The 57149-nt window shown below is 72.0% G+C and carries 48 protein-coding genes and 1 riboswitch (1 of these 49 running past the window's edge); of the genes, 22 read left to right on the top strand and 26 right to left on the bottom strand.

The features are described 5' to 3' along the window. The 3 genes from ACTWQI_RS21345 to ACTWQI_RS21335 all read left to right on the top strand — a co-directional run. Window positions 1-91, top strand: the end of a protein-coding gene (locus tag ACTWQI_RS21345; protein WP_443272724.1) for a DUF6234 family protein. The gene continues 359 nt to the left of window position 1, outside the view; the window shows 91 of its 450 coding nt (coding positions 360-450); the start codon falls outside the window, past its left edge; it ends in the stop codon at window positions 89-91. A gap of 212 nt (window positions 92-303) precedes the next feature. Beyond that, window positions 304-1272 (top strand): hypothetical protein, encoded by a 969-nt coding sequence (locus tag ACTWQI_RS21340; RefSeq protein ID WP_443272722.1) that lies wholly within the window; start codon window positions 304-306, stop codon window positions 1270-1272. Window positions 1273-1393: 121 nt separating this feature from the next. After that, window positions 1394-2725, top strand: a complete 1332-nt coding sequence (locus tag ACTWQI_RS21335; RefSeq protein WP_443272720.1) for a hypothetical protein — start codon at window positions 1394-1396, stop codon at window positions 2723-2725. A gap of 138 nt (window positions 2726-2863) precedes the next feature. Here ACTWQI_RS21335 and ACTWQI_RS21330 read toward each other — a convergent pair whose 3' ends face one another. Together ACTWQI_RS21330 and ACTWQI_RS21325 are read right to left on the bottom strand one after the other, a co-directional pair. Further along, window positions 2864-3769: a S1 family peptidase gene (locus ACTWQI_RS21330; RefSeq protein ID WP_443272718.1), complete on the bottom strand. Its 906-nt coding sequence runs from the start codon at window positions 3767-3769 to the stop codon at window positions 2864-2866. Window positions 3770-3996: 227 nt separating this feature from the next. Beyond that, the gene (locus ACTWQI_RS21325) at window positions 3997-7116 is read right to left on the bottom strand and encodes an FAD-binding and (Fe-S)-binding domain-containing protein (protein WP_443272716.1); all 3120 of its coding nucleotides are present in this window, start codon (window positions 7114-7116) and stop codon (window positions 3997-3999) included. A 111-nt stretch (window positions 7117-7227) separates the two neighbouring features. Between ACTWQI_RS21325 and serC the strand changes: the two genes are divergently transcribed. Beyond that, window positions 7228-8346 (top strand): phosphoserine transaminase, encoded by a 1119-nt coding sequence (serC, locus tag ACTWQI_RS21320; RefSeq protein ID WP_443272714.1) that lies wholly within the window; start codon window positions 7228-7230, stop codon window positions 8344-8346. Window positions 8347-8420: 74 nt separating this feature from the next. On the opposite strand, the gene ACTWQI_RS21315 is transcribed toward serC, so the two are convergent. The 5 genes from ACTWQI_RS21315 to ACTWQI_RS21295 form a co-directional block, all read right to left on the bottom strand. Continuing rightward, the gene (locus ACTWQI_RS21315) at window positions 8421-9482 is read right to left on the bottom strand and encodes a hypothetical protein (RefSeq protein WP_443272712.1); all 1062 of its coding nucleotides are present in this window, start codon (window positions 9480-9482) and stop codon (window positions 8421-8423) included. A gap of 85 nt (window positions 9483-9567) precedes the next feature. Then, complete coding sequence (locus ACTWQI_RS21310; protein ID WP_443272711.1) at window positions 9568-10557, bottom strand: aldo/keto reductase; 990 nt, start codon at window positions 10555-10557, stop codon at window positions 9568-9570. A 274-nt stretch (window positions 10558-10831) separates the two neighbouring features. Continuing rightward, entirely contained in the window at window positions 10832-11395 is a 564-nt protein-coding gene (gene thpR / locus ACTWQI_RS21305) for an RNA 2',3'-cyclic phosphodiesterase (protein WP_443272709.1), read from the bottom strand. A gap of 103 nt (window positions 11396-11498) precedes the next feature. Then, window positions 11499-12875, bottom strand: a complete 1377-nt coding sequence (locus ACTWQI_RS21300; protein WP_443272707.1) for an MFS transporter — start codon at window positions 12873-12875, stop codon at window positions 11499-11501. Window positions 12876-12948: 73 nt separating this feature from the next. After that, on the bottom strand, window positions 12949-13326 hold the full coding sequence (locus ACTWQI_RS21295; RefSeq protein ID WP_443272770.1) for a MarR family winged helix-turn-helix transcriptional regulator: 378 nt from the start codon (window positions 13324-13326) through the stop codon (window positions 12949-12951). 256 nt (window positions 13327-13582) lie between these two features. On the opposite strand from ACTWQI_RS21295, the gene ACTWQI_RS21290 reads away from it, so the two are divergent. Further along, on the top strand, window positions 13583-13798 hold the full coding sequence (locus tag ACTWQI_RS21290) for a ribbon-helix-helix protein, CopG family (protein WP_443272705.1): 216 nt from the start codon (window positions 13583-13585) through the stop codon (window positions 13796-13798). Here ACTWQI_RS21290 and ACTWQI_RS21285 read toward each other — a convergent pair. After that, complete coding sequence (locus ACTWQI_RS21285; RefSeq protein WP_443272703.1) at window positions 13791-15260, bottom strand: NCS2 family permease; 1470 nt, start codon at window positions 15258-15260, stop codon at window positions 13791-13793. The two genes, ACTWQI_RS21290 and ACTWQI_RS21285, sit on opposite strands and share 8 nt — an antisense overlap. A gap of 400 nt (window positions 15261-15660) precedes the next feature. On the opposite strand from ACTWQI_RS21285, the gene ACTWQI_RS21280 reads away from it, so the two are divergent. Then, a complete protein-coding gene (locus tag ACTWQI_RS21280; protein ID WP_443272701.1) occupies window positions 15661-15954 on the top strand; it encodes a DUF2530 domain-containing protein in 294 nt (97 codons plus the stop codon). A gap of 88 nt (window positions 15955-16042) precedes the next feature. Here ACTWQI_RS21280 and ACTWQI_RS21275 read toward each other — a convergent pair whose 3' ends face one another. Both ACTWQI_RS21275 and ACTWQI_RS21270 read right to left on the bottom strand, forming a co-directional pair. Continuing rightward, window positions 16043-19591, bottom strand: a complete 3549-nt coding sequence (locus tag ACTWQI_RS21275; RefSeq protein WP_443272768.1) for a sacsin N-terminal ATP-binding-like domain-containing protein — start codon at window positions 19589-19591, stop codon at window positions 16043-16045. A gap of 213 nt (window positions 19592-19804) precedes the next feature. Continuing rightward, window positions 19805-20728 (bottom strand): DUF3027 domain-containing protein, encoded by a 924-nt coding sequence (locus ACTWQI_RS21270; RefSeq protein WP_443272766.1) that lies wholly within the window; start codon window positions 20726-20728, stop codon window positions 19805-19807. A gap of 338 nt (window positions 20729-21066) precedes the next feature. On the opposite strand from ACTWQI_RS21270, the gene ACTWQI_RS21265 reads away from it, so the two are divergent. From ACTWQI_RS21265 to ACTWQI_RS21250, 4 genes are read left to right on the top strand one after another with little or no spacing between them, the layout of a single operon-like run. Continuing rightward, a complete protein-coding gene (locus ACTWQI_RS21265) occupies window positions 21067-22551 on the top strand; it encodes an MFS transporter (protein ID WP_443272699.1) in 1485 nt (494 codons plus the stop codon). A 26-nt stretch (window positions 22552-22577) separates the two neighbouring features. Then, window positions 22578-23078 carry a hypothetical protein gene (locus ACTWQI_RS21260; RefSeq protein WP_443272697.1) on the top strand — a complete coding sequence of 167 codons (501 nt, stop codon included), beginning with the start codon at window positions 22578-22580 and terminating at the stop codon, window positions 23076-23078. Window positions 23079-23109: 31 nt separating this feature from the next. Beyond that, window positions 23110-23877, top strand: coding sequence for a futalosine hydrolase (locus ACTWQI_RS21255; RefSeq protein WP_443272764.1), 768 nt, complete (start codon window positions 23110-23112; stop codon window positions 23875-23877). Further along, entirely contained in the window at window positions 23874-24809 is a 936-nt protein-coding gene (locus tag ACTWQI_RS21250; protein WP_443272695.1) for a 1,4-dihydroxy-6-naphthoate synthase, read from the top strand. The genes ACTWQI_RS21255 and ACTWQI_RS21250 overlap by 4 nt, the downstream gene beginning before the upstream one ends. Before the next feature lie 47 nt (window positions 24810-24856). On the opposite strand, the gene ACTWQI_RS21245 is transcribed toward ACTWQI_RS21250, so the two are convergent. Then, the gene (locus ACTWQI_RS21245; RefSeq protein ID WP_443272693.1) at window positions 24857-25240 is read right to left on the bottom strand and encodes a cold-shock protein; all 384 of its coding nucleotides are present in this window, start codon (window positions 25238-25240) and stop codon (window positions 24857-24859) included. A 169-nt stretch (window positions 25241-25409) separates the two neighbouring features. On the opposite strand from ACTWQI_RS21245, the gene ACTWQI_RS21240 reads away from it, so the two are divergent. Further along, entirely contained in the window at window positions 25410-25658 is a 249-nt protein-coding gene (locus ACTWQI_RS21240) for a hypothetical protein (protein ID WP_443272691.1), read from the top strand. Here ACTWQI_RS21240 and ACTWQI_RS21235 read toward each other — a convergent pair. Together ACTWQI_RS21235 and ACTWQI_RS21230 are read right to left on the bottom strand one after the other, a co-directional pair. Beyond that, on the bottom strand, window positions 25625-26269 hold the full coding sequence (locus tag ACTWQI_RS21235) for an HAD family hydrolase (RefSeq protein WP_443272689.1): 645 nt from the start codon (window positions 26267-26269) through the stop codon (window positions 25625-25627). The genes ACTWQI_RS21240 and ACTWQI_RS21235 overlap by 34 nt on opposite strands. Before the next feature lie 80 nt (window positions 26270-26349). After that, on the bottom strand, window positions 26350-27363 hold the full coding sequence (locus tag ACTWQI_RS21230; protein ID WP_443272687.1) for a hypothetical protein: 1014 nt from the start codon (window positions 27361-27363) through the stop codon (window positions 26350-26352). Window positions 27364-27603: 240 nt separating this feature from the next. Here ACTWQI_RS21230 and ACTWQI_RS21225 point away from each other — a divergent pair, with 240 nt between their 5' ends. Together ACTWQI_RS21225 and ACTWQI_RS21220 are read left to right on the top strand one after the other, a co-directional pair. Next, complete coding sequence (locus tag ACTWQI_RS21225; protein ID WP_443272685.1) at window positions 27604-30447, top strand: helicase-associated domain-containing protein; 2844 nt, start codon at window positions 27604-27606, stop codon at window positions 30445-30447. A 399-nt stretch (window positions 30448-30846) separates the two neighbouring features. Further along, complete coding sequence (locus tag ACTWQI_RS21220; RefSeq protein ID WP_443272684.1) at window positions 30847-31023, top strand: hypothetical protein; 177 nt, start codon at window positions 30847-30849, stop codon at window positions 31021-31023. 113 nt (window positions 31024-31136) lie between these two features. Here the strand turns inward: ACTWQI_RS21220 and ACTWQI_RS21215 are convergent, their stop codons facing one another. Further along, complete coding sequence (locus ACTWQI_RS21215) at window positions 31137-32015, bottom strand: M23 family metallopeptidase (RefSeq protein WP_443272682.1); 879 nt, start codon at window positions 32013-32015, stop codon at window positions 31137-31139. Window positions 32016-32365: 350 nt separating this feature from the next. Between ACTWQI_RS21215 and ACTWQI_RS21210 the strand changes: the two genes are divergently transcribed. Together ACTWQI_RS21210 and ACTWQI_RS21205 are read left to right on the top strand one after the other, a co-directional pair. Further along, the gene (locus ACTWQI_RS21210) at window positions 32366-35503 is read left to right on the top strand and encodes an AfsR/SARP family transcriptional regulator (protein ID WP_443272680.1); all 3138 of its coding nucleotides are present in this window, start codon (window positions 32366-32368) and stop codon (window positions 35501-35503) included. A 260-nt stretch (window positions 35504-35763) separates the two neighbouring features. Then, complete coding sequence (locus ACTWQI_RS21205) at window positions 35764-37410, top strand: DNA repair helicase XPB (protein WP_443272678.1); 1647 nt, start codon at window positions 35764-35766, stop codon at window positions 37408-37410. Between the two features lie 30 nt (window positions 37411-37440). On the opposite strand, the gene ACTWQI_RS21200 is transcribed toward ACTWQI_RS21205, so the two are convergent. Then, window positions 37441-37632 (bottom strand): hypothetical protein, encoded by a 192-nt coding sequence (locus ACTWQI_RS21200; protein WP_443272676.1) that lies wholly within the window; start codon window positions 37630-37632, stop codon window positions 37441-37443. Between the two features lie 336 nt (window positions 37633-37968). Between ACTWQI_RS21200 and ACTWQI_RS21195 the strand changes: the two genes are divergently transcribed. Continuing rightward, window positions 37969-40080: a HelD family protein gene (locus ACTWQI_RS21195; protein ID WP_443272674.1), complete on the top strand. Its 2112-nt coding sequence runs from the start codon at window positions 37969-37971 to the stop codon at window positions 40078-40080. Between the two features lie 24 nt (window positions 40081-40104). Here the strand turns inward: ACTWQI_RS21195 and ACTWQI_RS21190 are convergent, their stop codons facing one another. Continuing rightward, window positions 40105-40800, bottom strand: a complete 696-nt coding sequence (locus ACTWQI_RS21190; protein WP_443272672.1) for a copper homeostasis protein CutC — start codon at window positions 40798-40800, stop codon at window positions 40105-40107. Window positions 40801-40857: 57 nt separating this feature from the next. On the opposite strand from ACTWQI_RS21190, the gene ACTWQI_RS21185 reads away from it, so the two are divergent. Further along, on the top strand, window positions 40858-41508 hold the full coding sequence (locus tag ACTWQI_RS21185) for an HD domain-containing protein (protein WP_443272670.1): 651 nt from the start codon (window positions 40858-40860) through the stop codon (window positions 41506-41508). A gap of 46 nt (window positions 41509-41554) precedes the next feature. Here ACTWQI_RS21185 and ACTWQI_RS21180 read toward each other — a convergent pair whose 3' ends face one another. The 3 genes from ACTWQI_RS21180 to ACTWQI_RS21170 all read right to left on the bottom strand — a co-directional run bounded on the left by ACTWQI_RS21180 (window position 41555) and on the right by ACTWQI_RS21170 (window position 43364). Further along, the gene (locus tag ACTWQI_RS21180) at window positions 41555-42646 is read right to left on the bottom strand and encodes a methyltransferase domain-containing protein (protein WP_443272668.1); all 1092 of its coding nucleotides are present in this window, start codon (window positions 42644-42646) and stop codon (window positions 41555-41557) included. 68 nt (window positions 42647-42714) lie between these two features. Further along, a complete protein-coding gene (locus tag ACTWQI_RS21175; RefSeq protein WP_443272666.1) occupies window positions 42715-42999 on the bottom strand; it encodes a DUF4031 domain-containing protein in 285 nt (94 codons plus the stop codon). Window positions 43000-43001: 2 nt separating this feature from the next. After that, window positions 43002-43364 (bottom strand): hypothetical protein, encoded by a 363-nt coding sequence (locus ACTWQI_RS21170; protein WP_443272664.1) that lies wholly within the window; start codon window positions 43362-43364, stop codon window positions 43002-43004. 66 nt (window positions 43365-43430) lie between these two features. Between ACTWQI_RS21170 and ACTWQI_RS21165 the strand changes: the two genes are divergently transcribed. From ACTWQI_RS21165 to ACTWQI_RS21155, 3 genes are read left to right on the top strand one after another with little or no spacing between them, the layout of a single operon-like run. Then, window positions 43431-44363, top strand: a complete 933-nt coding sequence (locus tag ACTWQI_RS21165) for a MurR/RpiR family transcriptional regulator (RefSeq protein ID WP_443272662.1) — start codon at window positions 43431-43433, stop codon at window positions 44361-44363. A 35-nt stretch (window positions 44364-44398) separates the two neighbouring features. Further along, window positions 44399-45340 (top strand): N-acetylmuramic acid 6-phosphate etherase, encoded by a 942-nt coding sequence (gene murQ / locus ACTWQI_RS21160; protein WP_443272660.1) that lies wholly within the window; start codon window positions 44399-44401, stop codon window positions 45338-45340. Window positions 45341-45376: 36 nt separating this feature from the next. Next, window positions 45377-46930, top strand: a complete 1554-nt coding sequence (locus tag ACTWQI_RS21155; protein WP_443272658.1) for a PTS transporter subunit EIIC — start codon at window positions 45377-45379, stop codon at window positions 46928-46930. Between the two features lie 110 nt (window positions 46931-47040). Here ACTWQI_RS21155 and groL read toward each other — a convergent pair whose 3' ends face one another. The 4 genes from groL to thrC all read right to left on the bottom strand — a co-directional run bounded on the left by groL (window position 47041) and on the right by thrC (window position 51430). Next, window positions 47041-48663 carry a chaperonin GroEL gene (groL, locus tag ACTWQI_RS21150; RefSeq protein ID WP_443272656.1) on the bottom strand — a complete coding sequence of 541 codons (1623 nt, stop codon included), beginning with the start codon at window positions 48661-48663 and terminating at the stop codon, window positions 47041-47043. 489 nt (window positions 48664-49152) lie between these two features. After that, window positions 49153-49356, bottom strand: coding sequence for a cold-shock protein (locus ACTWQI_RS21145; RefSeq protein WP_003986833.1), 204 nt, complete (start codon window positions 49354-49356; stop codon window positions 49153-49155). 444 nt (window positions 49357-49800) lie between these two features. Next, window positions 49801-50076, bottom strand: coding sequence for a ubiquitin-like small modifier protein 1 (locus tag ACTWQI_RS21140; RefSeq protein ID WP_443272653.1), 276 nt, complete (start codon window positions 50074-50076; stop codon window positions 49801-49803). A 67-nt stretch (window positions 50077-50143) separates the two neighbouring features. Next, a complete protein-coding gene (thrC, locus tag ACTWQI_RS21135) occupies window positions 50144-51430 on the bottom strand; it encodes a threonine synthase (protein WP_443272651.1) in 1287 nt (428 codons plus the stop codon). A gap of 17 nt (window positions 51431-51447) precedes the next feature. Further along, window positions 51448-51588, bottom strand: a riboswitch (SAM riboswitch). A gap of 197 nt (window positions 51589-51785) precedes the next feature. Between thrC and ACTWQI_RS21130 the strand changes: the two genes are divergently transcribed. After that, on the top strand, window positions 51786-52775 hold the full coding sequence (locus ACTWQI_RS21130) for a glucosyl-3-phosphoglycerate synthase (RefSeq protein ID WP_443272649.1): 990 nt from the start codon (window positions 51786-51788) through the stop codon (window positions 52773-52775). Between the two features lie 93 nt (window positions 52776-52868). Continuing rightward, complete coding sequence (locus ACTWQI_RS21125; protein ID WP_443272647.1) at window positions 52869-54425, top strand: alpha,alpha-trehalose-phosphate synthase (UDP-forming); 1557 nt, start codon at window positions 52869-52871, stop codon at window positions 54423-54425. Window positions 54426-54440: 15 nt separating this feature from the next. On the opposite strand, the gene otsB is transcribed toward ACTWQI_RS21125, so the two are convergent. The 3 genes from otsB to ACTWQI_RS21110 form a co-directional block, all read right to left on the bottom strand. Next, a complete protein-coding gene (otsB, locus tag ACTWQI_RS21120; protein ID WP_443272646.1) occupies window positions 54441-55298 on the bottom strand; it encodes a trehalose-phosphatase in 858 nt (285 codons plus the stop codon). 27 nt (window positions 55299-55325) lie between these two features. Further along, window positions 55326-55568 carry a DUF3263 domain-containing protein gene (locus tag ACTWQI_RS21115; protein WP_443272644.1) on the bottom strand — a complete coding sequence of 81 codons (243 nt, stop codon included), beginning with the start codon at window positions 55566-55568 and terminating at the stop codon, window positions 55326-55328. Between the two features lie 101 nt (window positions 55569-55669). After that, a complete protein-coding gene (locus ACTWQI_RS21110) occupies window positions 55670-56926 on the bottom strand; it encodes an extracellular solute-binding protein (protein WP_443272642.1) in 1257 nt (418 codons plus the stop codon). Between the last annotated feature and the right edge of the window lie 223 nt (window positions 56927-57149).

The raw sequence follows: 57149 nt of genomic DNA, 5'->3' as shown, positions 1-57149 counted from the left end.
CAACAACCCCGCTCCCACCCCCGCGTTCACCGGCGAAGCAGGGTGTCGCAGTGGCGGTGACAACAGCGAATGCGCGGACACCGGAGGCTGAACCCGGCCCGTGCGCAGGCCAGTGCGGGGTCGGCTCGGGATGTCTTCCCCGGGGTGCCGGGGGTCGCGGTGGAACAACGCCCCACTAGCCATTCCGCGGTTGGCAACCCATCAGTAACATGGAGGCTTGCCTGAGGTCGGAGGTCGCATGCGAGTATTCGACCCACGCTCCCCGGAGCGCCGTGTTCCGCTTGATGGAGGGCTCCCCCGATCTTGACTCCCGCAACCGCGCTGCCAAGCGCTGCCCTCTGCGCGCTGCGCACGGCGGCGCGGTGGCGTGCGCTGCGGGTCGCCGTGTTCCTCGGAGCCCTGCTGACGCTCGGCTTCGTGTACGCAGAGCAGGCGGAAGCGGTCGAGATGCCGACGCCGCCGACGGCGAGCCAGTTGCAGGACGGCCAACCCTCGCCGGTCGCCGGCCTCCGGCAGCCGCGCCCGAACGAGTCTGGAAGCAGGTCCGAAGGCGGGTCCGTTGATTCCGTGCTCCGGTCGGCCATGTCGACGAGTGAGACGGAGGGCCGGTCCGCGGAGGCGGCTGAGTCGGGCACCGATGCCTCGGCGACCGCCGCCCACAGGGTCCAGCAGGCCACAAGCGCGATGAAACGACCGACCGTTGCACGGCAGGCCGGCTCCGATGCGGCGCCGCCCGCGGCTGAGGGGGCGAAAGTCGTGGCGGGTACCGGGCAGTCCGTCGTCGGCGTGACCTGGCGTGCGGGACAGCCGTGGTTCGCGTTCGTCGAGGAAACCGTCGGCGCCCTTCCGGTTGCGGTGCCGGACCTGATGCCGCCGGGCGTCACGAGCGACGGCTCCCTGCCGGACGCCGCCGACTGCCGTACAAAGAGCCGGGCTTCGCTGCAGCGCGCGGCTCTCCGCCTGAACTCCCAGCCACGACTCGGGACGGAAGTCCGGCCGGCGTTCCGGCCGGTGAGCCTCCCGGGCCCGCCCGGCGAGCACGGTCAAGGGCGCTCCCCCGGTGCTCCTGCCGATGACTGCCCCCTCCGGTCGCCCACGGATACCCGTGGCACGCCCCGTGCGAAGACGAAGACCGAGGGCATCGACGATCCGCACGCCCACGCGATCCTGTACGGCGCTTCGTTCGGATCCCTGCTGAGTGGTTCCGGCCTCGCGGCCACTACCGCACCACTCCTCCACGGTTACCGGGAAATCGACGAATTCCCCGGCTAGGGCAGCCAGTTCCCCGCTCTGTGACCTGCCGCGCGGGGGCGGAACAGGTCTGCCCAACAGCCGGAGATCGTCAATCGATTGATCTCCGATCCTCGTCGAATTCGAAGGATCTGACACCAGCATGAATCAGGCGATTCGCCGTTCCATATATGTGGCCGCCACGGCCACCGGTATGTGGGCACTCGGCACTGCCGCAGCCAGCGCCGCCGAACTGCCCTCACCCACCCTGACGACCCCGGACCAGGCCACCGATGCCGCCGACGTCGTGAAGGACAAGGCGTCCGACACGACCGACCCGGTGCAGGACAAGACTGCCACCGCAACCCGCACTGCCAAGGCCAAGGCCGCCACCGCAACCCGCACTGCGAACGGCAAGGCATCCACCGCCACCCGCACTGCCACCGGTGAGGCGAAGGAAGCCAAGAGCGCCGCGATCCGCAAGGCCGGCACCGCGCAGCGCACCGATGCCGCCCGTACGGTCACGAGTTCCGCGGCCCGCGGCCAGGCCGAGGCTGCCCGGAAGGCCGGCACCGTCCAGGGTGCTCCTGAGACCGCCCAGGACGCCCGCCGCGACGCTCAGCGCGACATGTCGAGCGACCTGTCGACGCCTGAGGTACGCCCGCAGGATGAGATCGACTACCTCTTCGGTCCCCTCGCCGCCTTCGCGCCACACCTCGAGCGCGCCCAGGCCCAGGCAAGGGCTTACCCGGGCCAGGCCCAGGACTCCGCAACCCAGGCCCAGGGCTCAGCAGGCCAGGCCGCCGGCAATGTCCAGGCCCAGGTGGGGCAGCTGCCCGGCACGGCCCAGCTCGCCGCGGCCGCGGTCGGCCCCATCGTCGACGAAACGGCCAAGGAGGTGCTGCCGCCCATCGCCGCCAGGGCCGTGAGCGCGGTGCTTCCGGTCGCCGGGCAGGCGGTCGGCGATGCCGGGGTCCTCGCCCAGGGCGTGGTCGGGGACGTGCAGCCGTTCGCCACTGGTGTGGTGGGCGACGTGCAGCCGTTCGCCACCGGCGTGGCCGGCGAGGTCCAGCCGTTCGCCACCGGCGTGGTGGGCGACGTTCAGCCCTTCGCCACCGGCGTGGCCGGCGAGGTCCAGCCCCTCGCCGGCGGTGTCGTCGGTACGGTCGCGCCGTTCGCCCAGGCAGTGGTGGCGGAGGTGCAGCCGGTCGCCGAGGGTGTCGTCGCGGACGTGCAGCCGGTCGCTCAGGGCGTGGCTGCGGATGCCCAGCCGCTCGCTCAGGGCGTCGGCGGCAGCGGCACGTACCTCGCCCACGGTGTCGTCGGGTACACGCAGCCGTTCGCCGGTGCGGTGGCGAGCGACGTGCAGCCGTTCGCGCAGGACTTGGCGGGCACCGCCACGGATACCGGCGTCCCGCTCGCGTCGAACGTCGCCTCCGGCGCCCAGGGTGCGGCCTGGGCGGTCACCCCGGAATATCTGCACCAGGTCATCTGACCGGGGCAGTTTGGCTCCCAGCGGGCGGTCCTCACGTTGGTGCGTGGGGACCGCCCGCACTCGTGGCGCGTCCACCACGTAGCGGGGTGTGCTGCCGTGGGGGAAACAGCACACCCCGCAGGGCCGGGGGGCAGCCGGTCAGCGGCGGAGGGCCTTCTTCACGCGCTTGCCCTCGGGGGACTCGGCCAGCGTGTCCCACAGCTTGGCCGAGCTGACGGAGGTGTAGACGCCGGGAGCGCCCTGGGCCGCGCAGCCGTCGCCGTACGAGACGATGCCGATCTGGATCGGAGCCTGGCGCCCGGGGACGTTGCGGAACATCGGGCCGCCGCTGTCGCCCTGGCAGGAGTCCTTGCCCTCGACGCCGGCGCAGACGTTGACCTTGGCGTCGTAGCTGTCGTAGCTCACCTTGCACTCGTCGTGCGAGATCAGCGGCACCTTCACCTCGCGCAGCCGGTCCGGGAAGTGCGGCATGTCGGTGTCGGTGTTGCCCCAGCCGGTGACGATCGCCTTCGCGCCAGGGCGGATCAGGGCATCGGTGCCCGGGGTGGGCATCTTGATGGGAGCGATACCGGTGACGGGCTTGGCCAGGAAGACGAATGCCATGTCGTAGGCGCCATTCCCCTTGAGGTAACGGGGGTGCACGACAATGCCGTCCTCCGCGGCGTTACGTATCTGCCCCTGCTGGGAGTTGGAGAGTACGGTCCGGCCGACCGCGACCTGCAGATCCTTCGCCTCCATGCCCTCAACGCAATGGGCGGCGGTCATGATGACGGACTGGTTGACCAGACTGCCACCGCAGAACTGCCGCTTGAGCGCGCTGCCCTTGCCCTTGGTGAGCAGAGCCGTCATGAAGGGGTACTTGTCGTTGGGCGTCTCAGTGCCCCCGATGATGCGCGTGCTCGGGCGGGAGCGCTGGTCGGACGGGGTCGGCTGGTCGGCCTGAGCCGCCGGGGCGGCCGCCGCGACCATGGCCAGCGCGGCGGTGGTCGCCAGAGACGCGGCGGCAATGCGCGTGCTGCGGCGCCGGGAGGAAAGAAGTCTCATGGGGGGTGTCTCCACTTCTGCGGGAATGAGACTCCGACCGGCAGAAAGGTCGATCGATGAAATGCGAAATACCCAACTGCCCTACGGAGAGGTCACGTTGGGTCACACTAGGAGCCGGGTCACGCTCTCGTCAAAGAATTCTCGAAGAAATTCAAGAAAGCAGCGCTCGGCAATTGACGAGGTATTACTCCCGCCAAGATGTAAGACGCGAAAGGTGAGTGTGAGGTTCAGTCGCTTGCGGAGTTTTTTGTGCCGCGGCCGTCGGCTGCACCCGTACCGCCGTCGGCCGGATCGACACCGTCGGCCGAATCGCCGTCCTTGGTCCGCACGGCGGGGTCACCGGAGGGCAGCCCGGCGGCGAGCACCTCGGCGAGGTGGCGGCCGCGGCAGCCGGCCAGTTGAGCGAGTTGCGTACGGCAGGAGAAGCCGTCCGCCAGGACCTCCGCGTCGTACGAAGCAGTGCGCACGGACGGCAGCAACTGCTCCTCCGCGCAGGCAGCCGACACCTCGTGATGCCCGCGCTCGAAGCCGAAGTTCCCGGCCAGGCCGCAACATCCGCCGCTCAGCTCACCGGTCAGACCAGCGCGTTCGCGGAGTCTCCGGTCCGCCGCATCGCCGAGAACAGCGTGCTGGTGGCAGTGCGTCTGGCCGACCACGGGTCGGTTGATCTGCGGTGGCTCCCAGTTCGCCGCGTACTGGTCGAGCGCCTGCGCGAACGTGACGACAGACGCGGCCAGCCGGGCCGCCCTCGGGTCGTCGTCTCCCACCAGCTCCGGCAGATCGCTGCGCAGCGCGGCCGTACAGCTGGGCTCCAGGCCGACGATGGGAAGGCCCGCGTCCAGCGCGGGGGCCAGCACATCGAGGGTGCGCCGCATGACCTTGCGGGCGCGGTCGAGCTGACCGGTCGAGACCCAGGTCAGCCCGCAGCACACCGGCTGCGGAGGCACGACCACCCGCAGCCCTGCAGCTTCCAGCACGGCCACGGCGGACCGGCCGACCGACGGCGAGAGGTAGTTGGTGAAGGTGTCGGGCAACAGCAGGACGGTCCGCCGCGCGGAGCCCCGGCGGGCGTCGGCGTCGCCGACGGCGTCCTCCGGGTCCCCTGCCGACGGCCCAGGCGTCTGATCCTGTGCCGGCGGGTCGCCCTCCGGAGGGGTCGCGGCGCGGGGGGTCTGTTCGGCGACTGTCGCGGCGGCCCGGCCCCGCCACCACCGCGTGAACGGCTCCGGAGCCAGCGCCGGAATAATCCGTTCCGGGGCGATGCCCGCAAGGTGCTTGCCCGCCGCCGCGAGCGGCCGAGCGCGCGCGGCCGCGTTCAGCAGCGGGGCCGCGCGCAGGGCGGCCGCCGCGCGGAGCCACACCGGCAGCCACCCCATCGCGTAGTGCGCGGCGGGCCGCACCCGCCCCGCGTAGTGGTGGTGCAGGAACTCCGCCTTGTACGTCGCCATGTCCACCCCGACCGGGCAGTCGCTGCGGCAGCCCTTGCACGACAGGCACAGGTCGAGCGCCTCCCACACCTCCTCGGAGCGCCAGCCGTCCCGTACGACCTCCCCGGCGAGCATCTCGTGCAGCAGCCGCGCCCGCCCGCGCGTCGAGTGCTGCTCCTCGCCCGTCACCCGGAACGACGGGCACATCACCTCCGGCCCGGCGAGCCCGGCGACGGACGCCGTACGGCACTTGGCGACGCCGACACACCTGCGCACCGCCGCCGCGAAGTCCCCGCCGTCGGCCGGATAACCGAACTCCACGTCCACCGGACGCTTCGGCAGCACCGCGAAGCGGAGGTTCTCGTCGAGCCGGTGCGGACGGACGAGCATGCCGGGGTTCATACCGCCGTCCGGATCCCACAGGTCCTTGAACTCCTCGAAGGCCCGCACCAGCTCCACCCCGTACATCCGCGGCAGCAGCTCGGCCCGCGCCTGACCGTCGCCGTGCTCGCCCGACAGTGAGCCGCCGTGCGCGACGACCAGGTCGGCCAGCTCGGCCGAGAAATCCCGGAAGCGGCGGATGCCCGCCGGGCCGAGCAGGTCGAAGTCGATGCGGACGTGGATGCAGCCGTCGCCGAAGTGCCCGTACGGCGTCCCGCGCAGCCCGTGCTGCGCCAACAGTGCGCGGAAGTCGCGCAGATACGCCCCGAGCCGGGCCGGCGGCACCGCGCAGTCCTCCCATCCGGGCCAGGCCTCGCTGCCGTCCGGCATCCGCGTCGCCGTCCCGGAGGCGTCCTCGCGCAGCCGCCACAGGGTGCGCTGCCCCGCCGGGTCGGTGACGACCGAGTGGTCCGTGGTGCCGTCGGCGACCGCCCGGCACAGCTCCTCCGCGCGCGCCCGAGCCTCCTCGGCCGTGTCGCCGCCGACCTCGACGAACAGCCAGGCGCCGCCTTCCGGCAATTGGGCGCCCGCGGCTCCCGGCACCAGGTCGGCCGCCATGCCCTCGACCGTCAACGGGCCGTACGGGAGGAGGGCCGGCGCGGCGTCGGCGGCAACGCCCTCGTCGGCGTAGCCGAGGACGGCGAGTGCGCGGGCGACGGGGGTGGGCACGAGCCGTACGGTCGCCTCGGTGAGCACGCCGAGGGTGCCCTCGCTGCCGGTGAAGGCGCGCGCCCAGTCCCTGCCCTGCTCCGGGAGCAGCCGGTCCAGGGCGTAGCCGGAGATCCGGCGAGGCAGCTCGGGGAATCCGGTGCGCAGCAGGGCCGACCGGTCGGCGACGAGCGCGTCGGCGCCGTCCCGCAGCCGGTCCGGCAGCCCGTGCGTACGCCCGCCCGTCGCCCGGCCACCACCCCGGGCGGAGGACCCGCGGCCCACCTGCCCCTCTCGGCCGAGGCGGACGCGCTCGCCGCGGTACGTGAGCACCGCCAGCTCGTGCACGCTATCGGCGGTGGTGCCCCAGGCGACGGAGTGCGAGCCGCAGGCGTTGTTACCGATCATGCCGCCGAGGGTGCAGCGAGCGTGCGTGGAGGGATCGGGTCCGAAGGTCAGGCCGTGCGGCGCGGCCGCGGCCCGCAGGTCGTCGAGGACGACGCCCGGCTGGACGACGGCCGTCCGGGTCTCCGGCTCGATCGACAGGATCCGGTTCATGTGCCGGGTGAAGTCCAGCACCACGCCGGCTCCCGTCGCCTGCCCGGCGATGGAGGTTCCGCCGCCGCGCGGCACCACCGGCACGCCGTGCTCACGGCACACGGCCAGGGCAGCGGCGACGTCATCCGCATCGCGCGGGGCGACGACTGCGTCCGGGACGCGCCGGTAGTTGGACGCGTCCATCGTCATCAGCGCCCGGCTCTTCGGGTCCCAGGAGACCTCACCGGAGACGGCTGCCCTCAGCTCCGTCCCCAGATCTCGTAGCTCGCCCATCTCCCCAGCGTGCCACCCACAGGGTGTGGGCACCGGCCGGATGGCGGAGCGCTCGTCTCATCCGGTGGACGCACGTCCGGGCGCCCAGCCCGGACGGATTAGGCTGCGACCGTGGCTGAGATCCAGATTCCCGCTGACATCAAGCCCGCCGACGGTCGCTTCGGCTCGGGCCCTTCCAAGGTGCGTACGGAGGCGCTCAGCGCCCTGGCTGCCACCGGTACCACCCTGCTCGGCACGTCCCACCGCCAGGCGCCGGTGAAGAACCTGGTCGGCCGGGTGCGGGACGGCGTGCGCTCGCTGTTCTCGCTGCCCGACGGTTACGAGGTGGTGCTCGGCAACGGCGGCTCCACCGCATTCTGGGACATCGCGACGCACGGCCTGATCGAGCGCAAGTCGCAGCACCTCTCCTTCGGCGAGTTCTCGTCGAAGTTCGCCAAGGCCGCGAAGCTCGCGCCGTGGCTGGCGGAGCCGACGGTGATCACCTCGGAGCCTGGCACGCACCCGGAGCCGAGCGCCGAGCCGGGCGTCGACGTGTACGGCCTGACGCACAACGAGACCTCGACGGGTGTCGCCGCCCCGGTCAAGCGGGTGGCGGGCGCGGACGATGGGGCCCTCGTCCTGGTGGACGCGACCTCCGGCGCCGGCGGCCTGCCGGTCGACATCTACGAGACGGACGTCTACTACTTCGCCCCGCAGAAGTGCTTCGCGGCGGACGGCGGCCTGTGGGTCGCGGTCTTCTCCCCGGCCGCGCTGGAGCGCGCCGCCCGGATTCACGCCTCGGACCGGCACGTCCCGGAGTTCTTCTCGCTGCCGACGGCGATCGACAACTCCCGGAAGAAACAGACGTACAACACGCCGGCCGTGGCGACGCTCTTCCTCCTCGCCGACCAGCTCGACTGGATCAACGGGCGTGGTGGCCTGGACTGGGCCGTCGAGCGGACCGCGGACTCCTCCTCGCGGCTGTACGGCTGGGCGGAGAAGGTCTCGTACGCGACGCCGTTCGTCGCCGACCCGGCGAAGCGGTCGCAGGTCGTCGGCACGATCGACATCAGCGACGACATCGACGCGGCGGCGATCGCCAAGGTGCTGCGCGCCAACGGCATCGTGGACACCGAGCCGTACCGCAAGCTGGGCCGGAACCAGCTGCGGGTCGCGATGTTCCCGGCCGTCGAGCCGGCCGATGTCGAGGCGCTGACGGCCTGCATCGACTACGTGGTCGACAAGCTCTAGCACCCACCCCGGTACGCGTACGGGTCGGCCCCCGGGCAGCGGCAGCGCTCGCCGGGGGTCGGCACCGCAGCCGTTCAGCGGCGGCGCCCGGACCGCCTGCGCAGACCGAGGACCAGCACCGCCACCGCAGCGAACGTCACCGCTCCGAGGAGGACGTTCTTACGGTTCGTCCCCTCGCCCGCCGGACGGCCGCCGTCGTCGCTCTCCTTGCCCGAGCCGACCGCACCCTCCTCCGCCGCGTCGGCCACCGAGTCCGGCAGTAGATCGCCGTGCAGCGTCACCCGCGCGACCCGGCTCTGCGCCCCTTCCGTGCCGTACATCAGCGCGCGGCCGTCGGACGTGAAGGTCACCGACTCGCCCTGACGCTGCATCGGCAGGCTCGGCCGCCCGATCCGCCGCGCGGTCCCGTCCTTCCAGCGGTACTCGACCGCCTCGAAGTAGCCGCGCACCACCAGCCGGGTGCCGTCAGGTGAGAAGGCGCCGTCCGTCGCCCACACGTCGACGTCGGCGACCCTCCGGAAGGTGTTCACCCCGGACGCCGACAGTCCGCCCGACTTCGCCGCTCCCGGCCCCGCCTCCGGCCCCTCGTACAGGCCGCCGCCGTCCTCGTGCTTGCTGACGATGTAGACCCGGCCGGTCTTGGGATGGACCATCAGCGACTCGGCGTCCCGCGGTCCGCCCGCGTACCGCACGGTGTGGCGCACCGGCGTGACCGTGGTGTCCCGCAGCACCTCGGGCTCCCGGAAGCGGTAGATCCACACCTCGGGCCAACTGCCGCCGAGGTTGTCGCCGATGTCACCGACGTACACCTGACCGCCGGGGCCGACGGAGATCGCCTCCAGGTCGCGCGGATCGACTCCGCTGAGCGTGACGGTGGCGACCGTACGGCCGGTGGCGCTGTCGACGGCGTAGACGTACGGGCCGTCGTCGCTGTCGTTGTGCGTCCAGAAGATCCCGGGGTGCGCGCGGCTGGCGGCCAGCCCGCTGGACTCCGTCACGCGGGGGTCCTTGATGGTGAAGGACTCCGGGGATCCCTTCGGGGATTCGCCCCGGGATCCGCCGTAGGCCACTGCGGGCGCGGCGGACGCGAGCACGGCCAGGGCGGCGGCGCCGAGGCCGCGGGCAAGCGAACGCATGCCCCAAGACTGCCATCCGACCGTCACCTGCCGGGACGGCCGCCCGTCCCCGAGGGAACGGGCGGCCGGGCGCACCCCTGCCACGTCACCAGGCGAACGCTTCCGGCGCAGGTCCGGGTCCAGGGAAGATCTCATCGAGCGAGGCCATCAGCTCCGCACTCAGGTCCAGCTCCACCGCGCGCAGTGCGCTCTCGAGCTGCGCCGCGGTCCGCGGGCCGACGATCGGCCCGGTGATCCCGGGCCGGGCGAGAAGCCAGGCCAACGCCACCTCGCCGGGCTCCAGTCCGTGCTTGTCGAGCAGATCCTCGTACGACTGGACCTGCGCGCGCACGGCCGTGTTGGCGAGTGACTCCGCCGAGCGGCCGGTGGCACGGCGCCCGCCCTCCGCCGCTTTCTTGATCACACCGCCCAGCAGCCCGCCGTGCAGCGGCGACCAGGGGATCACCCCGAGGCCGTAGTCCTGCGCGGCCGGGATGACCTCCATCTCGGCGCGGCGCTCCGCGAGGTTGTAGAGGCACTGCTCGCTGACGAGCCCGACCATGCCGCGCCGGGCGGCGGCCTCATTGGCCTGGGCGATCTTGTATCCCGGGAAGTTGGAGGACCCGGCGTAGAGGATCTTCCCTTGCTGGATCAGGACGTCGATCGCCTGCCAGATCTCCTCGAACGGCGTCCGGCGATCGATGTGATGGAACTGGTAGAGGTCGATGTAGTCCGTCTGCAGCCGCCTCAGCGAACTCTCGACGGCACGGCGGATGTTGAGCGCCGAGAGCCGGTCGTGGTTGGGCCAGGCCTCCCCGTCCGGACCCATGTTGCCGTACACCTTGGTGGCGAGGACGACCTTGTCCCGGCGCGCACCGCCCTTCGCGAACCAGTTCCCGATGATCGTCTCGGTGCGGCCCTTGTTCTCGCCCCAACCGTAGACATTGGCCGAATCGAAGAAGTTCAGACCCGCGTCCAGCGCGGCGTCCATGATGACGTGGCTGTCGGCCTCGTCCGTCTGCGGGCCGAAGTTCATCGTGCCCAGCACGATACGGCTGACCTTGAGCCCCGTGCGTCCCAGCTGCGTGTACTTCATGAGGCTCAAGCCAACGCCTTCGAGTCCGCTCGAGGCAAGAGTGGCCCGCGCCGCGCCACGGACTCAGGGCGAGCACCCGTCCTGGAGGTGGTGGTGCCGCCGTGAGCCGTGCGTCGGGCGACGGGCGACGGGCGACGGGGGCTCGCGGCTCAGCCCAGCGTGGCCGCCAGCACCACCACGACGAGCATGAGGACGAGCGCCCCGCTGACGATCCGGTTTCTGGTCCTGGAGTTCACCCCTCGAGGTTAACCGGACGGCCCAGCGCAGTCCGCGGTCAGGTGCCGAGCGGCCAGGCCGCCACCGTCTCGTAGCGCGGGCGCTCCCCGACCACTCCGCCGGTCGGCAGGTTGCTGCAGACGAGGCACAGCTGCTCCACCGTCCACGGACTGCTCTCGAAGTCCGCGAGCGCATCGACGTACGGCCGGAGGTTCGCATGCGTCCGGTTGCGGGCGATCGTCAGATGCGGCGCGTAGGCACGGTGCTCGTCCATCGACAGGCCCGTTCTGCGGGCGGCTGCCGCAGCCGAGTCCGCGAGCCGCCGCATGACCTCCAGGCCACCGTCCGCGCCGACCCAGACCACGGCACGGTCGAACCGCCCGCCACCCGCCAGCCGGAGTCCGAACGGCCCGTGGCGGTGCGCCGCCCGTTCGAGCCTCCGGCTCAGCTCGGGCACCCGTTCCTCCGCCACCTCGCCGTAGAACGCGAGGGTGAAGTGCCAGCCGTCGCGGCCGGTCCAGCGCAGCCTGCTCGCCCCCGGCAGCCCGCGCAGCCGGTCGACCTCCGCGGCCAGCTCGGCGACCACGGCCTGCGGGGGCAGCACAGCGGCGAAAAGTCTCATACGGCCATTCTCACGCAGACGCCGGACCGTTGACCGGCCGGCGGAGCCCCGGACGGCGACGGTCCGGGGCCCCGACACGGATCGGTACGGCGGTGGTGCGGCGTCACGCCGCGGCTGCCAGTTCCTTCTCCGCTGCCGCGACTCGCGGCACGAACGCCACGTGCCGGTGGCCGCGGCGCAGGTCGACCTTGAGGCGGAGGCCGCCGACCCGGGCGAGCATCAGGCCGACGCCGACCGCTGCGACCACCGAGATCAGGCCACCCGCGAGGAAGCCGACCCGGGCACCCCACGCATCCGTGATCCAGCCGACGAGCGGCGCCCCCAGCGGCGTACCGCCCATGAAGACCGTCATGAACAGGCTCATCACCCGCCCCCGCATCGCGGGATCGGTGGCGAGCTGGACACTCGAGTTCGCGGTGACGTTGATCGTCAGGCCGAACATGCCGATCGGCACCAGCAGCGCCGCGAAGGCCCAGAAGGTCGGCGACAAGGCGGCCGTGATCTCCAGCACGCCGAAGAGCACCGCCGCGCCGACGAGCAGCCGCAGCCGGGAGGTGCCGCGGCGTGCGGCCAGCAGTGCGCCCGCCAGCGAACCTGCCGCCATCAGCGTGTTCAGCAGGCCGTATGTGCCGGCGCCGGCGTGGAAGACGTCGTCGACGAAGGCCGTAAGCCAGATCGGGAAGTTGAAGCCGAAGGTGCCGATGAAGCCGATCAGGACGATCGGCCAGATCAGATCGGGGCGCCCGGCGACGTAGCGCAGGCCCTCCCGGAGCTGTCCCGTGCCGCGCGGCGGGCGCTCGACCCGGTGCAGCTCGGCGGTGCGCATCATCAGCAGGCCGGTGAGCGGTGCGGCGAAGGACAAGCCGTTGAGCAGGAACGCCCAGCCGCTGCCGACGAAGGTGATCAGTACACCCGCGACGGCGGGGCCGATCAGCCGGGCGGACTGGAAGTTGGCGGAGTTCAGGCTGACGGCGTTGGGCAGCTCGTGCGGGCCGACCATCTCGGCGACGAACGCCTGACGGGCCGGGTTGTCGACGACCGTGGCGAGGCCGAGCAGGAAGGCCATCAGATAGACGTGCCAGACCTGGACGTGGCCACTGAGGGTCAGCGCGGCGAGGGCGAGCCCGGTGAGGCCCATCGCGGACTGGGTGATCAGCAGCAGCAGCCGCTTGGGGAAGCGGTCGGCGATCACGCCGCCGTACAGCCCGAGGAGCAGCATCGGGAGGAATTGCAGCGCGGTGGTGATGCCCACGGCCGCGGAGGAGCCGGTGAGGCTGAGCACCAGCCAGTCCTGGGCGATGCGCTGCATCCAGGTGCCGGTGTTGGAGACCACCTGTCCGGTGGCGAAGAGCCGGTAGTTGCGGACCTTCAGCGAGCTGAAGGTGGATCGGCCCGGCTTGGCAGTGGTGTGGGTGTGGGCGGTGTCGTAGGTGTCGGGGTTCGGTCCGGGTGCGGAGTCTGCTCCGGGTCCCGTACTCAAAGTGCTTTCGCCTCCTCGTCGTGGCGTGCGGTCGTCTTCTCAGGTCTTGGGTGATCTTGCGTGTTCTGACGTGCTACAAGTGCGCGAGCTTCTCCAGGACGGGCGCGGCGGCACGCAGCGCGGCCCATTCCTCGTCGTCGAGCCGTCCGGCCAGCTCGGCGAGCCAGGCATTGCGCCTGCGCCGGCTCTCCTCGAGCATGCTGTCCGCCCGTTCGGTCCGGGTGACCACCTTCTGGCGGCGGTCCTCGGGGTGCGGTTCCAGCCGGACCAGGCCCTTGGACTCGAGCATCGCCACGATGCGGGTCATCGACGGCGGCTGGACGTGCTCCTTGCGGGCCAGCTCGCCGGGGGTGGCGGAACCGCAGCGGGCGAGCGTGCCGAGCACCGACATCTCGGTGGGGCTCAGCGATTCGTCGACTCTCTGGTGCTTGAGGCGACGGGACAGGCGCATCACAGCGGACCGCAGCGCGTTCACGGCGGCCGCGTCGTCGGGGACGCCTCCCGCCGAAGTCCCCCAGCTACCGCTGGGAGGTGCCCCCAGGGGGCGGGACTGTTCCGGCATGTCGTTAGGGTATCTCATTACCTAGCCTAAAGACCAATCCGATGTCGGCCGGTTAAACACCCTGGTTAAACACATAGCCACCCATACGAGTGAGAGGGGGCCGGAAAGTGACGCATGCGTCGCCCGCCGCCGGGACCGTACGAGCATGGGATCCAACGTGCTCAGCCTGCGCATAGACGGGGAACTACTCGACAGAATCCGGCAGCATGCCGCGCGACGCGGCATGAGCGTTCAGGACTACGTGGTCCGAACGCTCATCCGCGACGACTTCGACGAGCGCTTCAAGGCGGCGGTCGACGAGACGGAGAAGCTGGGGGTCTGGGGGTCGCCCTCAGGGAAGACCCGGCACGAGGTCACGTGACGCCCAGCCAGCGCTCGATCGGGTCGAGCATGAAGTACACGAGGAAGCAGACCCCGACGACGTTCAGCAGCCACGGCACCGTACGGAACCGGCCGGTCGTCGTGCGCAGCAGGATGAAGGACAGCACGCCGATGCCGATGCCGTTGGTGATGCTGTACGTGAACGGCATCGAGACGATCGTGAGGAACGCCGGGGCCGCGACCGTGTAGTCGCTCCAGTCGATGTCCCTGATGTTGGACGCCATGATCAGGAAACCGACCACGACCAGCGCGGGGGTCGCGGCCTGCGACGGGACCACCGTCGCCAGCGGGGTGAAGATCAGGGCCAGCAGGAAGATGCCGCCGGTCACCAGGTTCGCCAGGCCCGTACGCGCGCCCTCGCCCACGCCCGCCGTGGACTCGACGAAGCAGGTCGTCGCCGACGCCGAGCCGAAACCGCCTGCCGTGACGGCTGCGCTGTCCACCATGAGGATCCGGCCCATGCCGGGCAGCTGGCCCTTGTCGTCGACGAGGCCCGCCTCCTCGCCGACGCCGATGATGGTGCCCATCGCGTCGAAGAAGCCGGACAGCAGCACGGTGAAGACGAAGAGGCAGCCGGTGAGCACACCGACCTCACCGAAGCCGCCGAACAGGCTCACCTCGCCGATCAGCCCGAAGTCGGGAGCGGCCACGACCTTCTCGGGCAGCTCGGGGACTCTCAGGCCCCACGCGGCCGCCGGGATGGTCGCGATTGCATTGATGACGATCGCGACACCGGTCGCCGCGACGATGCTGATCAGGATCGCGCCCCTGGTCTTCCGGATGACCAGGACGAACGTGAGGGCGAGGCCGAGCACGAAAACGACGACGGGCCAGCCCTCGAGCCTGCCGCCGGTGCCGAGGCCGAGCGGAACGGCGGTGCGGGCGGCGTCCGGATTACGCGTGACGAAGCCGGCGTCGACCAGGCCGATCAGCGCGATGAACGTCCCGATGCCGATCGCGATCGCCCGGCGCAGACTGGCCGGAATCGCGTCCAGGACGCGCTGCCGGAGACCGGAGGCGACGAGGATCATCAGCACGAGGCCCGCGAGAACCACCATGCCCATCGCATCCGGCCAGCTCATCTTGGGCGCGACCTGGAGCGAGACCAGGGCATTGATGCCCAGCCCGGCGGCGAGCGCGATCGGGACATTGCCGATGACGCCCATGAGAACGGTGGTCAGGCCGGCGATGAGAGCCGTGGCGGTGACCAGCTGCCCGGTGTCCAGCTGGTCACCGAACTTGTCCACGCCGGCGCCGAGAATGATCGGGTTCAGCACGATGATGTAGGCCATCGCAAAGAACGTGGCCAATCCGCCGCGGATCTCGCGGGGGATGGTCGACCCTCGCTCGGCGATCTTGAAGAAGCGATCCAGCCCGCCCTTCGGCGATGCGTGGGGCGGTGGCTCCGGTGCGTCGACCGGGGCGCTGGCCGAGGAGGGCATACGGGACCTCAGTGGTGCGGGCCTGCAGGCGGAGCGAAGGAACCCAAGAGGCCGTGAACGTAACCCGGCCATTCTAACGATCACCCGCAGCCGCCACGCGAGCCAGGCGAAACACCCGACCCCAGCAGGACCGGCTGGGGTCCGCGCCAGCTGTGCGCTGGGGCGGCGGCGCGGCAGGGGGCCATGGGATCGCCGGGGCTGGGGTGACGGGATCAGGCCGCGGGACGCCGTCGAGGCGGCGCCGCGAGCGGCGGCGGGACGGGGCACCGTGGCCCGCCCGGGGCCCGGGGGTGGACATCGGTGCATAAGCTGGGGAGCGTTCCCTGGGGTTCCCCCAGGCCGTAGGCCAGGGGACTTCGGCAGGCGGGACCCCGGCGAGTGGAAGGGCAGGGCGGGGACGATGGGCAAGTGGACCCCCAGACATGAGGCCCCCGAGCCGCTCGAGGGCAATGTCGTCGGCACGATCACCGGCGGAACGATCCTGTGGTTCGTCCTCTTCCTCGTGCAGCTCCCCTTCTACGGCTGGTTCGACGACCACGGCCACCTGTGGTGGCTCTGGACCTGCCTGGCCGGCGGCGGGCTCGGGCTCCTCGGCGTCTGGTACGTCCGCAGGCGCGACGCCGCCATCAAGCGGGCGAACACGGATGCCCCATCCGGTGCCTCAGGCACGGGGGACGAGGCGGCCCCGCGTTAGGCCCTGTCCGGATCGCGGACCGGCCACTGCTTCGGCCGGCCGCGCCGCCCGCAGCCGCGACGTGACGACGCGTCCGCAGCCGCCACGATCACGCGTCGAACCAGCGGTCCCGCGCCAGCTCCTCCGTACGGGACGGATCCTCCAGCAGCGCCGCGACCTCGAAGCGGCGGGGCCATTCACCCGCCGCCCAGGCCAGGCCTGCCGCCACCCCCTCCAGCGTCGCCGCGTGCAGCACGCCGTCCGGCGTCCAGCGCCAGTCCGCCTCGACGCCGTCGACGAACAACTCCTCGTACTCGACGTACGTCGTCGGTGTCGACGGTCCCAACAGCGTGCGTACGGAGTCGGGCACCTCGTGCGTCTCTCCCGCCCCCTCGTCCGCGAGCGGGACCCCTTCGCGGGAGGTGACCCGGCCTTCGTACGCCTCGCTGAGCCGGGGCACCTGCAGCAGCTCGGCCAACTCGGCCGCCCGCCCCGGCCGTACGGGCAGCAGTGGGCGTCCCCCGTGAGCCGCAGCCAGCGGCAGCAGGTCAGGCGCGTCCGCGACCAGAGCGTCGGCCGCGTACACCACCCGTACCTCGCCGTCGACGACCGCCCGTAGCTCGTCGGGCAGCGTGACCTGCTCCGGATCGAGGGCAGCCAGCGCGCCGTACAGCGCATGCAGTTGGGCGGAGGTGACCGGCCGGTCGGGGTCGGCGAGGCGGGACAGCAGCTCGGCGGCGCCCCCCGGTTCGTCGAGCAGCGCCGCGACCGACGTCCGGACGCCGAGCGCGCGCAACACCTGCTCGTCGTCGAAGCCGTGTGCGTCGGCGGACTCGTAGAGCCCGGTGAGCAGCGGGTCGCCGCCCGCGGCGCGGAGTCCGGCCGGGCGGCGCCCGTCGAGGACGGGATGGCCGCGCAGCCACCATGCGGTGTACGAGCGCACGGTCTCCGTCGTCCCGTCCGGCAGCAGGACGCGCACCTTGGCGGTCAGGGCTTCCCGCAGCGGCGGCTGGGCGAGCAGCGCGAGCGCCTGCGGCCAGGCGTCGTCGTCCACCAGGTCCAGGTCGCGGACGCCGATGACTTCGGTGGCCACCGGCGGCACGGGCGTGTCGGGAAGCTGGTCGAGCACGTCCTCGCACCAGACGTCGACGGAGTCGCACAGACCCACGTCGTCCGGCTCGGCGAAGTCGCCGTCCCGGGGCTCGAGTTCGTCGGGGTCGAGCACCACGTCGGTGGCCCGGACGAGCGCGAAGTTCGCGAGCACGCCGACCGCGGTGAGGGGCTGCTCGCCCCACCGCTCGGCGAGTTCAAGGTCGCATGCGGCGAGCTCTCCCTCGCGGACGACCTGCTCGAACGGGCTGCCGGGGAGGACGAGTTCACCTGCCGGGGCCAGCTCGCCCTCGTCGTCGGGCAGCGCGAGGGCGGCGAGCCAGGGCTCGTCGCCGGGCGCGAGCCGCGCATCCCGTACGAGCCCGAGGACGGCCTCGGCCAGCTCCTCGGCATCGAGGGTGTCCGCGTCCTCGTCCCAGATCTCACTGTCGAGGGAGCCCGCGACGGCGGCCCGCACCTGGGGGGTGGTGAGGACGGCGCGGGGTGTGGCCGGGGTCGCCCCCAGCTTCTCCAACAGCGGGTGGGCGGCGTCGGGGTGGGCCACTTTGAGCCCGAGGCGGGCGAGAGTCGCCGCGCTCGTGGGCTGCCCAGCGGGTGCGGACGGTGTGGGTTCGGTGGCGGGGGCGGGGATACGGGTCGTCGGGCCGACGGCGGCGTCGGCGGCGTCGGCGGCGTCCGGGTGCCGGCGCGGTACGGCCGTGTCGTCGGCCCCGGGGAGCGGCAGCAGGACCTGCCGGGGCCCGATGGTCGTCCGGCCGTCGGCGAGCGGCACGGGCAGGCCGCTGAGGCGGTCGGGATCCGTGCCGGTGAGGCTGTCGTACAGCCGCCGCCACCAGGCGGGTGGACGCTCGACACCCGCGAGCCGGTCGATGACCTCGCCGAGCGACACCCGCGCCACCCCGAGCGCCCGTAGCTCTCCCCTCCGTTCGAGCCCTGCGGGCAGCAGGTTCGGGAAGAGATCGGCCAGTACCCGTACGGTCTCCGCGCCGGCTCCTTCGATGAGCTCGGCGTCGACGGCCCGCAGGGGGACCACCTCGCCGGTGGCGGCGCTCCGCGCGGGGAGGTCGTCGTGCCAGCCGTCCAGGCCGCCCGCGGCCCAGGGCTCCGCGGCGGTGACTTCAGGCTCAGGGCCACGGGCCCCGCCGTCGGCGCCGGGCGCGGTGGTGCGCGGGGCCTCGACCTCAGCTCCGGGTGTCGCGTCGGCGGAACCCGGCTCGCCGAGAGCACCGGTCATCCATGGCTCGCGGGGCTCCGCCCCGCGGCTCTCTCCCGGCGTCGCCGCGGGCGAAGCCGCGCTGGGGAGGAAGGGGACGCGGGGCAGAAGACGGAGGATCTCCGCGCGGAGCCGGCCGTCCAGTTCGCCCTTGCCGAGTAGACCGGGCACCAGGCCGATCGTGCCCGTGCCGACGGGCCGCCAGTCGCGCACCAGCGAGACGTAGGCCTCCGCCGCACGCTCGGTCAGGAAGTCCGTGAGCGGGCCTGGCGCCGCGTGACGGCGGGTCGGCTCCAGCGGAAGGGAGGCGATCAGCAGGGCGGGCAGCCCGAGCGGCTCGTCGGTGGGGGTCGGGGCGTGCACGACGGGCGCCGTGGCGGGGCGCGCCGGTGCGCCGGCTTCCGTCTCGCTCACCGGCACCGCCCAGCTCACGGACCACGTGGGCCGCAACCGCTCCTCAATCGGCCGGTCGGCGAGGAGCGCCGGGTCCACGCGTCCGCCGGCGGCGGCGGTGCGCCAGCGCGTGGTGCGTGTGGGGGCCCCCAGGGCGCTGTCCTCGATCACGACGTATGGGCCGTCCTGACGACGCGTCAGGGTCCGTACGCCCTCCGGGGTCTCCACCACGACTTCCGCCAGGCCGGGGAGGGTCAGCAGCAGGGCGTCGTCGATTCCGGCGAGGAGCCGGGCGACCAGGTCGACGGCCGCGCCGTCCCGCAGGGGGAGGACGACGGCGGTGTCATAGCCCACCGGTGCGGTGCCCTGCGCGGGCAGCGGCAGCCGCAGCAGCGGTACGTGGCCATCGCGCCGCCGGAGCTCGTCGGCGAGTCCCGGGCTCGCTCCGGCCGCCTCCATGGCGAGCTCGCGTGCCTCCGCGAGGGACCAGCGCACTCCGCCCGTACGGCCGACGACGGCCGGCTCGTCGCTGACGGCGAGCACGGCGGCGAAGCCGACGCCGAAACGGCCGACCGCACGGGTCGCCTCCTCGTCTCGCTTGGCGGACGCGCGGAGCGTGGACAGCGACTCGACACCGGCGGCGTCCAGCTGGGCGCCGGTGTTGGACGCGGCAAGGACCGCCGGGGAGTCGTCCTCGGGGCCACCGGCGGGGTGGAGGGTCAGCCGCAGCCGGCCGGGCACGGAGGCGCGCGCGGCGGCGTCCGCGGCGTTCTGGGCCAGCTCGATGACGAGCCGGTCGCGGTAGCCGCCGAGAGCGAGGTCCTCCTCGGCGTTGGCGTCCTCACGGAAGCGGGCGGGGGACGCCGCCCATGCGTCGAGCACGCCGCGGCGCAGCCGCGCCGTCCCGAACGGGTCCGTCCCGTCGGCCGTCGCCCGCACCATCGCCGTGCCGCTCACGTCTCGCTCCCTTTCCCGCACACCGACTGTCAGCGCCGAACGTACCGCTTGCGACGCCTGCGGCGCTGCCCGTACCTCACCGGTCGGGCCTCCCAGCTACCTCCCCCAGCTAACGCTGGGGGCACCTCCCTGGGGACACCCCCAGCTTTAGCTGGGGGAGGCCCGACCGGCGTCGGGGGAACGGCCCGGCCGGCGAGGTCAGGAGTGGCCGAGTTCCTCCGCGGGACCCGTGTCCTCCACCGAGCCGCCCGTGCGGTCCGGCCGCAGCGGCAACGGCTCGACCTTCGTCTCGTCGATCACTGGGGGCGCCGGGCGCGGCGGCTTCGGCATGACGGCGGCCTCCGAGTGAGCGCCGCAGCCGTACGACAGGGAGACGACGCGGCCGTCCGCGGGGGAGAACTCGTTCGCGCAGATCCCGAAGGCCTGCCGCAGCGAGCCCGCGATCGGGACCAGGAATCCGCAGGTCGCGCAGGACGCCGGCGCGGCCTGCGCCATGGGCGTCTTCGCGCCGTACGCCTCGTCCCAGCGGTCCGCCGCCGTGTGCAGGCCGTAGCGGGACAGCACCCGGGCCCGGCGCATGCCGAGCTCCTCGGCGACAGCCGTGATCGTGCCGCGGGCCGACGGTCCCGGCAGCCCCGACGGCGGCACGGCCGAGACCTCCGCGTCCTCGGCCTCGGCGAGTTCCGCCAGGTCGCGCGAGTACGTGGCCTCCTCCGACTCCACGGAGTTCGGCGGCGGCATGTCCTCGCCCGAGTAGCCCGGCTCCAGCCGCAGGTCGTCCGCTTCGGTGGGGAGCAGATCGCCCGGCCCCAGGTCGCCGGGGCGCAGCCGCTCGCTCCACGGCACCCACTCCGGCGCGAGCAGCGCCTCGGGGCCGGGCAGCAGCACCGTCTCGTCGAGGGTGACGACCTTGGCGCGCGAGGCGCGCGCGACGGTGACCGCCCACCGCCAGCCGCGGTAGGCCGACTCCTTGCAGGCGAAGAAGTGCGTGACGACGCGGTCGCCGTCGGCGACGGCACCGAGGTGCTCGCCGACGGACTCCTCCCCCGCGGCCTCCACGGCCGCGGCGAGGGCGAGTTCGACCGCCTCGGCGCACAAGCGGTCAGGGGTACGGCTTCGCATCGTCGCTGCACTCACAAGAATCGATTCTCTCCTACGCCGTATCATGCGTGCGCTTGGCCGAAGCCGGAGGGCGGCGGGCGGAGCGGACCGGGGGACCGCGTCGACGTCCGCGCCCAATCGGTCTCGGGCGCACCTGCTACCTCCCATTCTGCGGGATGGCGGCCAGGTCCGCGGCCGAGTACGACGGCGCAGTGGCTTCCTGCGCACGCTACCCCGACCGACGGCTCCGGGCCCACCCTCCCCCCGCCTTCGTCCCCGTTCGTTCCCCGGCGTCGCCGGACATGCCGCCGTCCGCGCGAAGGCGCCATGCGCCGTGCGAGTTGGGGCAGTATGACGGAGTGGCAGCCGAATGGTCGTCCGCCAGAACAGGCCCGCTCCGCCGCGTCGGCGCGGTGGTGGGCCGGGCGCTGCACCTGCCGTTCACCGCCACCGCCCGCGGCATCCGCCGCGCCACCCATGCCCACGGCGCCGGCGAGTCCGGGCTCGGCAATCTCATCGAGCTGCACGCCGTGAACGGCGCGGGCGACATGCTGATCACCATCGCCCTCGCCTCCACGGTCTTCTTCTCCGTCCCCACGGACGAGGCCCGCGGCCGGGTCGCCCTCTATCTCGCGGTCACCATGGCCCCGTTCACCCTGCTCGCCCCGGTCGTCGGCCCGATCCTCGACCACTTCCCGCACGGCCGCCGGGCGGCGATGGCCGGTGCCATGCTGGCCCGGGCGGCGCTCGCGCTGATCCTGTCGAAGGCCGTCGTGACCGGCGGCATCGAGCTGTACCCGGCGGCCCTGGGCGTGCTGGTCGCCTCCAAGGCGTACGGCGTGGTCCGCAGCGCCGTCGTGCCGCGCCTGCTGCCGCCCCGCTTCGCCCTGGTCAAGGCGAATTCGCGGGTAACCCTCGGCGGCCTGCTCGCCACCGGCGTCGCGGCTCCCGTGGGCGTCGGGCTGCAGGCGATCGGGTCCAGCTGGCCGCTCTACGCGGCCTGCGCCGTCTTCCTGTGGGGGGCTCTCCTCGCCTTCACGCTGCCGCACAAGGTCGACTCGGCGAAGGGCGAGGCGAAGGCGCGCTTCATCGAGCACGTGCCCCATGGGGTCGCCGCTCCGCGGAAGAGCGCACGGCACCCCGAGCCGGGCGTCGTCGGAGCCGGCGCCACCCGGACCCGGCATGCGCCGGCCTGGCTGGGCGGAGTCGGCGGCCGTGGCCGTGGCGGCACGGGGCGGTCGAAGCGGCCCGGCCTGCGGACCGTGGGCCCGTCCGTACTCCACGGGCTCCAGGCGAACGCCACGCACCGCGCGCTCTCCGGCTTCCTCATCTTCTTCCTGGCGTTCCTGCTGCGCGACCGTCCGCTGGGCGGGCTGAGCGCGGCCGTGTCGCTCGGGATAGTGGGTGTCGCGGCCGGTGTGGGCGGCGCGCTCGGCACGGCGGTCGGCGCGTTGCTCAGATCGCGCACCCCCGAGCGGATCATCGTGGCGGTCCTGGGCCTGGCCCTCGGTACGGCGATCCTGGCCGCCGCCTTCTTCGGTCAGTTCACGATCACCGCCATCGGAGCCGTCGCCGGCTTCTCGCAGGCGCTGTCCAAGCTGTCGCTGGACGCGCTGATCCAGCGGGATGTGCCGGAGCAGGTACGGAACTCGGCGTTCGCCCGCTCCGAGACGCTGCTGCAGATGTCGTGGGTGGTGGGCGGCGCGATCGGCATCGTGCTGCCGCTGAACGGCGTGCTGGGGATGTCCGCGGCGTGCGTCATGATCGCCGCAGGGGCGGTCGCGACCGTACGAGGGCTGCTCGCCGCCGCCCGGCGCGGCACGCCGCACCCCCGCGTGGCCTGAGCAGAGCCGCCAGATAGCCTTCGCGCATGAGCGCTGCGCATTTCAGGAGCAAGACCTGCCGCACTGCGACCGCCGCCGGTGCCGTGGTTCTCGGCCTTGTCGCCCTCTCCGGCTGCGGGGACAAGCCGACCCCGGTGGCGACCGTCACGGTGGGCTCGAACTCCGTGTCCGCCGAAGCCGCCTGCTACACCGAGGGCGAGAAGCTGTCCGAGAAGAAGCTGCGCGACTGCGTCGGCAAGAAGTCGGACGAGAAGCTCACGGTGCACGAAGGCGAGAAGGTTCGGGTCGGCGTCGACCCGGAGATCGCCGAGACGGGCTGGGCCCTGGTGATCAACGGTCAGCCCGCGATGAGCGAGGCGAGCAAGGACACGTACCGCAGCTTCGACTTCGACCGGGTCTTCGCACCGCAGCAGAGCCCCGGCGGTGGCGCCGCGGTGCCGGACTCGGCGCAGCTGACGCTGATCGAGGTGACGAAGGAAGGCCAGGGGAAGGGCGCCTGGCAGTTCACCCTGAACCGGGCGTCCTGACGCCGGTCGGCTCCGACCCGTGCCCAGGTCTGTGCGCGTCCTCGTGGTCACCGCCGTGCGGGCGGAGGCCGACGCCGTCCAGGCCGGGCTGCGTGAGGTGATCGCGGCGCGGGCCGGAGCTGCGTCGGCGGCGGACGCCGAGGCCGAATCCGTCCGCCTACCGGGCAGCCAGGTCATGCAGCGGCTGCGTCTGCCCGCGCTCATCCTCGACGTCCTGGCCTCGGGCGCCGGGCCTGCGGCGGCCGCTGCCGGGGCCTGTGCCGCGCTGACCGCCGCCGCGCTGACCAGCACGCCGTACGATCTCGTCGTCTCGGCCGGAATCGGCGGCGGGTTCCCGGCCGTCGCCCCGGTCGGGGCCGTCGTCGTCGCCGATGCGATTGTCGCCGGCGACCTGGGCGCCGAGACCCCCGACGGCTTTCTGCCGGTCGACGAACTGGGCTTCGGCCGCACCGTGCGTCCGACGCCGCCGGGGCCGACCCGGCATCTCGTCGAGGCTCTGGAACAGGCCGGCCGGCCTGCCGTGCTCGGCCCCGTACTGACCGTCTCCACCGTGACCGGCTCCGCCGCGCGTGCCGCCGAGCTGCTCGCCCGCCACCCCCGCGCCGCCGCCGAGGCGATGGAGGGCTTCGGCGTCGCCGAGGCCGCCGCGCTGCACGAGGTGCCGGTGCTCGAGATACGGGCCGTCTCGAACGCCGTCGGCCCGCGCGACCGCGCCGCCTGGCGGATCGGCCAGGCCCTGGACTCGCTGCGGTACGCCGTCCACCTGCTCATCCCGATCGTCGAGGAGGAGTTCCGATGAGCGACGCGCTCGATGCCGGATCAGAGCGCCCGGAGGCGAGCGAGCAAGGACGGGCCGCACCGGCGACCGAGGACGCACTGAAGATCGCGTACTCGCCGTGTCCCAACGACACCTTCGTCTTCCACGCGTGGGCACACGGTCACGTCCCGGACGCGCCTGCCTTGGACGTGACCTTCGCGGACATCGACGTCACCAACGCCATGGCCGAGCGCGGCGAGCTGGACGTGCTCAAGGTGTCCTACGCCGTCCTGCCGTGGATCCTCGAGGAGTACGCGCTGCTGCCGTGCGGCGGGGCGGTGGGCCGGGGCTGCGGACCTCTGGTGCTCACCCGCGAGCCGTCGTCGGCCGCAGACCTGGCGCGGCGGACCGTCGCCGTGCCGAGCGAGCGGTCGACCGCGTATCTGCTCTTCCGGCTGTGGGCAGCGGACGCGGTCCCGGGCGGGGCCGGCGGCCGCGACGGCCTGCGCTGTGTCGTGCTGCCGTTCCACGAGATCATGCCCGCCGTGCGGGACGGCGTCGTCGACGCCGGGCTCGTGATCCACGAGGCCCGCTTCACCTACCGGAATTACGGTCTGCACCGCCTCGCCGACATGGGCGGGCACTGGGAGTCCACGACCGGCCTGCCGATCCCGCTCGGCGCGATCGTGGCCAAACGCGCCCTGGGGGATGACCGGCTGCGGCAGCTTGCCGAGGCCGTACGCACCTCGGTGCGGATGGCCTGGGCGGATCCCGAGGCCTCCCGGCCGTACGTCCTGGCGCACGCCCAGGAGATGGACCCGGCGGTCGCCGACCAGCACATTGGGCTGTACGTCAACGAGTTCACGGCCGACCTCGGCAGCAGCGGCTATGCCGCGGTCCGGGGGCTGCTCACGCGTGCCGCGGCCGAGGGGCTCGTACCACCCCTCGGCCGCGATGCGCTGAGCTTCGGATAGCCGGCCCGCCGACCGGTTTCCGCGGCTGATACGGCTCGTCGATACGGCTAGACGTCCAGCTGGTCGGCCACGGCGCGCAGCATGCCCGCGATCTTGTGGCCATGCGCCTTGTCGGGATAACGCCCGCGCTCGAGCTGCTGCGAGACGCTCTCCAGCAGCGTGGTGAGGTCCTGGACGATCGAGGCCAGCTCGTCCGGCTTGCGCCGCTGCGCTGCCGCCACCGACGGCGCCGGCTCGAGAAGGCTCACAGAGAGCGCCTGATCGCCGCGGTTGCCCGTGACCACGCCGAACTCGACCCGCTGGCCAGGCTTGAGCGTGTCCACTCCGGCGGGGAGCACGGAGGAGTGCACGAAGACGTCGCCGCCGTCGTCCCGGGAGAGAAAGCCGAAGCCCTTCTCGCTGTTGAACCACTTGACCTTGCCGGTAGGCACGTCCGTCCTCGTCCTCGTCACTCGTCGCGGAAAACCAACAAAACAGCTCTGGATAGCAGTACAGCGGGTCGCCGGACCCGCCGCCACCAAGGCTAATGGTGCCGCGCCTGGTGACAAGACGTCGCCGGGTGGTTCCGAAGCGCTCCAGGACCCGACCTACCCTGGTCGGGTGACCAGTACACCCGCCCGCCCGGGCGACCGACTCGTCCGGATCGGCGCGATCGTCTTCCTCATCGGCGCAGTGGCCACGGCGGCCACCGTGGCCCCGCTGTTCCTCGGTGCCGATCCGCTGCCGCCCGCCGCGTACTTCGTCTGCATGCTGATGGGCCTCGGTTTCGCCCTCGCCGCGGCCGGACTGCTCCGGTCGATCGCCACCCAGAGGCGTCAGGCCGGGGAGGCCTCGCGGTCCGCCAAGTAGTCCTCCAGCCACGCCGGGAACCCCGTCAGATCGGCCAGGACGACATCCGCGCCCTCCGAGCGCAGGGCGGAGGCATCGCACGGCCCGGTGGGCACCGCGACGGACAGCGCACCGGCGGTGAGCGCGCCGCGGACGTCGCCGGTGTGGTCGCCGACGTAGACCGCCGCGCCGTGCTCACGCAGCGCCTCCGCCTTGGCCTCCGCCCACAGCCAGCCGATCACCGCGTCGGCCTCGATGCCGAGGTGCTTCAGGTGCAGCTCGGCGTTCGGCTCGTGCTTGGCGGTGACCACGATCGCCCGCCCGCCGCGCCGCCGCACCGCCGCGACGGCCTCACGTGCCCCGGGCATGGCGAGCGTCGGGGCGATGGCGAACGCGGGGTAGATCTCGCGGTAACGGTCGCCCATGGGCTGGATCCGCTCCTCCGGGAACCAGTGCGCCAGCTCCTGCTCCAGCGGTGGCCCGAGCCGGGTGATGGCGAGATCGGCGTCGATGTATGTGCCGGTCTCGGCCGACAGCGCCTCGTACGCGGCCTTGATCCCGGGGCGGGAGTCGATCAGCGTCATGTCGAGGTCGAAGCCGACCGTGAGCGGTCGCGTGGGCTGCGTAGGCATCCGGTCATTGTGCCGTCCACGGGCGTCGGCCCGGCCACGGGCCTGAGGCCGGCGAGCGGCGTGGGGTCGACGAACAGACCTCAACGCGTCGGCCGCCGCCTCGCCTTCCACACCAGGAAGAGCGCCGAGGCGACGGCTGCCACGCGGAGGGCCACCGGCCACGTGCCGGTGAGCGCGTCCGCCATCCGCCCCTGCGGGATCGGTTCGCCCCAGCGGCCGTCGACACGTCCCCAGAGCCAGACGATGGCGCCGACCGCGACCATGCCCGGCAGGCCGAGCGCGGCCAGCTTCGCCTCGATACGGGAGAGCCGGCGCGACCCGTAGGCGATCAGCCAGCCGAGGCCGAGCGTGACCATGGAGCCGAGGAAGGCGCCGGCGACGAGGAGGGCCGCGGCGATGAGGAGCAGCGGACTGCGCGGGGTCCTGGGGACGACAGCCCCGGCCGTCCGAACGCGTCGGCGGAGGGCCCGCCGCAGCAGGGTGGCCTTTCCGACCGCCTCGGCCGCGTCCGGTCCCTGGTCCGCGCCGTCGTCCCGCCGGTCCTGCCCGACCTGTTCGTCCCCGGGCGGCTCGTCCCCGGGAGGCGGTCTGAGTATCTCGGGGATCTCGATGCCGCCGACGAAGCCGTGCACGGGCTGCCCGGTTCCGCCGAAGGGGCCCGGCGCCATCCGCCACCAGTCGGGCGCGTCGTCGAACGGGCCGAGTTCGTCCTCGCCCGCGAGATGCGGGGGTGACGGACCCTCGGGCACGGGGCCCGCCCCGGCATCGGTTCCGCGCTCCTTGCGCGGCGCCGGCACTGTGCCGCCCCGGGCGGTCGCCCGCTGTGCGAGGCCGGCCGACTGCTCGCGGGCGGTACGGGCACCGGAGCCGTCGGTCCCGGCCGAGTCCACCACGTCGGCGGGCGTGCCCAGCCTGCCGAGAATCCGCCGCACCGCGGCAGGCGTATCGGTGGCACCGGCGCGCTGCTGCTCGATCTCCGACCGCAGCCGGGTCACCAGCCGCATCCGCTCCGACGACGGCAGCTGCCGCTGCTGAGCGAGGTCACCGACCCGGCTCAGATAGTCATAAACGAGCTTGTCGCTCTCGATTCCCAACGAAATCCCCTGCGAGTACGCGCAGTTCCCGACTCCGGCTCCGAAGGTACCTCCCCCAGCTACCGCTGGGAGGTGCCCCCACGCCGCTGCCGGGCCGGTGATGCGACCCGCCCGTCCCCCAAGGGGAGGCCCACCGGCCGCCGCTGTGGGGGCACTCCCGCTGGGAGTGCCTCCCGGGCCGTTAGGCCCAGGGGGACTGACGCTAGGGGGAGGTAGCTGGGGGAGGGTACCGTGAAGCGGATGGGCGGTCAGCAGAATCGAGAGGAGCGCGGGTCGGCGGCCACACGTCCCGGTGGCGGTCGTGCCGCCGGAACGCCCCGCACGCTCGCCGAGGAGCTGCGCGGCCGCCCCGACGGCGAGCTCGCCGCGCTGCTCCGAGCCCGCCCCGACCTCGTCTCGCCCGTCCCGGGCGACCTCACCCAGCTCGCCACCCGCGCGGGCACCCGCGCCTCCGTCGTACGGGCTCTGGAGCGTCTGGACCGGTTCGCGCTGCAGACCGCCGAGGCGCTCGCGGTCGCACCCGACCCGTGCCCATACGCCACTCTGCTCGCCCTGATGGCGGGCGACGACGGCGACGACGACGTCACCCGCGAGCTGCCCCGCGCCGTCGCCACCCTCCGTACGCAGGCGCTCGTCTGGGGCGGGGGCGACCGCCTGCACCTCGTCCGTACGGCCCGGGAGGTGCTCGCCCCGGCCGCTCCGGGCGCGCCCGGAGTCTCCGGTGTCGCGGGCCCGTCGCCTACCGGGCTGGGACCCACCGTCGCCGAGGCCACCGCCGGGATGTCACCCGGCCGCCTCCAGGAGATCATCGCCACGGCGGGGCTGCCGGCCACCCACGATCCGGTGACCGCCGTCGAAGCGCTCACCGCCCTCTTCCGTGACCGCGGGCGGATGTCGGCGCTCCTGGCCGAAGCGCCCGAGGAGTCCCGCGAAACGCTCGCCCGGCTCGTCTGGGGGCCGCCGTACGGGACGGTGCCGGCGCGTCCGTCCCCGGCGGTCCGCTGGCTCACCGCACGCGGGCTGCTCCTGCCGATCGCTCCCGGCACGGTCGTCCTGCCGCGCGAGGTCGCCCTGCACCTGCGCCACGGGCGCGCCCACCGCTCGCCGGAACCGGTGCCGCCGCCGGTCGTCCCCGCGGCCGAGCACCGTCCTGGGGGCACCCCTGGGAGCACCTCCCAGACGGAGTCTGGGGGAGATAGCTGGCGAAGGATCGTCGACACCACGGCGGCCGGCCAGGCGCTCGCCGCGCTCGGCACGATCGAGGACCTGCTGAAGCAGTGGGACCTGGGCGGACCCCCCGTACTGCGGGCCGGCGGCCTGAGCGTTCGAGACCTGAAACGGACCGCCGCCGCGCTCGACACGGACGAGCCGACCGCCGCCTTCTGGCTCGAACTCGGCTACGCCGCCGGGCTCCTCGCCTCCGACGGCGAGGCGGACGAACGCTTCGCGGCGACCCCGGCGTACGACGCGTGGCTGCGGCGCCCCCCGGAGGAACGGTGGGCCGCGCTGGCGGCGGCGTGGCTGGCGGCGACGCGTACGGCGGGGGTGGTCGGCGGCCAGGACGCGAAGGGCCGAACGCTCGCGGCCCTGGGGCCGGGCCTGGACCGTGCCCCGGCCCCGCAGGTCCGGCGCCGGACTTTGGAACTCCTCGCATCCCTCCCCCCGGGCGCTTCGGCGGACCGGGAGGCCCTGCTGGCCCGCCTGCGGTGGGAACACGGGATCGCCTCCGGCGGGGGTGCGTTGGCACCGGGTGCGGCCGGCCCTGCGGATGCGGGAGCGACGCCCGGTGCCGCCGGTTCGGCGCCCGCGAGCGCGCGGGCGCGGTCCGCCGCGGCCCGAATCGCCGCCGGTGCGCAGCCCCCCACCGCCACGGACGACCTGCGCTCGCGCATCGCACGCTGGACCCTGACCGAGGCCGAACTCCTCGGCATCACCGGCCGGGGTGCCCTCTCCGCCCACGGCCGGGCCCTGTTGGGCCCCGTGCCGACATCCGAAGGCCCGCGGGCCGCCGAGACCCCTGAGGCCGACGGCACCCCCGGGCGCGCCCAGGCCTCCGGCATCAGCGCCGGTCAACGAGCCGGACTGTCCCGGGAGTCCCGGCCGACAGGCGCGGACCAGGCGGCAGCCGCCCGAGCAGCGGCCCTGCTCGCGCCGCTGCTGCCGCAACCGCTCGACCACGTACTGCTGCAGGCCGATCTGACCGCCGTCGCGCCCGGGCCGCTGGAGCGGCCGCTCGCGGAGCTGCTCGGCGTGCTCGCCGACGTCGAGTCGAAGGGCGCGGCGACCGTCTACCGGTTCACCCCCGGCTCGGTACGGCGCGCGCTCGACGCCGGACAGGGCGCAGCCGACCTGCACGCCTTCCTCGCCGAGCACTCCCGTACGCCCGTGCCCCAGCCACTCAGCTATCTCATCGACGACGTGGCCCGCCGCCACGGGCACCTGCGCATCGGGGCCGCCTCCGCGTACGTGCGGTGCGACGACGACGCGCTGCTGGCGGAGATCCTGGCCGACCGGCGCTCCGCCGGGCTCCGGCTGCGCCGCCTGGCACCGACCGTGCTCGCCGCTCAGGCCTCCCCCGACCTGCTGCTGGAGCGGCTGCGCGAGATGGGGTACGCCCCTGCCGCGGAGTCCGCCGAGGGCGATGTGCTGGTGGCGCGCGCCGACGCCCACCGCACCCCGGCACGCGCCGCCCCCACCCCCGTTCAGGGCGGGCCGCCGCCACCGGACGAGACTCTGCTCGGCGCGGCGGTCCGGGCGATCCGCGCGGGCGACCTGGCGACGACGGCGGTGCGCAGGACCGCCCCGGTACCGGGCACGAGGACCACCGCCCCGGCCGAGCCCGGCAGCCTCCCCCGCACCACCGCCTCCGAGACCCTCGCCACCATGCAGGCGGCGGCCCTCACCAGCACCGCCGTCTGGATCGGTTACGTCAACGCGGACGGCGCCGCCAGCCAGCGCGTGATCGCTCCGGTGCGGGTGGAGGGCGGCTTCGTCACGGCGTACGACCACACCGCGGACGAAGTCCGCACCTTCCCGCTGCACCGGATCACCGGCGTGGCCGAACTGGCCGACGGAGCCGGCTGATCGCGCGTACCCATGCGGTGGCCTGGGGGTTACCTCCTGGGGGCACACCCCGTCTCCCGTATTGCCGGATTCCCCCACGTACGAGCGACATATCGCATCCGCGCGGAGTGCCGTGGGCAGCCACCTCGCGACGCGTTCACGCACCGGGACCAGGCCCCGAGTGCCGTACGAAGAGAGGTAGTTCCATGCGCCGTATCGCCACTGTCCTGCTCGGAACACTCGCGTTCCTCAGCGCCCTCGCATCGCCCGCCGCCGCGATCGGCATCGATCTCAGCGGCGGCATCGTCTTCTAGGCCCACACCCGCCACCAGCGTCCCCCACGGGCCGGACCGCACCATCCCGATGCGGCCGTGCGGTCCGGCCGCCCCCCGAAGCGAGAAGAGACGAGAAAGGTCGTCGATGCGCCGTATCGCCACCGCCGTGCTGGGAGCCGTCGCCCTCATCGGCGTACTCGCCGCCCCGGCCGCGGCTGTTCCTCCCCTCCCGGTTCCCGCCGGCGCCGAGCCCCTCGTCACCGAGGGCGTCACCGTCGAAGGCCCCGTGATCAACAACCTGACCCTGCCCGGGGCCAAGTAGGCCTGGGTGGCCCGGGCCTCGCCCGCGCCACCGGTAGCACGAAGGGTGCCGGCCCGTGTCGTGGACACGGGCCGGCACTCTTCCCGGTGCGGTGCGAGCTCACCGCTCTTCTGTCAGGGATTGGGCAGCTTGCAGCCCGGATTCGCGGTGTTGTACCTCATGTGCGAGGAGAGGACCCAGGCACCGTGGCTGTCCGCTCCTCCCGAACCGGCGAGCCTGCGCCACGTGTAGCCACCGCCCTTCTTCGTGTACTTGCTCGCCCGGATCTTGGCGCCCTTGGAGAGCTTGCCCTCACTGTCGTACTTCGTTCCCACCCAACTGCGCTTGTGGTGCGCCTTGGTGACCACGAAGTTGCAATAGGTCTTCGGCTTCCCTTCCGCGCAGTTGTGGCTGATCAGCGTCCAGTGCTTGCCGTTTCCGGAGTACCGCTTGCCGTTGAAGGACACCGGGATCCGGTCGGAGCCCGGGTATCCCCACGTCGCCGTGTTTCCGCCGCTCTTGGCGAGCTCGAAGTGCAGGTGCACGTTGCCGTTGGAGGTGTCACCGGAGTTGCCGACCGTTCCGATCCGGGCGCCGCGCTTGACCGTGGCTCCCTTCTTCACGGTCCGCTTGCCGAGGTGCACGTAGGTCGTGAAGTACCCGCCTTTGTGCTTGATCTGAACGATGTGGCCGGCGCTCGACTGCTTGAAGTACGACTGCACGACCCTGCCTGAGGCCGCCGCCCGAACTGCCCAGCCCTTACGGCCGACAGCGGTGTCGAGTGCGGGACTGTGATTCCAGGTGTAGAAGGTCCACTTCTGGCCGCATGCGAACGGCATCTGGAACTTCGGTCGTGCTGCTGCTGCCGCCGCGGCCGACGACTGCGTCCCGCCGGTCGCCTTCGTGGCCGAAGCCGACCCCGACGTGATCGCGCTGACCGACAACCCGCCGATGAACAACGCCGCGACCAGCGGTATCGACGCCCATCTCCTACTGACCCTCGCGTGGCGCATGAAAATCCTCCCCTTCGTACAGCGAAATGAACGCAACCATCCGTGCCGTGGCGAGCGCCGAACATGGCGTGCGCCCGCCGTGGCAGCCCGTGCCGAAGGGGCGGGAACAGACGTCGATGGTGGTCGTACGCATGTCGGCACCCCCGTGGTGAAGCGCGGTCGGCGGGCAACCCTTCTGCCGGCCCCGCCGGTTGGTCGTCTCGAATCATCGGGACCGGGCGTATTGACGTGGTATCGAACTGGTATCGCGCGTCGGTGGGCGGTACTAGCCTGTGGTGGTTGCTGGGGGGGTCGCTGTCGTCGTAGAGGCTGCTGCCCACCAGATGTCCGGGGCTCGGGGGAGGCCGGTGATGGACGCGTCCACGGTGGAGTTCAAGGTTCTGGGGCCACTCGAGGTCTGGGCCGCGGGCAGCCGACTGCCGCTCGGCGGCACCCGGCAGCGGAAGGTCCTCGCCGTCCTGCTCATGGAGGCGGGCCGGGTCGTGTCGGTGGACCGGCTCGTGGACACGGTGTGGGAGGACCGGCCGCCGGCGACGGCGCCGGCGCAGGTCAAGATCTGCGTGTCGGCGCTGCGTCGTACGTTCGCTGCGGCAGGCGCGCCACCGGAACTGATCGTCACCCGCTCCCCCGGCTATCTGCTGTGCGCCGGAGACGGTCAGCTCGACGCCCGGCGGTTCGAGCAGTTGGCCACCCAGGCCCGCGGTGCGGCCCAGGATGGCTTCTGCCGGGCAAGCGAGCAGGCACGGGCCGCACTGGCACTGTGGCGCGGGCCGGCGCTGGACGGGATCGGCGGCCGCATCATCGACGCGGAGGCCCGCCGCCTCGACGAGTGGCGCCTGAGCTTGTTGGAGGAGTGCCTGGAATGGGAGCTCGCGCTGGGTCGCCACGGCGATCTGGTGGGTGAGCTGTGCGCGTTGGTCGCCGAACACCCGCTACGGGAGCGGCTGCACGGCCATCTCATGCTCGCCTTGTACCGCTCGGGCCGTCAGGCCGAGGCCTTGGAGGCCTACCAGCGGGCGCGGCAGACCATCGTCGAGGAGTTGGGGCTGGAACCGAACAGCGAGCTGCAGCGGCTGCATCAGGCCGTCCTGGCCCGCGATCCGAGCCTCGAGCCACCGGCGCCCGATACCGCGCCGCAGGACCATGAGCCAGCCGGCGGCTCCGCCTCGACACCCGGCCCACGCCAGGCGCCGGCCGAACCTCCCCGCGTCCCCCAGCAGCTGCCCACTGGGATCGCCTGCTTCACCGGCCGCGAGAAGCAACTCGCGCGGATCCGGGACGCCTTCCGGGCGGACCCGGGTCCCGGAGGCTCCTCGGGGGCCGTTGTCGTGTGCGCGATCGCGGGGCGGGCAGGCGTCGGCAAGACGGCCCTCGCCATCCAGGTAGCACACGAGCTGCGTGACGAGTTCCCCGACGGACAGCTCTATGTGGATCTGCAGGGCGGGCAGGACCATCCCGCGGATCCCGTCGCCGTACTGGCGCGATTCCTCGGCGCGTTCGGGGTGGACGGCCGGGTGATCCCGCAGGGCCTGGACGAGCGCGCGGCGATGTACCGCGACCGGTTGGCCGGCCGGCGGGTGCTGGTGGTGCTGGACAACGCCGCCGACGAGGCGCAGGTCGCGCCGCTGCTGCCGGGCAGCGCGAGCTGCGCCGTCCTGGTCACCGGCCGGGCGAGGCTCGCCGGGATCGAGGGTGCGCAGCTCCTCGATCTCGACGTTCTCGACGCCGAGCAGTCGGTCGGTCTGCTGGCACAGATCATCGGCAGCGACCGGGTGTCGGCGGATCCGGGGCAGGCGCTGGAGCTGGCCGGGCTGTGCGGGCACCTGCCGTTGGCGCTGCGGATCGCCGGAGCGCGGCTGGCCACCCGTCCCCATTGGACGGTGGGCCGCCTCGTCCATCGGCTGGCCGACGAGCGCCGCCGACTGGACGAGTTGGTGCACGGTGGACGGGAGGTGCGCAGCAGCCTGGCGCTGAGCTGCCGCGGTCTCGACGAGCAGCAGCGGCGACTGTTCCACCGGCTGGGGCTGTTGGACGTCCCCGACTTCGCCGCGTGGGTCGGCGCCGCGCTCCTCGACGCCACGGTGGCCGAAGCCGAGGAGCGCATCGACCAGCTCGTCGACGCCCAACTCCTGGACGTGGTGGGGCGCGACGCAGCCGGCCAGACGCGCTACCGGTTCCACGACCTGACCCGGGTGTACGCCAGGGAAGGCGCGAGCGCGGAGCCGGAACCCGATCGCCTCGCCGCGCTGTCCCGGGCGTTCGGCTGCTGGCTCGCACTCGCCGAGCGCGCCCATGCGGACATCTACGGTGGGGACTTCGTGGTGCTGCACGGCGGTGCCGAGAGATTCCACCTCGATCCACCGTCTGTCGAAGACTTGGTCGACGACGCGCTGGCCTGGTGCGAGAGCGAACGTCTGGCCGTCGCCGCCATCGTGCGGCAGACCGCCGAGCTCGGTCTTGACGAGCTGTGCTGGGACCTCGCGGTCACCTCGGTGTCGTTCCTGGAAACCCGCAACTACTTCGACGAGTGGCGCTTCACCCATGAGCAGGCCCTCGAGGCGACCCGGCGCACGGGCAATCTGCGCGGCCAGGCGGCCGTACGCACCGCGCTCGGACTGCTCGAGCTCAACCTGAACCGCTACGAGCCGGGCACCGCCTGGCTCGGCCCCGCCCTCGATGCCTTCATGGAACTCGGCGACCTGCACGGATGCGCGCTGGCGCTGCCGTTGCTGGCCTACGTGGAGACGATGTGCGGCCAGTACGACAGCGCGCTGAGCCGGTTCGAACAGGCCCTGGAATGGCTGCGCCAGACCGGCGACCGGGGTGGTGAAGTCCTCGTCCTGCGCTCGATCGGGCAGATTCACCTGGACCTGGGGCGCACCGAGGAGGCGGCGTCGCACCTCGAACACGCGCTGGCCATCGTCCGCGACAGCGGGGTCGAGTCATCCCATCCACAGCTCCTGGACCGCGCCGGCGAGCTGTACCTCGCGCAGCGCAAGATCGAGCAGGCCGAGCGGGCGTACCGGGACATGCTGGCCATCGTGCGCCGTCTCACCGACGATCGGGGCGAGGCCTTCGCGCTGCTCGCTCTCGGCCGGGTCCTGCTGTCCCGGGAACTGCTGGTCGACGCCGATGCCCTGCTGACCCAGGCGCTGTCGCTCGGCCGCAAGATCGGCGACGAGCTCATCGAGGCCCGGGTGTTGCTGGCCCTGGGCGACCTTCGCCACCGGCAAGGCCGGCCGGCCGAGGCCATCGGACTGCTGAACGCCGCCGTCGACCTGTGCGAGCAGATGCACACGCCGATCTACCAGGCCCGGGTGCTCCGGGCACTCGGCTCGGCGCACCTGTCCACCGGCGACCCCCGGTCCGCCGACGCCGCATGGCGGCGCTCCCACCACGTCCTCACCGAACTCGGCTCCCGCGAGGCCGACGACGTCGACGCCTTGCGGTCCGCGCACCTCGACCCCGCGCGGATCGGGCCGCGGTGAGCCCCGGATTGACTGGTCCGCCGTCGGTCTCGAGGCCGAGCGATCTGCCGACGGTTGTCACTCAATTCCCGGCTGTCCCTGCCGTCACAACCGTCGCGAGGAGTGGGCCCACTTTCGCGCGCATAGGGGACCATGGATGAGGTCGCGTATCCCGGCGCCCGGCCGGGCCGCTCGTACGGCCCGGGGCAGCGCCCGGACCGGTGCAGGTGCGGCAGGTGCTTCACTTGTCACCAGGCGACCCTTGTCTACGGAGGTACCGCGTGTCCTGCTTGATCGTCCAGAGCGACAAGACGCTGCTCCTGGAAGTCGACCACGATCAGGCGGACGCCTGCCGCCGCGCCATCGCCCCCTTCGCGGAGCTGGAGCGGGCGCCCGAGCACATCCACACCTACCGGGTGACCCCGCTCGGACTGTGGAACGCCCGCGCGGCCGGCCACGACGCGGAGCAGGTTGTCGACGCCCTGGTCGAGTTCTCCCGCTACCCCGTACCGCACGCCCTCCTCGTCGACGTCGCCGAGACCATGGCCCGCTACGGTCGGCTCCGGCTGGAGAAGCACCCCACGCACGGCCTCGTCCTGGTCACCACCGACCGCCCGGTCCTGATGGAGGTCCTCCGGTCCAAGAAGATCCAGCCGCTCGTGGGCGCCCGCATCGACCGGGACACCGTCGCCGTGCACCCCTCCGAGCGCGGCCAGATCAAGCAGGCGCTGCTCAAGCTCGGCTGGCCGGCCGAGGACATGGCCGGCTATGTGGACGGGGAGGCGCACCCGATCGAAATGCGCGAGGACGGCTGGGCGCTGCGCCCGTACCAGACGCAGGCGGTCGAGAACTTCTGGCACGGCGGCTCAGGCGTCGTCGTCCTGCCCTGCGGCGCGGGCAAGACGCTGGTCGGCGCGGGCGCGATGGCGACCGCGAAGTCGACCACGCTGATTCTGGTGACCAACACGGTCTCGGCCCGGCAGTGGAAGCACGAGCTGGTGAAGCGCACCTCGCTCACGGAGCAGGAGATCGGTGAGTACAGCGGTGCGCGGAAGGAGATCCGGCCGGTCACCATCGCCACGTACCAGGTCCTCACCACCAGGCGGAAGGGCGTCTATGCGCACCTGGAGCTGTTCGACTCCCGCGACTGGGGTCTGATCGTCTACGACGAGGTGCATCTGCTGCCCGCCCCGGTCTTCAAGTTCACCGCCGATCTGCAGGCCCGCCGCCGCCTGGGCCTGACAGCGACACTCGTACGGGAGGACGGCCGCGAGTCGGATGTCTTCTCGCTGATCGGGCCGAAGCGCTTCGACGCGCCGTGGAAGGAGATCGAGGCGCAGGGCTATATCGCTCCCGCCGACTGCGTCGAGGTCCGGGTGAACCTCACAGACTCCGAGCGGCTGACGTATGCGACGGCCGAGACGGACGAGAAGTACCGCTACTGCGCTACGACCGACAGCAAGCGCCGGGTCACCGAGGCTCTGGTCGAGCGGCACCGGGGGCAGCAGACGCTGGTCATCGGGCAGTACATCGACCAGCTCGACGAGCTCGGCGAACACCTCGGCGCCCATGTCATCAAGGGCGAGACCACCAATGCGCAGCGGGAGAAGCTCTTCGACGCCTTCCGGCGGGGCGAGATCGGCGTGCTGGTGGTGTCCAAGGTCGCGAACTTCTCCGTCGACCTGCCGGAGGCGACGGTCGCCATCCAGGTCTCGGGCACCTTCGGCTCCCGGCAGGAGGAGGCCCAGCGCCTGGGTCGCGTCCTGCGCCCGAAGGCGGACGGCCACCCGGCGGTGTTCTACTCGGTCGTCGCCCGGGACACGATCGATCAGGACTTCGCGGCCCATCGGCAGCGCTTCCTGGCCGAGCAGGGATATGCGTACCGGATCGTCGACGCGGACGACCTGCTGGCGGCGGACGAGGTCTGACGGGCAGCCGGTCCCTGGTGGGGGAGGGCGTCAGCGGCGGATCACTGGTGACCGCTCGGAGTACTCGCCGAGGATGGCGACTCTGATCGCGGCCTCCGCGTAGACCCGGATCGCACGCAGCACATTGCCCAGGACGTGCTGGTGCCGGGCGGGGACGGAGCCGAGCGCGGAGGCGCCCTTGGCGGGGGACGGATGGGCCGGGGTGAACGATGCAGTGCTCATGTCGTCCATGATGGATTTCACCCGTTCGCAGCACATCGGCCGAAAGGCCGAGGCCGCGCCACGCGAGCGTCCGCCTTCGGGGCGGCCCCCGCCCCCTACCAGAGGTGGACATCCCTGAGACGGGATTCGGGGGCGGGCCCGTCCGGCGACTGAGACCGGTGCCGCGGAAAACCATTCGTCAATGGGGTGCGCGCTGCATAAAATCGCCGTCCCCCAGTCCTCGTACGGGGCCCAGCCGCCTCCCGGCCCGCGCCGGAGAGCGCCACCGGCCGGACGGAAACCGGCCGGTATCCCGCTCGACGCTCCTGTCTCGACCGCTCTCCCGGAGGCGAAGCCGTGCCCGCGCACGCCCACCCGCACCCCGCTCACCGGGACCCGGTGAACCCCCTCGACCGCGAGCGCGCGCACCTCGCCGCGTCCCGCGCGGCGCTGGCCACCATGCGCGCCGACGTCGAGGCTCTCGACATCACCGACGTGACCGCGACCTGGGTGAACGCCGCCGTCCTCCAGCACCAGATCGACCAGCGCATCAAGGCCCTCGCCGACCACGCCCACACCCCGCTCTTCTTCGGCCGTCTCGACTACCTCCACGCTCCCGGCGGGGAACCCGCAGACGACGACGGCGCGAATCAGCGGTACTACATCGGGCGGCGGCACGTCCACGACGCCGACGGCGACCCCATGGTCATCGACTGGCGGGCGCCCGTCTCCCAGCCCTTCTACCGGGCCTCCAAGAACGACCCGATGGACGTCGCGCTGCGCCGGCGCTTCGGCTACACGGGCGGCGAACTCACCGCGTACGAGGACGAGCACCTCACCGATCCGGCCGAGGAGGCCGTCGGCTTCGCGAGCAAACTGCTCCAGGCCGAGATCGAGCGGCCGCGGGTGGGCCCTATGCGGGACATCGTCGCCACGATCCAGCCGGAGCAGGACGAGATCGTACGGGCCGGGCTGGGCGGGACCGTCTGTGTCCAGGGCGCGCCGGGCACCGGAAAGACCGCTGTCGGCCTGCACCGGGTGGCGTATCTGCTGTACGCGCACCGGGAGCGCCTGGCCCGTACGGGCACCCTGGTCATCGGCCCCAACCGCTCCTTCCTCCGCTACATCGAGCAAGTGCTGCCGGCCCTCGGCGAGCTGGAGGTCGCGCACGCGACCGTCGACGACCTGGTCGCCCAGGTGAACGTACGAGCTGAGGACAGCACGGCCGCCGCCCGTATCAAGGGCGACGCCCGGATGGCGCAGGTGCTGCGGCGCGCCGTCCGCTCCGGTGTCGCCATGCCGACGGAGGCCTGCGTCGTCGTGCGCGGCTCGCGGCGCTGGCGCATCCCGGCGTACGAACTGGAGGAGCTCGTCCACGAACTGCTGGCGCGGAACATCCGCTACGAGGCGGCCCGCGCGGCGCTTCCGCAGCGCATCGCGCACGCCGTGCTGGTCCGGATGGAGGCGGCGGGCGAGGCCCCGGACGACCGGGTGCAGGACGCGGTGGCGCGGAGCGCCGCGGTGCGGGCCACGGTCAAGGCGGTGTGGCCGCAGGTGGACCCGGCGAAGTTGGTCCTGCGGCTGCTCTCCGACCCGGGCTTTCTGGCGGAGCAGGGGGAGGGACTGCTGTCTCCGGACGAGCAGAAGGAGATCCTCTGGCAGAAGCCGGCCCGCTCGGTGAAATCCGCGCCATGGTCGGCGGCGGACACCGTACTGATCGACGAGGCGGCGGACCTGGTGGAGCGCACGCCGTCGCTCGGGCACGTGGTGCTGGACGAGGCGCAGGACCTGTCGCCGATGCAGTACCGGGCGGTGGGCCGCCGCTGCTCGACCGGCTCGGCGACGGTGCTGGGCGACCTGGCCCAGGGCACCACGCCCTGGGCGACCGGGAGTTGGCCCGAGGCGCTGGCCCATCTGGGACAGCGGGACGCGCGGATCGAGGAGCTCACGGCCGGCTTCCGGGTGCCGCGCGAGGTCATCGCGTATGCCTCGCGCCTGCTGCCGGCCATCGCGCCGGGCCTGGCCCCGGCCACCTCCGTGCGCGAGGCGCCGGGCTCGCTGGAGGTCCGGAAGGCCGGGCACGACGACCTGGAGGCCGCGGTCCTCACCGCCTGCCGCGAGGCGCTGTCCCGGGAGGGCTCGGTCGGCCTGATCGCGGCGGACGCCCGCGTCCCGGCACTGGTCGACGCCCTGGCCGGCGCCGACCTCGCCCATCTCGCCCCCGGCATGGCGACGTCCCTGCCGGAGCCGGGTGAAGCGACCTCTGCTGAGCCGCGCCTCGCCCTGGTCCCGGCGTCACTCGCCAAGGGACTGGAGTACGACTACGTGGTGCTCGACGAACCGACGGCGATCGTCGACGCCGAACCGGACGAACGGACGGGTCTGCGCCGCCTCTACGTGGCGCTCACCCGCGCGGTCTCCGGCCTCACGATCCTCCACGCCGCGCCTTTGCCGCCGGCATTGACCTAGGGTTGTGGGCACCCTCAACCCGGTTCAGAGGGCCGCGCGCCACTCTTCGACCGCAGACGCGGAGACCCGAGAAGCCCAGCCCGCAGGGCGCGCCGCGCTGCCGATGTGGAAGGCGTCGATTCCGGTGGCGCGCAGCTCTGGAACGTGGTCGAGGCGGAGTCCGCCGCCGACGAGAATCCGCGGCTCGTAGCCCGGGTGGCCCTCCGCCTTGAGGCCCGCTTCCGCACGCAGCGTCGGCAGACCCTCGTCCACCCCGGCCGGGGCCCCCGCCGTCAGATAGGTGTCGAGCCCCGGCAGCCCCGCCAGCTGTTTGCGCAGTGTTCCGCGATCGACCGCGTGGTCGATCGCCCGGTGGAACGTCCACCGGCACGGCTCGATGACCGCGACCAGCATCTCCACCGCGACCAGGTCCGGGTGCCCCTCGTGGTCGAGGAAGCCGAGCACGAACTCGTCCGCCCCCTCCGTACGCAGCGCCTGCGCCGTCGCGCACAGTCGGTGCAGCTCGTCCGCCGAGCCGGCGGTGTAGCCGGCGTTCGACCGCAGCATCACGCGCACCGGGATGTCCACGGCGGCGCGGACCTCCGAGAAGACGCCGCGGGAGGGCGCCAGCCCACCGGCCGCCATGTCGGTGACCAGTTCGAGGCGGTCTGCTCCCCCCGCCTGGGCCGCGATCGCGTCATCCCGGCCGAGGGCGATCACCTCAAGAATTGGTCTAGACATGTCTCCAAGATTGCCACACAACGATCGCCGGGGAAACCCGTGGCCCACAATTGATCCATGGCCGCCGACGCCACCCACGACATCCTGCTAGCCCGCTGGAGCGGGCTGCTGCACCGCTGCCAGGAGAAGTCCTACCCGGACCCGGTGCCGTTCGGCGAGAACCTCCTCACCCGCTGGGCGGAACCGCAGCGGCGGTATCACAACACCAGCCATCTCCTGGCCGTGCTGGACCACGTCGAGGAGCTCGCCCACTACTGCGCCGACCCCGACGCCGTACGGCTCGCCGCCTGGTTCCACGACGCCGTGTACCACCCCGAGCGATCGGAAAACGAGGAACGCAGTGCGCGGCTCGCCGAGCGCGCCCTGCCCGAGGCGGGCGTGACCGCGGCGCGTACGGCCGAGGTGGCGCGGCTCGTGCGGCTCACCGTCACACACGACCCGGCGGCCGGCGACACCAACGGCGAGGTCCTGAGCGACGCGGATCTCGCCGTCCTCGCAGGCCCCCCGCAGGCCTACGCGGCCTACGCCGCCGCCATTCGCCAGGAGTACGGCTTCGTCCCGCACGACGCCTTCCGCGAAGGCCGTACGGCCGTACTGCGCCAGCTGCTCGGGCTGCCGCGGCTGTTCCGCACCCCGTACGGCCACGAGCACTGGGAGCCGACCGCCCGCTTCAACCTGGCCACCGAGCTGGACCTGCTGACCGTCTGACCGGAACACCAGCCGACCGACCGGACGCGAGGACCGGCCCCGCCGCCTACGGCTTGATGTCGTAGAGGACGTTGAGCGGATCCTCCACCGGCACCCGCTCCACGCGTGAGAAACCGGCGGCCGTGGCCAGCTCCCGCACGTTCGCCTCCGGCACGCCGCACGTGCCGAGCCCGGCGCCGCCGTCCGCCAGCGAGGTGGTCATGCAGTACAGCACGCTGAACCCGTAGAACATCGCCGCCACCGGGCCCTGGTTGTCCGCTGGCCGGTCCTGGCAGTTGATCTCCAGCATCAGGTAGTCGCCGTCGTCCTCGGTGGCGGCGCGGATCGCGCGCAGCAGCCCGGCCGGGTCCGCGGCGTCGTGGATGACGTCGAAGGTGGTCACCAGGTCGTACCGGCCGGGGAGGCCCTTGGTCACGTCGAGCAGCTCGAAGCCGACCCGGTCGGACAGGCCCGCGCGCTCGGCGTTCTCCCGCGCCCGCTCGATCTGCGCCTCGAAGACGTCGAAGCCCACGAATCGGGACCGGGGGAAAGCCTTGGCGAGCGTCAGCGACGCCCGCCCCGCGCCGCACCCCACGTCGGCCGAGACGATGCCCTCCACGAGCCGCTCACCGATGTCCGGCAGTGCCGTGATCCACTCGTCGAGCATCACGCTCTCGAACCAACTGCCGGTGAACCGCTCCATGCCCCGCCAGAGGTCGGGCGGGTACTCGCTTTGCGCGACCCCGCCGCCCTCGCGGAAGGCCCGGGTCAGATGGTCGAGCGGGGCCCAGAGGGCGGGGACCATCTGGAGGGCGCCGCCCATGAACATCGGACCGTTCTCCTCGGCCAGGACCGGTGCGTGCTCGGGCGGGAGGACGAAACGGCCGCCGCGGGGCGTCTCCTCCAAGTAGCCCGCGGCCGTGAGGCCGCGCAGCCACTCACGGGCGTAGCGCTCCTGGATCCCCGTGCGGTCCGCCAGCTCCTGGCTGGTGGCCGGGCCGTTCGCCGCGAGGTCCTGGAACAGACCGAGCCGGTCGCCGAGCACACAGAGCGCCGTCACCAGGGAGCCGCTGTAATCCGCCTGGGCCTTGGTCACAAAGGCCTGGATCTTCGCCTCGTCGAGGAGCTGTTCCTCGTCGAGCGGGACGGATGTCGTCATGAGAGGCGCCCTCCTTCAGGTTTCCGAAGCGCCACCTCGCCGGGTTCTCTCAACCACCGTATTCCGGCTCATGGATCAACGCCTCTCGGCGCCCCGGCGTGCTTGGGGCGGCGCAGCCCCGCCGCTGTCAGCCGCCGCACCAGCTCCTTGCTTCCCACCTCGATGGCGCCCGCGTCCACCGCCGCACGGTAGCGCTCGCTCGGCACGTCGTAGTGGTCCCGTTCGAACGCCCGCTCCGGGGCACCGATCCGGGCCGCGAACGCGTGCAGCTCCTCGTACGAGACGTCGCTCACCAGGTGCGACCACATCCTGCCGTGGCCCGGCCAGCTCGGCGGGTCGATGTAGATCGCCACGGTCAGCGTCCCAGGACCGCGCCCAGGCCGCCCACCGGCGCGACGACCACGCCCGCCACCGTGCAGACCCAGTGCGGATCCGGTCCGAGCGCCGGCTCCACTCCCAGCGTGTGCGGGTCGGCGCCCTCCGCACAGACCGGGCACAGCGGCCACCGCCCGTACCGGTCGAGCAGCGCGTCCTGGACGTCCTGAGCGATCAGGCCTCCCACGTAGTCGACGCCTTCCGGCCACTGCTCGACCCACCAACGGCGGTGCGTCACCGCGTCCTCGACCAGCGACACGACATCGGCCTGCACCACGCCTCCTGCCGTCAGATCGTCGAGCACCAGAGCGCGCGCGGCGTGCAGGGCCTGCTCAAGCTCCATACGGACCATTGTCACGCCCTTTCCCCAGGGGTTGACGCCGCAGCTGGCTGAAAATACCTTCCAGATGTGAGCAGTGAAGTGAAGGAAACTTTCATCCCTCGCCGGCCGCCGACACCGGGCCCGGACCCGGGCGCCCTGGCCGCGAAGGTGCGTACCCTCGGTCCTTCGATGACCCGCTCGATGCAGCGCGTCGCCGTGGCCGTGGCCCAGGACCCCGCGGGCTGTGCCGCGCTCACCGTCACCGGACTGGCCGAGCGGACCGGCACCAGCGAGGCCACGGTGGTCCGCACGGCCCGCGTCCTCGGCTATCCCGGCTACCGCGACCTGCGCCTCGCGCTCGCCGGGCTCGCCGCCCAGCAGCAGTCCGGGGCCGCGCCCGCCGTCACCGCCGACATAGCGGTCGACGACCCGATCTCCTCCGTGGTCGCCAAGCTCGCGCAGGAGGAGCGGCAGTGCCTCGCCGACACCGCGGCCGGGCTCGACACCGGCCACCTGGAGTCCGCGGTCGGCGCGCTCGCCGCCGCTCGCCGGATCGATGTGTACGGGATCGGTGCGTCGAACCTCGTCGCCCAGGACCTCGTCCAGAAGCTGCTCCGCATCGGACTGATAGCGCACGCCCACGCCGACCCGCATCTGGCGGTGACCAACGCCGTGCAGCTGCGCGCCGGTGACGTCGCCGTCGCCATTACCCACTCCGGACGGACCACGGACGTCATCGAGCCACTGCGGGTCGCCTTCGACCGCGGCGCGACGACGGTGGCGATCACGGGCCGCCCGGACGGCGAAGTCGTGCAGTACGCGGATCATGTCCTGACCACGTCGACGGCGCGCGAGAGCGAGCTGCGGCCCGCGGCCATGTCCAGCCGTACGAGCCAACTGTTGGTCGTGGACTGCCTGTTCATAGGCGTGGCCCAGCGAACGTACGACGCCGCCGCCCCGGCCCTGTCCGCGTCGTACGAAGCCCTCGCCCACCGCCACAGTCACCCCAAACGCGCGTAACCCTCAGCCCGCCGGAACCGAGAAAGCCGCCCCCCATGACCTCCTCCACCGATCGCACACGGCTGCGTGCCGAGCTCGACACCCTCACCACCGAGGCCTTCCGCAGCGAGTTGGCCGAAATCGACCGGCTGCCGACCCTCGAGATCGCAAAGATCATGAACGAGGAGGACAGCACCGTCCCCGCCGCCGTCACCGCGCAGCTGCCGTCGATCGCCGCCGCGATCGACGCCACCGCCACGCGGATGGCCCACGGTGGCCGGCTCGTCTACGCGGGTGCGGGCACCGCGGGCCGGCTCGGCGTGCTGGACGCGAGCGAGTGCCCGCCGACCTTCAACACCGCCCCCACGGAGGTCATCGGGCTCATCGCGGGCGGTCCGTCCGCCATGGTGACGTCCGTCGAAGGAGCCGAGGACAGCCGGGAACTGGCGGCGAGCGACCTCGACGCGCTGGACATCAGGGTCGACGACACGGTCGTCGGCATCTCCGCCTCCGGCCGCACCCCGTACGCGATCGGCGCCGTGGAGCACGCCCGCGCCCGAGGTGCACTCACCATCGGGCTGGCGTGCAACACCGGTTCGCCGCTGGCCGCGGCGGCCGAGCACGGCATCGAGGTGGTCACCGGTCCTGAGCTGCTGACCGGCTCGACCCGCCTCAAGGCGGGCACCGCCCAGAAGCTCGTGCTCAACATGATCTCGACGATCACCATGATCCGGCTGGGCAAGACGTACGGGAACCTGATGGTCGACGTCCGCGCCTCGAACGACAAGCTGCGCGCTCGGTCGCGCCGCATCGTCTCTCTCGCGACCGGCGCCTCCGACCCGGAGATCGAGGCCGCACTGACCGCGACGGACGGAGAGGTCAAGAACGCGATCCTCACCATCCTCGCGGAGGTCGACGCTCCAACGGCAGCGAAGCTCCTCGTCGACACCAACGGCCACCTCCGCGCAGCCCTGCGCGCCGCAGGGCGCCGCGCCTAACGGACCCCAACCCCCCACACAGCAAGGCCACCGCACATGGCACCAGCACAGGACAAGAACGACGACCTGGCTTCCGCGCTCCTCCCCCTCGTCGGAGGAGCGCGGAACGTCACCGCTGTCGCCCACTGCATGACCCGGCTCCGCCTCGGACTCCGCGACCGCTCCCTCGTACAGGACGAGGCGCTGAGGGCGGTGCCCGGCGTGCTGGGCGTCGTGGCGGACGACACGTACCAGATCGTGCTCGGCCCGGGCACGGTCGCCCGCGTGACGCCGGAGTTCGAGCGACTCGTCGAGTCGGAGCGCGGCGCCGCTGCCGCCGCAACGACAGGCGCCACCGAGGCCACCAAGCCCACCGAGGCCCAGCCGCCGACGACCGCCGAGGAACTCGCCGCGCACGGCGCCGCGATCAGGGCGGCGCAGAAGCGGCGGAACGCCACTGTGGTCAAGCTCTTCCTGCGCCGGATCGCGGGCGTCTTCGTCCCGCTGATCCCCGCGCTCATCGGCTGCGGCATCGTCGCCGGCATCAACGGCCTGCTCACCAACCTGGTCAGCGCGGGCCACCTCACCTGGGCCGCCTCCCTCGTCCCGGCGCTCGCCGCCATCGCGTCCGGCTTCATGTCGCTGATCGCCGTATTCGTGGGCATCAACACCGCCAAGGAGTTCGGTGGTACGCCCGTGCTGGGCGGCGCGGTCGCGGCGATCATCGTCTACGCGGGAGTCGCCGACGTCCATGTCCTCGGCCGGAGTCTCTCCCCCGGGCAGGGCGGAGTCCTGGGGGCGCTGGGGGCGGCTCTGCTCGCGGTCCGGGTCGAGAGGTGGTGCAGAAGCCGTGTCCCGGAGTCCCTGGACGTCCTGGTCACCCCGACCGTGACGGTCCTGCTGTCGGGCCTGGTCACCCTCTTCGGTCTGATGTTCCTGGCGGGCGAGGTGTCCCAGGCGATCGGCTCGGCGGCCAACTGGCTGCTGTCGACGGGCGGTCTCGTCGCCGGCTTCGTGCTCGGCGGCCTGTTCCTCCCGCTGGTGATGCTGGGACTCCACCAAGCCCTCATCCCGATCCACACCACCCTGATCGAGCAGCAGGGCCACACCGTTCTCCTGCCGATCCTCGCGATGGCCGGCGCCGGCCAGGTCGGCGCCGCCGTGGCCGTCTACGTGCGGCTGCGCCGGAACACCTCCCTCCGCAAGACCATCCGCTCCGCCCTCCCGGCCGGACTCCTGGGTATCGGCGAGCCGCTGATCTACGGCGTCTCGCTTCCGCTCGGCCGCCCGTTCGCCACGGCCTGTGTGGGCGGCGCGTTCGGCGGTGCCTTCGTCGGCGCCGTGGCCCAGTCGGGTGACGCGGTCGGTTCCACAGCCATCGGGCCGTCCGGCTGGGCGCTCTTCCCCCTGCTGCAGGGTTCCGCGGGCCTCGCGGCGACCGTCGCCGTCTATGGGGCGGGACTCCTGGTCGGCTATGTCGCGGGATTCGTGGTCACGTACTTCTTCGGATTCAGCAAGCGGATGCTGACCGAGCTCAACGCCACCGAGCCGGTCGGCCCCGCGACCGCAGAGCCCACCCGTTCCGGACCGGCGAAGGCCACCCGCGTCTGACCGGCCGTACGGCGGCCCGGCTGCATGACGGGAAAACGCCCGAGGGCGGCACCCCGCGCAGGGGTGCCGCCCTCGGTTCGTACGGCCGGAGCGACCGATCCTCGGAAGGATCAGAAGTCCATGTCACCGCCCGGCATGCCGCCGCCGGCCGGCGCCGAGGCCTTCTCCGGCTTGTCGGCGATGACGGCCTCGGTGGTGAGGAACAGACCCGCGATGGACGCGGCGTTCTGCAGCGCGGAGCGCGTCACCTTGGCCGGGTCGATGATGCCCTCGGCGACCATGTCGACGTACTCGCCCGTCGCGGCGTTCAGGCCACGACCCGTGTCGAGGTTGCGCACCTTCTCCACGACGACGCCGCCCTCGAGACCAGCGTTGACCGCGATCTGCTTCAGCGGGGCCTCCAGGGCCAGGCGGACGGCCTGGGCACCGGTGGCCTCGTCGCCCTCGAGCTCGAGCTTCTCGAAGACCTGGGAAGCCTGGAGCAGGGCCACGCCACCACCGGCGACGATGCCCTCCTCGACGGCGGCCTTCGCGTTGCGCACCGCGTCCTCGATGCGGTGCTTGCGCTCCTTGAGCTCGACCTCGGTCGCCGCACCGGCCTTGATGACGGCCACGCCGCCGGCCAGCTTGGCGAGGCGCTCCTGGAGCTTCTCGCGGTCGTAGTCCGAGTCGCTGCTCTCGATCTCGGCGCGGATCTGGTTCACGCGGCCCTGGACCTGCTCGCTGTCGCCGGCGCCGTCGACGATGGTCGTCTCGTCCTTGGTGATGACGATCTTGCGGGCGCGGCCGAGCAGATCGAGGCCGGCGTTCTCCAGCTTGAGGCCGACCTCCTCGGAGATGACGGTGCCACCGGTGAGGATGGCGATGTCGCCGAGCATGGCCTTACGGCGGTCACCGAAGCCCGGGGCCTTGACGGCGACGGACTTGAAGGTGCCACGGATCTTGTTGACGACCAGGGTGGACAGCGCCTCGCCCTCGACGTCCTCGGCAATGATCAGCAGCGGCTTGCCCGACTGCATGACCTTCTCCAGCAGCGGAAGGAGGTCCTTCACGCTGGAGACCTTCGAGTTGACGATCAGGATGTACGGGTCGTCGAGCGCCGCCTCCATCCGCTCCATGTCGGTGGCGAAGTAGGCGGAGATGTAACCCTTGTCGAAACGCATGCCCTCGGTGAGCTCCAGCTCGAGCCCGAAGGTCTGCGACTCCTCGACGGTGATGACGCCTTCCTTGCCGACCTTGTCCATCGCCTCGGCGATGAGCTCGCCGATCTGGGTGTCGGCGGCGGAGATGGAGGCAGTGGAAGCGATCTGCTCCTTGGTCTCCACATCCTTGGCCTGCTCGAGCAGCTGGGCGGAGACGGCCTCGACGGCCCGCTCGATACCGCGCTTGAGGGCCATCGGGTTGGCGCCCGCGGCTACGTTGCGCAGGCCTTCCTTGACGAGTGCCTGGGCGAGGACGGTCGCGGTCGTCGTGCCGTCACCGGCGACGTCGTCCGTCTTCTTCGCGACCTCCTTGACCAGCTCGGCACCGATCTTCTCGTACGGGTCCTCGAGCTCGATCTCCTTGGCGATGGACACACCATCGTTGGTGATCGTGGGGGCTCCCCACTTCTTCTCGAGCACGACATTGCGGCCCTTGGGACCCAGGGTGACCCGGACGGCGTCGGCGAGCTGGTTCATCCCGCGCTCGAGGCCGCGCCGTGCCTCCTCGTCGAACGCGATGATCTTGGCCATGTGAAGTGTCCTCCACGGACTGGGGATCCCCCCGCCGAAGCAGGGGGCGGTGGATTGCTCCGGACCGCGTGGCGCCCGCGACGGACGGCCTGCACGCCCGGTGGTTCCTTGCCCCACCCGGCCTACGGGCCTCACCGACCCGGTCCTTCTGTCACTCTCAACGTCAGAGTGCTAACGCCAATGATTAGCACTCGACCCCATCGAGTGCAAGCCGCCCGAAGGGCGTCAGTGAGGGGTGGTGGTCAGGTGACGTGAGGGCGCAAGGCGGCCCGAAGGGCCTCGATGAGGGGTGGTGGTCGGGTGACGGGAGGGCGCAAGGCGGCCCGAAGGGCCTCGATGAGGGGTGGTGGTCGGGTGACGGGAGGGCGCAAGCCGCCCGAACGGCATCCATGAAGGGTGGTGGTCGGTGGGGAAGGGCTGGGGCATGACCGAGGGCCCGCCCCTCGGGGGCGGGCCCTCTCAACGCCTGTGGTCAGTCGGCGCGTGTCTTCAGCCGGCGACGCGGACCATGTCCGCCTGCGGCCCCTTCTGGCCCTGCGAGATCTCGAACTCGACCCGCTGACCTTCCTCGAGGGTGCGGTAGCCGTCCATCTGAATCGCGCTGTAGTGCACGAAGACGTCCGCACCACCGTCGACCGCGATGAAGCCGTACCCCTTCTCCGCGTTGAACCACTTGACGGTGCCTTGAGCCATCCCTAACTCCCCTATTACTGGCCCTTGCACAGGACCGCACTCCGCGGACCCGGGTCAGAACTCACCCCGACAGGTCCCCTCTGCCCAGCGGCAGGCGGAATTACGCCAGGGGTGTGCGCCGGAACGCGTCGACCGCGGCTGAATGTATCTGCACCGATGCCGTCTGCAACAGGTCAATCGGACGAGAATTCTGGCCACGGTCGATCGGAATTTTCCGCTGAATAACCCAGAATTCAGGGCAAGTCGGGCCGGGCATAGCTCACCAACACGACAAATCACGCACACAATTTGAACACAGGTTGTCGCGTTGTTGTCGCGAACTCATATGCGTTCGGCATGGACATCCGTGAAGGATCGACCAACTCTACCGCGGGCACCCCCACAGAATGGCCCCCTCCGCTTCTCTCACGGAGGGGGCCATTCCCATTACGTAAGGTTGTTGAATTACCCGCCAGCGACAGCCGGAATGATCGATACCCCCGCGCCGTCCGGTGTCGCCGTCTGCAGGCCGTCCTCGAAGCGCACGTCGTCGTCATTGACGTAGACGTTCACGAAGCGGCGGAGCTTGCCCGTGTCGTCCAGAACGCGCGCGGCGATCCCCGGGTGGTTCTTCTCCAGTGACTCGATGACCTCCGCGAGGGTCGCCCCCTCGGCGGTCACCTCGGCCTGGCCACCGGTGTAGGTGCGCAGGATGGTCGGGATACGGACGTTGACGCTCATGCGGGTTCACCTTCGGTGGGAGAGGGGGGTCGGTGGTTGAGGTCGGTTGGTCGGGTGCGGGCAAACCTCAGTCGGCTAGGCCGGCCGCGCGGAACGCGTCCAGGCTCGGGCGGATCGTCGCCGTGGGGCCGGTGGTCGGGGCCACCGCGTCAAGCGTCTTGAGGCCGTCGCCGGTGTTCAGCACCACGGTCTCGCCGGCCGGGTCGAGCTGACCCGTCTCCACCAGCTTGCGCAGCACTCCCACCGTCACGCCACCCGCGGTCTCCGCGAAGATGCCCTCGGTGCGGGCCAGCAGCTTGATGGCGTCGACGATCTGCTCGTCGGTCACGTCCTCCACGGCACCACCCGTACGGCGGCAGATGTCCAGCACGTACGGCCCGTCGGCCGGGTTGCCGATCGCCAGCGACTTGGCGATCGTGTCCGGCTTCACCGGCCGTACGACGTCGTGGCCGTCCTTGAAGGCCCGCGACACCGGCGAGCAGCCTTCGGCCTGGGCTCCGAAGATCTTGTACGGCTTGTCCTCGACCAGACCGAGCTGGATCAGCTCCTTCAGCCCCTTGTCGATCTTCGTGAGCTGGGAGCCGGAGGCGATCGGGACGACGAGGTTGTCCGGGAGGCGCCAGCCGAGCTGCTCGGCGATCTCGTACGCCAGGGTCTTCGACCCCTCGCCGTAGTACGGACGCAGGTTGACGTTGACGAAGCCCCAGCCCGAGCCGAGCGGATCGCCGATCAGCTCGGAGCAGAAGCGGTTCACGTCGTCGTACGTGCCCTCGATACCGACCAGGTCGCCGCCGTATACGGCCGCCATGACGACCTTGCCCGCCTCCAGGTCATGCGGGATGAACACACAGGACCGGAAGCCCGCGCGGGCGGCCGCGGCGCCGACCGCGCCCGCGAGGTTGCCCGTCGAAGAGCAGGACAGGGTGGTGAACCCGAAGGCCCGCGCCGCCTCGACGGCGATCGCGACGACCCGGTCCTTGAAGGAGTGCGTCGGGTTCCCGGAGTCGTCCTTGACGTGCAGACCGCCGGTGACGCCCAGTTCGCGGGCGAGGTTGTCGGCCTTGACCAGCTTGGTGAAGCCGGGGTTCAGGTTCGGTTTGTCGGCGACGTCCGCGGGGACGGGCAGCAGCGGCGCATAGCGCCAGATGCTGTTGGGACCGGCCTCGATCCGCTTCCGCAGGTCGCCGGGATCGCCGCTCGGCAGCTCGTACGCCACCTCGAGCGGCCCGAAACACACCTCGCAGGCGAAGATCGGGCCGAGCCCGAAGCGCTCGCCGCACTCGCGACAGGACAGCGCGGCGGCAGGTCCGAGAGAGACGGTTCCGGTGCTGCTTGCGACGGTTTGCACAGCCATGGAGGCGAGGCCCTTTCTCCTCATCTTCCTCGCGACGGACTTCGCCACGAGACGGAATTGGCACCTTCCCTAGCCGGGAGCCTCGCGCCGAAACACGGGCCGACTGGAGGGTTGCCGGGGCTTCAACGGGCCGTTCCCTCTGCCCCTCTGGATGAGCGGTATGGCACCGGGACGGCGCCCGGGCGTTTGTGCGCGCGGTCACCCCGACATCAAGTGGACTCGCGCGTTGTTCAAGACTGTAACCGAAGGCCCGGACACTTGAGATAGTCGTCCGAACCGCGAGACGGATCACCGTCGCACCCATCGGACCGTCCAACCGCCCACCGATCCTCGAGCATCAGGGAGACGAGCGTACGTGCTGGAAGAAGTGGAGCGCTGGCTGGAACGCCGCTCCTGGTCGGCCGGCGACCGTCCGCTGAGCCGACTCCTCACCGCGAAGCGCGCCGCGGGTCGCGACGGCACGGTCAGCGTCGTGCTCCCCGCCCTGAACGAGCAGGCCACGGTCGGGGCGATCGTCGAGACGATCCGACGCGAGCTGATGACCGAGTCGGTCCCGCTCGTCGACGAGCTGGTGGTCCTGGACTCCGGCTCCACCGACCGTACGGCCGAGGTCGCCGCGGCGGCCGGAGCCCGCGTGGTCGACCGGGACACCGTGCTGCCGCGGCTGCCCGCGCTGCCCGGCAAGGGCGAGGTGCTGTGGCGCTCGCTGCTGGTCACCGGCGGCGAGATCGTCTGCTTCGTCGACGCCGATCTGCGTGACTTCTCCGCCCGCTTCGTCTCGGGGATAGTCGGCCCGCTGCTCACCGAGCCCGGGGTACAGCTGGTGAAGGCCATGTACGACCGGCCGCTCGGCGAGCAGGTGGGACCTCCCGCCGGAAGCGAGCAGGGGGGCAGGGTGACCGAACTGGTCGCCCGGCCGCTGCTCAATCTGCACTGGCCGCAGCTGGCCGGCTTCGTCCAGCCCCTGGGCGGCGAGTACGCGGCCCGGCGCTCGCTGCTGGAGCAGCTGCCGTTCCCCGTCGGTTACGGGGTCGAGCTGGGCATGCTCATCGATGCGCTGGATCTCGTCGGGCTCGACGCCCTGGCCCAGGTGGACGTCGGTATACGACGCCACCGCCATCAGAGCGGACAGGCACTGGGCCGGATGGCCGCGACGATCTACCGCACCGCACAGGCCCGGCTGGCGCGCGGCCATCTCGTACGGCCGGTGCTGACCCAGTTCGCCCGGACCGACGACGGTTTCACCCCCTCGGTGCACGAGGTGGCGGCGGACGAACGCCCCCCGATGATCACGATTCCCGAGTACCGGACCCGCCGTGCAACGCACAGCGGCCGGGTGGCCTGACCGCCCGGCGCCGTGCGCCGACCGCACGCCGGCGCGCGCCGCGACGACGCAGCCGTACGTTTGCGCGGATCCCCAGCGGGCTAGGCTCGCGGCATGGTCGCAGAGCAGCAGGCTGCCCGGGTACTCGTCGCGTCCAACCGCGGTCCGGTCTCGTACGCCCTGCCCGAGGACGGTCTTCCAGGGCCAGGCGGCGGCCCCGGCAGGAGGGCTCCCGCGCTCATCGCCAAGCGCGGCGGCGGCGGGCTGGTCTCCGGGCTGAGCGCGATCGGGCCCGAGGAGGGTGCGCTCTGGGTGTGCGCGGCCCTGGGCGACGGCGACCGCGAGGCCGTACGCCGCACGGCCGGCGTGCTCAATCCGGCCGACACCGGCGGCCGTGCCGTGCGGATGCTCGACATCGACCCCGAGGTCTTCTCCGCCGCCTACAACGGGATCGCCAATTCGGTGCTGTGGTTCGTCCACCACATGCTGTACCAGACCCCACTCGAGCCGGTCTTCGGCACCGAGTTCCGCGCGCAGTGGGCGGCGTACGAGGCGTACAACGCCGCCTTCGCCGACGCGCTCGCCCAGGAGGCGGCCGAGGGCGCCGCCGTCCTCGTGCAGGACTACCACCTGTGCCTGGTCCCCGGCATGCTCCGCCGGCGCCGCCCGGACCTCCGCATCGGCCACTTCTCCCACACGCCCTGGGCCCCGCCGGACTACTTCCGGCTGCTGCCCGACGACATCGCCCGCCAGCTGCTGCGCGGCATCCTGGGCGCGGACCGGGCGGCGTTCCTGACCCACCGCTGGGCCGACGCCTTCGCCGCGTGCTGCGCGGACGTGCTCGGCGCGGAGACGGACTCGGCGGCCGTCGTCCACGATGTGGGGGCACCCCTGGGGGCACCTCCCGGACGGAGTCTGGGGGTGGGGGCACCCCCGGCGGTAGCTGGGGGAGGCCGGACGACCCGGCTCGGCGTGCACGGGCTCGGGGCCGACGCCGACTTCCTGCGTGAGCGGGCGCACCGCGAGGATGTCGACGAACGGCTGGCGGCCCTGCGGGAGCAGATCGACGGGGACCGTCTGGTGATCGTCCGCGTGGACCGCACCGAGCTGTCGAAGAACATCGTGCGCGGCCTGTACGCGTACCGGCAGCTGCTCACCGACCGGCCCGAGTGGCGCGGACGGGTCGTCCACCTCGCCTTCGCCTATCCCTCACGGCAGGACCTGCGCGTGTACCGCGACTACACCGCGGAGGTGCAGCGGGTCACCGACGAGATCAACTCCACCTTCGGCACCGATGCCTGGCGGCCGGTGATCCTCCATGTGCGGGACGACTTCGCGCGTTCGCTGGCCGCCTACCGGCTCGCGGACGTGGCGCTGGTCAACCCGATCCGCGACGGAATGAACCTGGTCGCCAAGGAGGTCCCCGTGGTGTCGGACGAGGGCTGCGCGCTCGTGCTGTCGCGGGAGGCGGGCGCGTACGAGGAGCTCGGCGAGGAGGCCCTCGTGGTCAACCCGTACGACGTGATGGGCACGGCACAGGCGCTGCACGAGGCGCTGTCGATGCCGGCGGGGGAGCGTGCGGAACGCACCAAGCGGCTGGCAGCCGCGGCGACGGCCCTTCCGCCGCAGCGGTGGTTCCTGGACCAGTTGGGCGCCCTCAGGGCGGGTTAGCCGTTCTGGTGCTGGCTACGACAGTGGTGGCTGGGACAGCGCTTCGGCCAGCGCACTGAGCAACTCGACGACGCCGGACGGGCCGTCGACCACGATGTCCGCCCGGTCGGCGAGTTCGGTGACCTCCGCGCTGCCGCTGCACACCAGGACGCCCGGGGTGCCGTGGGATCTGAGCTCCGCCACGGCCCCGAAGGCGGCCAGGTCACCGAGGTCGTCCCCGGCGTAGAGCACGCAGCGCGCGCCCGACTCGCGCAGGAATTCCGTGAGCGCGACGCCTTTGTCGACGCCCGGCGGGCGCAGTTCCAGCACCAGGCGCCCCGGCTCGACGATCAGCCCGTGCCGTGCGGCCAGCTCGTGCAGCGGTGCCGACAGCTGTTCGAACGCGCCCTGCGGGTTCTCGGCCCGGCGGGTGTGGACGGCGATGGCCCGGCCCTTGTCCTCGACGTAGGTGCCGCGCCAGGCGCCCTCGCGGTCGAGGACGCGGGGCAGCTCGGCCTGGGCGGCGGCGACCCCGGGATGCGGGGCCGGGGCGCGCACGGTGCCGGTCGCCGCGTCCCAGCGCTCCGCGCCGTAATGGCCCAGCACCACCAGATGCCCGAGGCCGGGAACTCCGGTGAATCCCCCGTACCGTACGGCGACCTCTGCCGGGCGGCCGGTGATCACCGCGACCGAGCCGACGAGAGGCGCCAGTCGGGTCAGGGCGGGTACGGCGCCGGGGTGGGCGCGCGCCCGGTCCGGGTCCGGCACGATCGGTGCGAGCGTGCCGTCGAAGTCGAGCGCCACGACGGCCTGTTCGGGCCGCTCCAGCAGCGCGGCGAGACCGTCGCGGCCGACGGGGGTGACCGGCATCGGCAGAGGGTCCGGGATACCCATGCGGCGACCCTACCGTCCACCACCGCGTCAGCGACTGCCGCGACGCCTCTCACGGACCCGTCGGAGGCGGTTCACCGTCACCGGGTCGAGGGCGAGCGCCCGTGGATCGTCGATCAGCGCGTTCAGCAGCTGGTAGTAGCGGGTCGGGGAGATGCCGAGCCGCTCTCTTATGGCCCGCTCCTTGGCTCCGGGCCCCGGCCAGCTGCGGCGCTCCAGACCGAGCACCGCCCGATCGCGGTCGGACAGACCGCCGCCCTCCCCTTCCGTCATCCGTTCACCTTAACGGCCCGCCAGGCCCTGTCCGGTCGATCATGCCGGGCTCGCGGCGTCTGGTGCCGCGCCCTGATCCGGCCTGATCGACCGGACAGGACCTAGTGCTCCTCGTTCCGGTGCGCGGTCTGCTCCGCCTGGGCCTCGCGCTGCAGCGCGGACAGCACGCCTTCCGGGTCTCCGCCGTCCTCCACCGCCGTGCCGATCGTTGTCTTGAGCTGGGCGACCACGGGGCCCCAGGACAGCTTGTTCTGCGGGTAGAACTGGGCGGTCGGCAGCTGGTCGAGGAACTCCCACAGGTGTGTGTACCTCTTGTCGGCGCGCATCGCCTCGGAGGCGGACGTGGTGGTCGGCAGCAGATCGTACTGGTGACAGAACCTCAGCACGTTGTTCTGCTGGAAGACGAAGTTGAGAAACTTGCCGACCTGCTCGCGGTGGCCGTTCTGCTTGAAGGCCATCATCCAGTCGGCGACGCCCGCGCTCGACTTGGACTCCCCTTCCTTGCCGGGCAGCGGCGCCGTGCCGTACTTCACGCCCCGCGCGTTGATCTGCTGCATGAGCGCCGGATGGCTGTTGATCATGCCGACCTCGCCGCGGCCGAAGGCCGCGTTGAGCTGCTCGCGGTTGGTCTTGCCGGGCTGGGGGTTCGTCAGGCCCTTGCCGACCAGCTCGTCGCGCAGCCACTCGAAGGTCTTGATGTTCTCGTTCGAGTCGAATGCGTAGCTGTCGACGTGGTCGAGGAGGCCGCCACCGCCGCTGAGCGTCCAGTTGAGTGTCTCGGCCTGCGGCTCCTCCGGCCCGAACGGCAGCCCGTACGGCACCGGCACACCGGCCTGCTTCAGCGCTTCGGCCTTCTCCTGGAGCTCTTCCCAAGTCGTGGGCGGCTCGGTGATGCCCGCCTTGGCGAACAGCATCTTGTTGTAGACCAGGACCCGGGTGCTCGAGACGAACGGGAGCCCGTACTGCACGCGGTGGACCTCGCCGGCCCGTGCGAGGCCCCCCACGAAGTCGGCCTGGGTGGGGATGGAGAGCAGCTGATCCGCTCGGTAGAGCTTGTCGTCCTCGGCGTATTGGGCGTAGGCGCCGATCTGGGCCATGTCCGGAGCGTTGCCGCTCTCGACCATCTCGTGGACCTTGCGGTCGACAACGTTCCAGCTGTGGATGGTGACGTCGACCTCGATGCCGGGGTTCTGGGCCTCGAACTCCCGGGCCAGCGCGTTCCAGTACCGCTTGGAAGAGTCGCCCGGATCATCGCCGTAGTCGGCCGCGACCAGCGTGATTCTCACGTTCCCCGAGGCGATGGAGTCGCTTCCGCATCCGGTGAGCGTGAGCGCAAGCGCCGTCGTGGCTGCTGTCACTAAGACCTTCTTGAATAGCCGCACCACCGCTATACCCCCTCTGTGATGAGTGCCGCTTCTCGTGACCGGGCTCCCCCGCCCGGTCACAGGGTGCGAGTCTTCCCCCAAAACCCGCACCAGGTCCAGACCAAAGGCGCTTCCTGTTGCGGGGCGCCCTTCCCTCGCCCAGGTCAGGGCTGCTATCCACGGACGAACGGTCACCGTCACCTGTCGCCGTCGCCGT

Source organism: Streptomyces sp. KR80, from assembly GCF_052245555.1.
Lineage (GTDB): Bacteria > Actinomycetota > Actinomycetes > Streptomycetales > Streptomycetaceae > Streptomyces.
This window is presented reverse-complemented; position numbering and strand designations above follow the sequence as displayed.

Excerpts from the sequence above, each read along its gene's own strand:
- ACTWQI_RS21335 (WP_443272720.1), top strand. The coding sequence starts at position 1,394 with ATGAATCAGGCGATTCGCCGTTCCATATATGTGGCCGCCACGGCCACC.
- ACTWQI_RS21330 (WP_443272718.1), bottom strand. The coding sequence starts at position 3,769 with ATGAGACTTCTTTCCTCCCGGCGCCGCAGCACGCGCATTGCCGCCGCG.
- ACTWQI_RS21325 (WP_443272716.1), bottom strand. The coding sequence starts at position 7,116 with ATGGGCGAGCTACGAGATCTGGGGACGGAGCTGAGGGCAGCCGTCTCC.
- ACTWQI_RS21315 (WP_443272712.1), bottom strand. The coding sequence starts at position 9,482 with ATGCGTTCGCTTGCCCGCGGCCTCGGCGCCGCCGCCCTGGCCGTGCTC.
- ACTWQI_RS21310 (WP_443272711.1), bottom strand. The coding sequence starts at position 10,557 with ATGAAGTACACGCAGCTGGGACGCACGGGGCTCAAGGTCAGCCGTATC.
- thpR (WP_443272709.1), bottom strand. The coding sequence starts at position 11,395 with ATGAGACTTTTCGCCGCTGTGCTGCCCCCGCAGGCCGTGGTCGCCGAG.
- ACTWQI_RS21295 (WP_443272770.1), bottom strand. The coding sequence starts at position 13,326 with ATGCGCCTGTCCCGTCGCCTCAAGCACCAGAGAGTCGACGAATCGCTG.
- ACTWQI_RS21290 (WP_443272705.1), top strand. The coding sequence starts at position 13,583 with ATGGGATCCAACGTGCTCAGCCTGCGCATAGACGGGGAACTACTCGAC.
- ACTWQI_RS21285 (WP_443272703.1), bottom strand. The coding sequence starts at position 15,260 with ATGCCCTCCTCGGCCAGCGCCCCGGTCGACGCACCGGAGCCACCGCCC.
- ACTWQI_RS21280 (WP_443272701.1), top strand. The coding sequence starts at position 15,661 with ATGGGCAAGTGGACCCCCAGACATGAGGCCCCCGAGCCGCTCGAGGGC.
- ACTWQI_RS21275 (WP_443272768.1), bottom strand. The coding sequence starts at position 19,591 with ATGGTGCGGGCGACGGCCGACGGGACGGACCCGTTCGGGACGGCGCGG.
- ACTWQI_RS21270 (WP_443272766.1), bottom strand. The coding sequence starts at position 20,728 with ATGCGAAGCCGTACCCCTGACCGCTTGTGCGCCGAGGCGGTCGAACTC.
- ACTWQI_RS21260 (WP_443272697.1), top strand. The coding sequence starts at position 22,578 with ATGAGCGCTGCGCATTTCAGGAGCAAGACCTGCCGCACTGCGACCGCC.
- ACTWQI_RS21250 (WP_443272695.1), top strand. The coding sequence starts at position 23,874 with ATGAGCGACGCGCTCGATGCCGGATCAGAGCGCCCGGAGGCGAGCGAG.
- ACTWQI_RS21235 (WP_443272689.1), bottom strand. The coding sequence starts at position 26,269 with ATGCCTACGCAGCCCACGCGACCGCTCACGGTCGGCTTCGACCTCGAC.
- ACTWQI_RS21225 (WP_443272685.1), top strand. The coding sequence starts at position 27,604 with ATGGGCGGTCAGCAGAATCGAGAGGAGCGCGGGTCGGCGGCCACACGT.
- ACTWQI_RS21220 (WP_443272684.1), top strand. The coding sequence starts at position 30,847 with ATGCGCCGTATCGCCACCGCCGTGCTGGGAGCCGTCGCCCTCATCGGC.
- ACTWQI_RS21215 (WP_443272682.1), bottom strand. The coding sequence starts at position 32,015 with ATGCGCCACGCGAGGGTCAGTAGGAGATGGGCGTCGATACCGCTGGTC.
- ACTWQI_RS21210 (WP_443272680.1), top strand. The coding sequence starts at position 32,366 with ATGGACGCGTCCACGGTGGAGTTCAAGGTTCTGGGGCCACTCGAGGTC.
- ACTWQI_RS21200 (WP_443272676.1), bottom strand. The coding sequence starts at position 37,632 with ATGAGCACTGCATCGTTCACCCCGGCCCATCCGTCCCCCGCCAAGGGC.
- ACTWQI_RS21190 (WP_443272672.1), bottom strand. The coding sequence starts at position 40,800 with ATGTCTAGACCAATTCTTGAGGTGATCGCCCTCGGCCGGGATGACGCG.
- ACTWQI_RS21185 (WP_443272670.1), top strand. The coding sequence starts at position 40,858 with ATGGCCGCCGACGCCACCCACGACATCCTGCTAGCCCGCTGGAGCGGG.
- ACTWQI_RS21180 (WP_443272668.1), bottom strand. The coding sequence starts at position 42,646 with ATGACGACATCCGTCCCGCTCGACGAGGAACAGCTCCTCGACGAGGCG.
- ACTWQI_RS21170 (WP_443272664.1), bottom strand. The coding sequence starts at position 43,364 with ATGGAGCTTGAGCAGGCCCTGCACGCCGCGCGCGCTCTGGTGCTCGAC.
- murQ (WP_443272660.1), top strand. The coding sequence starts at position 44,399 with ATGACCTCCTCCACCGATCGCACACGGCTGCGTGCCGAGCTCGACACC.
- ACTWQI_RS21155 (WP_443272658.1), top strand. The coding sequence starts at position 45,377 with ATGGCACCAGCACAGGACAAGAACGACGACCTGGCTTCCGCGCTCCTC.
- groL (WP_443272656.1), bottom strand. The coding sequence starts at position 48,663 with ATGGCCAAGATCATCGCGTTCGACGAGGAGGCACGGCGCGGCCTCGAG.
- ACTWQI_RS21145 (WP_003986833.1), bottom strand. The coding sequence starts at position 49,356 with ATGGCTCAAGGCACCGTCAAGTGGTTCAACGCGGAGAAGGGGTACGGC.
- ACTWQI_RS21140 (WP_443272653.1), bottom strand. The coding sequence starts at position 50,076 with ATGAGCGTCAACGTCCGTATCCCGACCATCCTGCGCACCTACACCGGT.
- thrC (WP_443272651.1), bottom strand. The coding sequence starts at position 51,430 with ATGGCTGTGCAAACCGTCGCAAGCAGCACCGGAACCGTCTCTCTCGGA.
- ACTWQI_RS21125 (WP_443272647.1), top strand. The coding sequence starts at position 52,869 with ATGGTCGCAGAGCAGCAGGCTGCCCGGGTACTCGTCGCGTCCAACCGC.
- otsB (WP_443272646.1), bottom strand. The coding sequence starts at position 55,298 with ATGGGTATCCCGGACCCTCTGCCGATGCCGGTCACCCCCGTCGGCCGC.
- ACTWQI_RS21115 (WP_443272644.1), bottom strand. The coding sequence starts at position 55,568 with ATGACGGAAGGGGAGGGCGGCGGTCTGTCCGACCGCGATCGGGCGGTG.